Here is a 55344-nt window from a genome sequence, read left to right as displayed (position 1 = left end):
TGGATCTGGCCCCGACCGGCCTGATGTGCATCCCGCCCGAAGGTCTGGACCCGCAACCGCATTTCGCTCTGCTGCGCAAACTGGCGGCCGACAACGGCCTGCCCCACCTGTCCATGGGCATGAGCAGCGACTTCGAAACCGCAGTGGCCGAAGGCGCGACCCACATCCGTGTCGGCTCGGCCATCTTCGGCGCGCGCGACTACGGCTGAACAGACAACGCGGCCAAGGGCGGCACGATCAGCCGCGTGCCGATGACTGCGCGTTCCGCGATCCAACGCAGGTCGGTGCGGGCAAAGGCGATGCAACCCTCGGTCCCGAAATGCGGGCGGCGCCATTGGTGCAGGAAGATGGCCGATCCGCGCCCCGCCCGCGCGTCCGGCCAGTTCCAGTCGGTGGTCAGCACCAGATCATAGAGCGGATCGGCGCGGCGCAGCCGTTCGTGGCTGTGCGCAAAGGGTGCGCGAACGTGGTGATTGTATTTCGCATGACCGCTGGCATCGCACCACAGATCGGATGGTCCGATGGGCCGCGCCCAAGGTGCCGGACGCGCAACGCGGTCCGGGCGATACCAGAGGCCCGTGATGCGGTGATGACCCGTCGGGGTGGCGCTGTCCCCTTCGCGCTTGTCCCGCGACAGGCCGGTCTTGCCGATGGCGCAGGGGATGGTGCGTCCATGAAAGCGCAGCCCCATCGGGGTCAGGACCATATCGTCGGCCCTCACAGCAGATGCCCCGATTTTTCGGCCTTGGTGTCCAGATAGTCGGTGTTGTGGCGGTTGCGCGGGGTGATCAGCGCCACACGTTCCGGCACTGCAATGCCGTGGCTTTCCATCATCGCCACCTTGCGCGGGTTGTTGGTCATCAGTCGGGTCGCGGTGAAGCCCAGCCCGCGCAGCAAGGCCGCGCCGATGCGGAAGTCGCGCTCGTCATCCTCGAAGCCAAGGCGGTGGTTGGCCTCGACCGTATCGAAGCCCTGGTTCTGCAGGTCATAGGCGCGCATCTTGTTGGCCAGCCCGATGCCACGCCCTTCCTGGTTCAGGTAAAGCAGCACCCCTGCCCCTACCTGCCCCATGGCATCCAAGGCCGCATGCAGCTGCGGGCCGCAGTCGCATTTCAGGCTGCCCAGCACGTCGCCGGTAAAGCAGGCTGAATGCAGACGGGCCAGCACGGGGGCGTCGCGGGGTGGATCGCCGATCTCGACCGCGTAATGTTCCGCGCCGCCATCGTCGGGGCGGAAGATATGCAGGCGCGATCGTTCCGCCGATTGCAGCGGCAGACGGGCGGCGGTGACGGAGGCCATCGCGGATTCGGCCGCCAGTTGCGCGATCAGCGGGCCGGGTGACAGGCGCGTCAGCCCCTCAGGCGCGGGGGCGGGAACCAGCAGCATTGCGGGCAGCAGCTGCGCCGATTTCGCCAAGGCCAGCGCGGCACGATGCGCGGTCACATCGCCGCCGCGTTCGGATGCCAGCGGTCCCTTCATCGGCGTCATCAGATCGCCCGACGGATCGGCCAGCGCCTGCAGCCAGGCCAGATCGGCCCCGGCAGGCACGCTCACCCGCGCCACGCCCGCGTCATAGACCCGCGCCTTCAGCGTCTGCGCCCGGCGGTCGGTCAGTGCCAGAACCGGCTGACCCAAGGCCCGCAGATCGGCCAGCCGCACGGGCGACAAGGTTTCCACCGCCGCCGCGATATGGTCGCCCAGAACGACGGGCAGACCCATGCGCAGATCGGCGCGGGCGCGGGAAATGGTTTCGGCAAGGGTCGGGATCAGGCTCATCGGGCCACGCATTCTTGAAACAAATTGAAACATAGCGCGCTTATCCGACAACTCCATGTGAGAATTCCGACATGTTGCTGGACGGAACGGGTCGCGCACCCCACTCAAGTATCAACAAGCCATAGGAGGCAACATGCCCGGACTTAAAAAAATCCTGCTGGTCGATGACGAAGAAGACCTGCGCGAAGCCCTGGCCGAACAGCTGGTGGCCACCGATGATTTCGACGTGACCGAGGCTGGCACCGGCGCCGAAGCCGTCGAAGCCACGAAAAACGCCATCTTCGATCTGGTCGTTCTGGACGTGGGCCTGCCCGACACCGACGGCCGCGAGCTGTGCAAGAAGCTGCGCAAGCTGAACGTGAAATGCCCCATCGTGATGCTGACCGGGCATGACACCGACGCCGACACGATCTTGGGTCTGGACGCGGGCGCCAACGACTATGTTACCAAGCCGTTCAAGTTCCCCGTCCTGCTGGCCCGTCTGCGCGCCCAGCTGCGTACGCATGAACAATCCGAAGACGCGATCTTCCAGCTTGGGCCCTATACGTTCAAACCCTCGATGAAGATGCTGATCGATCAGAAGGACCGCAAGATCCGCCTGACCGAGAAGGAGACCAACATCCTCAAGTTCCTGTATCGCGCGCAGGACGGCGTCGTGCCGCGTGATGTGCTGCTGCATGAGGTTTGGGGTTATAACGCCGGTGTGACCACGCATACGCTGGAAACCCACATCTATCGCCTGCGCCAGAAGATCGAGCCCGACCCCTCGGCGGCGCGTCTGCTGGTGACGGAATTGGGCGGCTATCGCCTGGTCGCCTGACTCCTGCCGAGGCCCGCTTCAGCGGGCCTTTTCAATGCGGTTCCGACCCCCGATCGGCAGCTTTTCGCCAATGCAATCTGGGCGGGAACCGGGGCTGGATTTCGACGTTGAGCCCACGAAGCCCAGTGGCCGGTGGATGCGGCCACACCCTCCCTCCCTGTTGGACTGCCCGGTGTTTTCACACCGGGCATTTTTTTACCCGCGCCCGTGTGGTGCGGACCAATCGGCATCAGGCCCGATGGGGACGATGCGATGCGGGTTGATCATGTCGTGGCTGAAGTAATAGTGCCGCATGAAGTGGTCCGGATGCACGGTCTGCGCGACGCCCGGCCATTGATACAGTTCGCGTGCCCAAGCCCAGAGGTTGGGATAATCCACCACGCGGCGGCGGTTGCATTTGAAATGCGTGTGATAGACCCCGTCAAAGCGCAGGATAGTGGTCAGCAGCCGCCAGTCGGCCTCGGTCAGGCGGTCGCTTGTCAGGTAACGGTTTTCCGCCAGCAACCCCTCGATCCAGTCCAAGCTGTCGAACAGCGGCCCCACCGCCTTGTCATAGGCCTGCTGCGATGTCGCGAAACCCGCCTTGTAGACGCCGTTGTTGACCGTGTCATAGATGCGGTCGTTCACCTGCCCGATCCGGTCGTGCAGATCGGCGGGATAATAATCATCGGTGTTGCCGGTGATGCCGTCAAAGGCCGAATTGAACATGCGGATGATGTCGGCGCTTTCGTTTGACACGATGCTGCCGGTCTGCTTGTCCCACAGCACGGGAACGGTGACGCGGCCCGTCATGTCGGGCTGGACCTTCAGATAGATCTGCCGCAGGTAATCCAGCCCGAACTGGCGGTCGCCCGTTGCGCCGTCGAAATCGGTGCGGAACTCCCACCCCTCGGACAGCATCTCGGGGTGGACGACCGAGACATCGATGTGATCCTCAAGCGCCTTGATGGCGCGGAAAATCATCGTGCGATGCGCCCAAGGACAGGCGTGGCTGACATAGAGGTGATACCGCCCGCTTTCGGCCTTGTATCCGCCCTGCCCCGTCGGTCCCGCGCTGCCGTCCGCGGTCACCCAGTTGCGGAACTTGGCGCTGTCGCGCTTGAATTCACCGCCGTTGCTGTCGGTATCGTACCATTGGTCCTTCCAGACCCCGTTCACCAGCTGGCCCATGTTTCATCCTTTCCTGCTACGATGCGCCAACGGATGGCGCATCGTTCCGTTCCGACCCTCAGCCGATGGCGCGGTCGCGGGTTTCCGTGCGGATCAGCAGCAGCGCCGCCGCCGCCAGCACCAGCAGCAGCGCGAAAAGCCCGATGGCCAGCGTGAAGCTGCGGGTAAAGACGAAGGCCAGCAGGCTGGGCGCCAGAATGCCGCCAAGACGCGCGACGGCGCTGGCGGTGCCCATGCCGGTCCCGCGCAGATGGGTGGGGTACAGCTCGGGCGTAAAGGCATAAAGCGCGCCCCAGCTGCCCAGCAGGGCAAAGCTCATGATAATCAGGGATGCGGCGACCATTGCCGTTCCGCTGGCCACCGTGAACAGGAAGCATCCCGCCGCGCTAAGCAACAGGAAGCCCGCCAGCGTCGGGCGACGGCCCACGGCCTCGACCCCCCATGCGGCCAGCGCGTATCCGGGAATCTGCGCCAGCGCCAGGATGACCAGGAAGCCGTATCCGCGCACGAAGCCGAAGCCTTCACTGGCCAGCTGCCCCGGCACCCAGATGAAGACGCCGTAATAGGACAGCGACACCAGGAACCACACCGCCATCACGCCGATGGTGGACCGGCGCAGCGGTTCCGACAGGATCGAGGTCGCGACGCCCGAAGGCACCTGCGCCGCCTGCAGATGCGCTTCGGCGGGCAGCGGCGAGGCACCGTTGATATGCAGGATGCGGTTGATGACGGTGCGCGCCTCTGCCTGGCGACCCTTGCGGACCAGATACATCGGCGATTCCGGGATCCAGAAGCGCAGGCCGAAACCGATCAGCGCCGGGACGGCGGCCACGAAGAAGATCCAGCGCCAAGGCGCCTCGGCGCCCATGCTGGCGGCGGCCCATGCGGTCAGGGCAACGACAATGGTACCGATGGCCCAGAACCCCTCCAGCCAGACCAGCCAGCGGCCACGCGACCGGGGCGGCAGAAACTCGGCCATCATGGCGTAATCCACGGGCAGCGTGCCGCCCACCGCCACGCCCGTCAGGAAGCGCAGGACCAGCAGCACCGTGAAGTCGCCCGCCATGACCGACGCCAGCCCGAAGACCGCATCCATCGCGACGGTGGCGATCAGCACCCATTTGCGGCCCACGCGATCGGCCAGCCTGCCGAAGGCGAAGGCACCCACGAACATGCCCATGAAGAACACCGTCCCGATGTTCAGCGCCGTCACGCGGTCCAGCCCGAAGGTCGCCGCGATCGAGGGCCATGCAAAGCCCACCGCGATGACCTGCATGGCATCCGCCGCCCAGACCAGCCCGAAGATGCACAGCAGCCGCCATTGGAACAGGCCGGTCCCGCCGCGCGTCAAGGCCTCGTCTATGGTCAGTTTCATGTCGATATCCCCCGTTTCCCCTCTGTGGGTTCTTGCATAGCGGCAGGGGCGCACATGGCAAGCCTTGACCTCGACAGGTGGCGGGACCGCCGCTAGGGTCCGCGCGAAACCGCAAAGGAGTGCCGCAATGTTCACCATCGCCACCTGGAACATCAACTCGGTCCGCCTGCGCGAAGGCCTGGTCGCCCGTTTTCTGGCCGAGGAAAGCCCTGATGTCCTCTGCCTGCAGGAATGCAAATCGCCCGTCGAGCTAATCCCTGTCGAACAGTTCCGCGCGCTTGGATACCACTACATGGTCGCGCGCGGGCAGAAGGGCTATAACGGCGTGGCGATCCTGTCGCGCCTGCCGATCGCCGATGCGGGCGGTCGCGATTACGTCGGCATGGGCCATGCCCGCCATGTGGCCGCGCGGATGGAGAACGGCGTGACCATCCACAACATGTACATCCCCGCAGGCGGCGATATCGCCGACCGTACAGTGAATGAGAAATTCGGCCAGAAGCTGGATTTCCTGACCGAGATGCGCGACGTCTTCCACGCCGAACGCCCCGAAAAATCGATCATGGTCGGTGATTTCAACATCGCCCCGCGCGAAGACGACGTCTGGTCGCACAAGAAGCTGCTGAAGGTCGTCAGCCACACCCCGATCGAGGTCGAGCATCTGCAGACCGCGCAGGATGCCGGCGATTGGGTCGATGTCACGCGGCAGGATATCCCGCAGGGGCTGCTCTATTCGTGGTGGAGCTATCGTGCCAAGGACTGGGACGGGGCCGATAAGGGGCGGCGTCTGGACCACATCTGGGCGACCCGCGACATCGCGCAGGCCGCGCATGGCAGTCGCATCCTTCGGCCGGTGCGGGGCTGGGACAAGCCAAGCGACCATGTTCCGGTGCTGGCCAGCTTTGATCTGTGAAAAACGCCGCCCCCGAATGCGGGGGCGGCGCGGTCGTCAGGCGGTGGTCTCGTCGCTCAGGGCGTGGCCATCCAGATCAAGGATATCCTCATCCTGACGATCCCAGTCCTGACGTTCCTCATCGGTGGCGCGGGGCGAGAACCAGCCCGTCAGCGCATAAAGGATACCGATCAGCGGCGCCGTCCAGCAGGCGAAGGCCAGCGGGATGTACAGCAGGTTGGTCAGATCGCCGCCCATGATGTTCAGCGACAGCGCGGTGATCACGAAGGCGCCGCCCGCGTTCCACGGGATCAGCGGCGACATCAGCGTGCCCCCCTCTTCGACTGCGCGCGACAGGTTCAGCGTCGAATACCCCATGCCCCGGTACAGCGGCGCATACATCCTCCCCGGCAGCGCGATCGAGATATAGGGATCGCCTGCCACCACATTCGTGGCAAAGGCGGTCGCGATGGCGCTGCTTTGCACGGCGGAAAAGCTGGTGACGCGACTGATAATGGCGTTGATGATCGATTCCAGACAACCTGTGCGTTCCAGCGCACCGCCGAAGCCAAGTGCGATCAGCATCAGCGAAATCGTCCACATCATCGACTGGATCCCGCCCGCATTCAGCAGGCTGTCAATATCGGCGACGCCGGTCTCGATGGTATAGCCCGATTGCGCATAGCTGAAGACGTCATGCAGGCCAGCACCCTGCCAAAAGATCGCGACGATGGCGCCCAGCAGCACGCCGGTGAACAGCGACGGCAGCGGCGGGCGCTTGGCCACGGCCAGCGCAACCACGACCAGCGCGGGGATCAACGGGATGATGCCGAGAGTGAACTGCGCCGACAGCGTGTCCGTGATGGCGTCGATGCGTTCAAAGCTGGTCGCGGCGGGGGTGATCAGCGAATAGCCGGCGACCAGATAGACGGTCAGCGCGATCAGCATGGCCGGCACCGTGGTCGGCAGCATGTTCTTGATGTGGTCGAAGATGTTGACCCCCGTCACCGCGGGGGCAAGGTTCGTCGTGTCCGACAGGGGCGAGACCTTGTCGCCGAAGAAGGCCCCCGACACGATCGCACCGGCGGTCCAATAGGGCGGAATGCCGAAGCCTGCGCCGATCCCCATCAACGCGACGCCGATGGTACCGACCGTGCCCCAACTGGTCCCCAAGGACAGCGACACGACCGCACAGAGGATCATCGCCGCCGCCAGGAAGATCTGCGGGTTCAGCAGCGTCAGTCCGTAATAGATCAGCGTCGGCACCGTGCCGGATGCGATCCAGACCCCGATGATCATGCCCACGACGATCAGCACCGACAGCGACGGCATGGATACATGGATGACGTGGAAGACGCCCTCGCGGATATCCATCCATTTCTGGCCGCGCATGACGCCCAGCAGTCCGGTGATCGCCAGGCCCAGGACCAGCGGGATATGCGGTGTGAAGTCGCCATAGTAGAACAGCTGGATTGCCAGCAGCCCCAGTGTCAGCACGATCGGCAGCAATGCCAGATGCAGCGGGGGCAGTTCCCGCGTTGTTTCTGTGGTTTCGGTCATCCGGTTCCCCGTTATCTCTCAACTGTGTGGTCACTTGCCCGTGAGGGCCTGTCAGGGTCGTAACGCACGATCCACCCTTTTGTTCAACGCCTTCACCCCCCATATTGGGCGCAACCATGTGAACCGAACGACCGGGGACAAGATGACAATGCTTTTCGATGGTGCCGGCAACGCACCCAAGACCGACGAATTTATCAAGGACGTGTCGCAAGCCGACTTTATGAAAGAGGTGGTCGAGGCCTCGATGGAGGTGCCGGTCATCGTCGATTTCTGGGCGCCCTGGTGCGGCCCCTGCAAGACGCTTGGCCCGATGCTGGAAACCGAGGTGGCCCGTCACAAGGGCCGCGTCCGCATGGCCAAGGTCAACGCCGATGAAAACCAGGCGATCCTTGGACAGCTGCAGGTGCAGTCGCTGCCGACGGTCTATGCCTTCTTCAAGGGCCAGCCGGTCGATGCCTTTCAGGGCGCCGTTCCGCAAAGCCAGATCAAGCAGTTCGTCGACAAGCTGGTCGAGATGGGCGGCGATGACGGCGGCATGGCCGACGCGCTGGCCGCAGCCGAGCAGATGATTCTGGACAATGAGGTCCCCGACGCGATCGAGACCTTCACCGCCATCATCGGCGAAATACCCGACAGCCCCGAGGCCTGGGGCGGCCTGATCCGCGCCCATCTGGCCGCAAACGACCACGCCGCCGCCGCCGCGACCCTGACGCAGGTGCCCGCCGCCATCGCAGGCACCAACCCCGTCGAAGCCGCCCGCGCCCAGCTGCAACTGGCCCAGCAGGCCGAAAGCGCAGGGCCGCTGGACGACCTGCAGGCGCGCGTCGATGCCGATCCCAGTGATCAGCAGGCCCGTCTGGAACTGGCGCAAGCCCTGCATGCCGCAGGACAGATCGAGCAAGCCATCGATATCCTGCTGGACAGCTTCCGCCGCGATCGTGACTGGAACGACGGCGCGGCCAAGGCGCAGCTGATCACCATTTTCGACAGCCTTCCGGGCAACGACCCGCTGGCCCAGAAGGGTCGCCGCCGGCTCTCCTCGATGATCTTCGCCTGATCGATGCCGCTGCGCCTTGATCTGCCCGACCGCATCGCGCTGTTCCCCTTGCCGGGGGCAGTGCTGATGCCGCGCTCTCGTCTGCCGCTGCATATCTTCGAACCGCGCTATCTGCAGATGATCGAGGATACGCTCAAGACCGGCCACCGCCTGATCGGCATGGTCCAACCCGAAGCGGACGGCCTGTCCACCATCGGCTGCGCGGGGCGCATCGTGTCCTTCAACGAAAACGACGACGGGCGGATGATGATTTCGCTTGGGGCAGTGTCGCGGTTCCGGATGCTGGACGTGCAGGACAGCTTTGCCCCCTATCTGCAGGCGCAAGTCAACTGGTCGTCCTTTGGTCGCGACCGGGGCCAGCCCGAACACGACTCCGCCATGGACCGCAAGGCGCTGTTCGACCTTCTGGCGCGCTATATGGAAAGCAAGGACCTCTCGACCGATTGGGACGCCGCCGCCCAGGCCGAGGACGAATTGCTGATCAATTCCCTGTCGATGATGCTGCCTCTGTCGCATGGCGACAAGCAGGCGCTGCTGGAATCCCCCACATTGGTCGATCGCCGCGAACTGCTGGTCGGTCTGATCGAATTCGCCATGCGCGGCGACGAACCCGAGGAACGTCTGCAATGACCCAATCCGACTACGACCGGCACATGCTCGAGGCGCTGGTCTGCCCCGTGACGCACACCACGCTGCATTACGACGCCGAACGGCAGGAACTGGTGTCCCGGGCCGCAGGACTGGCCTTTCCGATCCGCGCCGGCATCCCGATCATGCTGATCGACGAGGCGCGCCAGATCCGCGCCGATGACTGACACCGCCAGCCGCCCGTCCTTCAGGATGCCGCTGTGGGTGCGGGCACTGATCGTGGTCTGCATTGCCGCCGAAGCGGTGCTGACCATCGCCGATCTGGTGGGCTATCCCCAGCTGCGCCCCGCGGCCTTCATGCTGGGCGCCTTCTGGTCGCCCCTGCTGATGCAGGGCGTCGGGCTCTATCCCGGTCAAGGCGTGGCGATGTTCCTGACCTACGGCCTGTTGCACGACGGCGTGCTGCATCTGGCGATGAACATGATTTCGCTGGCGGCCATTGCGCGTGAACTGACCCGGATGATCGGATCGCGGGCGATGGCGCTGACCTATCTGGTCTGCCAGATCGCGGCAGCCCTGCTTTTCGCGGTCATGCAGCCGCAGGCAGGCCCGATGATCGGAGCGTCGGGCGCGGTCTTCGGTCTGGCGGGCGCTTTGGTCGGATATGCCGCCATCAATCTGACCCGCCGCCATAAATCGCTCGCACCGCTGGTGCGGTCGGTCGGCCTGATCCTGCTGCTGAACGTGGCCTTGACGGTGATGATGCCATCCATCGCGTGGCAAGCGCATCTGGGCGGCGCTGGCGCGGGCCTTCTGATCGGATTGGCCCTCGGATTGCGCAAGGTCTGACCAGACTTCTTGGTTGCGGAAATACCCTGCGGGGGGTCCGGGGGGCGCAAAGCCCCCCGGTGCGGGCGGGACGCACTCAGCTTTCGCCGGCGTTCTCGGCCTTGTCCTCGGGGTCGACCTCAGCTTCGGCGTCCTCGCCCTCAGCCGCCAGCAGACGCCGCATTACGGGGCGGAAGGTATCGGCAGGCATTGCGGCCAGCGATGCGGCATCATCCTCGGGGGATGCTGCCAGATGCTCGGCGATCAGCTTGTGACCCAGACCATAGCCGGTCCATTTGCGCAGATCGCCGCGGCCAAAGAACCAACGCGCATGATCGTAATCCAACCGCGCCCATTCGTTCATCGCCTGACGCGCCACCCCCGATGCGGGCCGGACAGCGTCCCAAGAATTGGGCTTGCCCCCCAAAACCTGCAGCACGAAATGTCCCGCCAGCCCCTCGCTGACCAAAGCAGCGCCAAGCGACTTGCCACAGCCGGGGCCATCCCACCGCATCAGGTGATGCATCTCATGGACCAGGGTCCGGATCAGATGCTCGTCGGAGAATCGCTCGGGGTTCAGCGTCACTTCGATGATCCCGGGCGATGGCGCATGGCCACCCACGCCCCAGTCGGGAATGCCGCCCCCGGGCAGGGCGCGCACCACCAGATCAAAATTCGGCAGATGCGCATGCTGTCCCGTCAGCGCGACGGCCTGCTTTGCGGCCGCACGAATTTCGGCCATGTGGCGGGTCACGGCGTGCCGCGCATTCAGGAAATGCAGGTTCCAGATTGTCATGTCGTTCCTGACGGTGCCTCAGACTTCGGGCACCAGAACCTCGCGCTTGCCGACATGGTTGGCCGAGGACACGACGCCCTGGTCTTCCATCTGTTCGACAAGACGCGCGGCCTTGTTGTAACCGATCGCCAGCTTGCGCTGGATATAGCTGGTGGAACACTTGCGATCCTTGGCCACGATCATGACGGCCTGATCGTAAAGCGCATCGTCGCCATTGTCGCCGCCGCCCAGACCCAAAACCGCATCGATATTGTCGGCCTTGTCATCCTCGGGGCCTTCGACCACGCCGGATTTATAGCTGGGCGGACCAAAGGATTTCAGGTGGTTCACGATCTCCTCGACCTCTTCGTCGCTGACGAAGGGACCGTGGATACGGGTGATGCGCGCGCCATTGCCCATATACAGCATGTCGCCCTGCCCCAGCAACTGTTCGGCACCCTGTTCACCCAGGATCGTGCGGCTGTCGATCTTGGATGTCACCTGGAAGCTGACCCGCGTCGGGAAGTTCGCCTTGATCGTGCCGGTGATGACATCGACGGACGGGCGCTGCGTCGCCATGATCAGGTGGATGCCCGATGCCCGCGCCATCTGCGCCAGGCGCTGGATGCAGGCCTCGATCTCCTTGCCGGCGACCATCATCAGGTCGGCCATCTCGTTGACGACGACGACGATATAGGGGAAGGCCTCGGGCTGGAATTCCTCGGTTTCCCAGATGGCGTCGCCGGTGTCTTCGTCGAAACCGGTCTGGACGGTGCGCTTGAACATCTCGCCCTTGGACAGGGCCTCGGCCACGCGGCCGTTGTAGCCTTCGATATTGCGGACGCCCATCTTGGACATCTTGCGGTAACGGTCCTCCATTTCGCCCACGACCCACTTCAGGGCGACGACCGCCTTCTTGGGGTCGGTGACGACCGGGGACAGCAGATGCGGGATGCCGTCATAGACCGACAGTTCCAGCATCTTAGGGTCGATCATGATCAAGCGGCATTCATCCGGCGTCAGCTTGTACAGCAGCGACAGGATCATGGTGTTGATCGCCACCGACTTACCCGAACCGGTCGTACCGGCGATCAGCAGGTGGGGCATCTTGGCAAGGTTCGCCACGATGGGATCGCCACCGATATCCTTGCCAAGGGCCAGCGGCAGCGGTTGCTTGCCATCGCTGAAGGCGCGGCTGGCCAGAATTTCACGGAACGCCACCTTTTCGCGCTTGGCGTTGGGAAGTTCGATCCCGATGACGCTGCGGCCCGGAACAGTGCTGACACGTGCCGACAGGGCAGACATTGATCGTGCGATGTCGTCGGCAAGGCCGATCACGCGGCTGGCCTTCAGACCGGGCGCCGGTTCCAGTTCGTAAAGCGTCACGACGGGACCGGGGCGGACCTCGGTGATCTGACCCTTGACGCCATAGTCATCCAGCACCGCCTCTAGCGCGCGGGCGTTTTCCATCAGCATCTCTTCCGAGATGGGGGCCTCGCCCTCATCGGGCATCGACAACAGCTCCAGCGGCGGGCGTTCGTAGCCGTTGGCCGAATCCTCGGCGGGCAGTTCGCGCGCGGTCATGGTCGGGCTGGGCTTGGGGCTGGCCTTCGGCACCACGCGCGGCGCGGGTTCGTCCAGCAGCATCGGCGCGGCATCGTCCTGCGCGGGAACACCGTCGCGCGCCAGCTTGGACGTCACCGCCTTCAGCACCGAGGATTTCGCCGCGTGACTGCGGATCGCGTCGCTGATGCGGCCACGGACCTCTTCTTCGGTGGGGGCGTCGCCTTCGTAATCGGAGTCGCGCTCGATCAGCTCGGGCTCGGGCATTTCCTCTTCCAGCTGGAAGGGCTGGGGGGCGGGGCGGGCACGCGCGGGGGCGGGCTCGACCCGCTCGGGGTGATCCTCGGCGGTACGCGGCTGGCGCAGGCGCTGGATCAGCGCGGCACCGCCGTCAATGGCGCGCACCGACAGATGCAGCGCGGTTGCCAGACCGCGGAAGAACCGCGACCGAAGGGCGGTCAGTTCGGCCTTGCTGAACCCCAGGACGAAGGCCCCGGCGCTGACCGTCGCCACCGCCACGATCAGGGCCGCCAGTCGGATGCCCAGCTGCGCCTTCATCGGCAGCAGGTTCAGAAACGCGCCCATGATCATGTCGCCGAAATGGCCGCCCATGCCGTAATTCTGCTGCCATTCGGGACCCGGCGTCAGCGTGCTGCAATAGATCGAGACCAGCGCCACGGCGATGGGGGTAAAGATGCCGCGCATCAGGCGTTCCTCGCCCTTGTGCAGCATCAGGCGCAGGCCCCAGACGGCAGCGGCGGTCACCAGCATCCAGGACCCATAGCCCGCGATCATCATCAAAGGCGCGGCGATATAGGCGCCAAAGCTGCCCAGCATGTTCTGCGCGGGCGCATCGGTCGCCGACAGGAAGCTGGGGTCGTCGGCCGACCAGCTGCCCAGCATCATGCCGACCAGCAGCGCCAGCAGGATCAGACCGGCGCCCAGCAATTCCTTGCCGCGTCGTTCCAATGCCGCCTGCGTGGTCTGATCAAACAGCGGATCGCGGTGTTTCGCCTGCCAACTTGCCATCTGCTCATCCCCTCCCGTCGGTCATGTCATCATAAAGCACCGCACGCAGTCGCGTCAGCGCCGTTTCCGTCTGTTCCGCATCAGCGACCAGCGCCACGCGGATAAAGCCGCGCCCCGGATTATGGCCCTCCACATCGCGCGACAGATAGGCCCCGGGCAGCACCTGGATGCCCGCCTGTTCCCAGAGCTTGCACGCGGCGGCTTCGCCATCCTCGACAGGCAGCCATAGGAAGAACCCGCCATCGATGGGCAGATATCCGGGGATATTGCCCAGGATCCGGTCGGCGATATCGTATTTCACCTGATAGAGCGCTCGGTTCGCATCCGCATGCGCATCGTCCGACCAGGCCGCCTGCGACACGCGCTGAACCGGCAAAGGCAGCGGCGCGCCCGCAAAACTGCGCAGCTGGCGCATCTTGGCGATCTGCGCGCGGCCCCCTGCGGCGAAACCGGACCGCAGGCCCGGCAGGTTCGACCGCTTTGACAGCGAGTTGAACATCACCACACGGTCGGCCAGCCCCATGTCGGTGGCGATCGCCAGCGCACTGGGCGGCGGGGTGTCGCGATAGATCTCGGAATAGCATTCATCCGAGAAAATCAGGAAATCATGGCGATCGGCCAGCGTGACCAGCTGTTCCAGATAGGCGCGATCCGCCATGGCGCCTTGTGGGTTGGCGGGCGAACACAGATAGGCGATGGCCACGCGGTCCAGCAATTCGGGATCAAGGGCTGCGTAATCTGGCAGGTTTCCGGTTTCGGGCGTTGCGGGCAAAAACACCGCATCGGCATTCACCGCCGCCGCGGCCACGGCATAGACCTGATAGAAGGGGTTCGGCACCAGAACGGCGGGCCGCTGGCCGTTCTTGGTTTCTGGGCACAGGGCAAGGGCCGCGTTGAACAGCCCTTCGCGCGTGCCGTTCAGGACCATCAGCCGGTCGGGTGTCACATCCAGCCCGTGTCGACGCCCCAGCCAGCCCGCGATCGCGTCCAGCAGTTCGGGCGCGCCTTCGTTCGGCGGGTATTTCGCGAATTGCCCGATGCTGTCGGCCATCACCGGTCCGACGAAATCGGGCATGGCATGGCGGGGCTCTCCGATGGTCAGGACCATGGGGGATTCGCCGGGTGCAAGTCCCGGTTGAATGTCGGACAGCAACGCCCGCAGCCGCGGGAACGCGTATTCCGGCAGGTTCGAGAACCGCTCGGGGAATGTCATCTCTGCCTCGCTTTCGGGGTCTTCGCCCCGTTCCTTGGCAGAAACATTAGCGTGAACACCGTCTTGCGTCCAGCGAAACACCCGATGCGCGCGGGCCGCTGCCTAAGCGACGGCCAGCGCGGTTTCGGCCCCAGCAGCCACGCGCAGCAGATGCCGGTCCAGACCCGCATGCCCCATCAGCGATATCCCGCAAGCAGGCAGCCCCGTCGGCAGGGTGACCGAGGGCAGCCCCAGCAGGTTCGCGATGCGGGTATTGCGCAGGGTCAGCAGATTGGCACGGACGAATTCTTTCTGATCGTCCAGCAGGCGCTGCGTCACAGGGGGCAGGATCGGCACGGTCGGCACCAGTACGGCGTCATAACCGCCGACGACTTCCTTGATCCACTTGCGGCGGATGCGGGTCAGGCTTTCCCATGCGGCGACGTAATCGGGACCGCTGACATCCGCGCCACCGCGGAAGCGTTCAAGGATGGGGGGCCACATCAGTTCGGGTGCATCCTCGATCTGGGCGCGCCAAATGCCATAGGCTTCGGGGGCGAAGACCTGCGGCGACAGGGCCATCGCCTTGTCCAGCCAATCGGTATAGACATGGGCGATCTGCGCGCCCGCCTGCCCCAGCCGGTCCACGGCATCCTGAAAGGCGGTCACGACGCCGGATTCGGCATCGTCGAAGGGCAACCCCTCCAGCACCATCAGGCGCAAACCCTTGGCCGATGCGCCCTCAAGGTCCGGCGCGGGCTGGTCGGCCATGATGGCGAACAGCTCGGCGCAGTCTTCGACCGTGCGGGCGATGGGGCCGGGAATGTCGAACTTACGGGCCAGCGGCACGACGCCCTTTTCCGGCAGTGCACCATGCGTCGGCTTGAAGCCCACCAGCCCGTTCCACGCGGCAGGCACGCGGACCGAGCCGCCCGTATCGGTGCCGATTGCCGCAGCCGCCAGCCCAAGCGCCACGGATACGGCAGCCCCCGATGACGACCCGCCCGGCGCAAGCGTCGGGTCCAATGCGTTCGGCGGGGTGGCGGTGACGGGGTTCAGGCCCAAACCGGAAAAGGCCAGCTCGGTCATATGGGTCTTGCCCAGACAGACCGTGCCACGACGCGCCGCGCGGGCCAGCACATTGCCGTCCTTGCGGGGCACGCGGCCCTCCAGCAGCTTTGACCCGGCCTCGGTCACGGTGCCGCCGCTGTCGATATTGTCTTTCCAGCTGATCGCCACACCGTCCAGCAGGCTGTGGCGGCGTTCCTGCTTGGCGCGGTCATGGGCGGCGACAGCCTCGGACCGGGCGCGGGCGCTGGTCAGGCGGGCATAGATGCGGTCGCAGTCGGGGTGGTCCTTGGCTGCCGCCAGATAGGCCTCGGTCTGGTCGATGGGATCAAGAAGGCCTGCAAGAATTGCGCGGCCCTGCTGGGTGGCGGATTGGAAACGCCACTCCATTCAGAAATCCACCGCGATGCCGTTCTTTTCGTAATCGCCGAAACGCACGGCCTCGGGGCCCTCGCGACCGCCGTATTCGACCGGAAGGGGCTGATCGGCGGCGGCCTTGCGCCGTGCCTCGGCCTCGGCCAGGGCGCGTTGCGCGGCGGGCGGCAGATCGGCGTTATGGGTCTTGGTCGTATCACTCATGGAAACATCCCCCGAATGGGCGTATGGGTCGCGTTCAGTCTTGAACAACATCTAGGTGAAGGAAAGCGTTTTGGCAAAGCCGGGCGGCGATATGGCGCGAAAGGGCGCATTGCGATTGATCCAGGGGGTGCGCGACGGGCGGTCCCTGTCCGACCAGTCGGGGGCGCTGCGCGCGCTGCCGGTGGCAGAACAGGCCCGCGCGGCGCGGCTGGCGGCGGAAACGCTGCGCCATCAGGGCCGCGCGGATCAGGTGATCGAGGCCTTCGTGAACCGCACGCCACCCCCGCAGGTGGCCGATGTGCTGCGCCTTGCCGTGGTCGAGATGCTGGAACTGGGCGCCCCCGCCCATGGCGTCGTCGGCGCCGCGGTCGATCTGACGCGCACGCTTGGTCAGCGCGGTCAGGCGGCAGCGGGCATGGTCAATGCGGTTCTGCGCAAGGCCTCGGCATTCGAGGGCTGGGCAGATCTGCCGCCCCAGCACCTGCCCGAATGGCTGCGCGATCCGCTGCTGGATGCCTATGACGAAGCTACCATGACCGCGATGGAGGCCGCCCATCAGCGCGGCGCGCCCATCGACCTGACGCTGAAGCCGGGCGTCGATCCGATCGAGGGCGGCGACCTGCTGCCCACCGGATCGCTGCGGATGCGCGGCTCGGTGCAGGTTTCGGCGCTGCCGGGCTATGACGCGGGCGACTGGTGGGTGCAGGACGCCGCCGCCGCCCTGCCCGCACACCTGCTGAACGCACGCCTTGGCGAAAAGGTGGCCGATCTCTGCGCGGCCCCCGGTGGCAAAACCATGCAGCTGGCCGCCACGGGTGCCGATGTCTTTGCCATCGACATCAACGAATATCGCCTGAAGCGGGTGTCCGAGAATTTGGCCCGTTGCGGGCTGACCGCCACCATCATCGCCGCTGATGCGCTGGAATGGGAACCCGATCAGCCCTTGGATGCGATCCTGCTGGATGCGCCCTGTTCGGCCACCGGCACCATCCGCCGCCACCCCGACATGCCCTTTGTCCGTGACGGTTACGGCGTGGCCGAGTTGATCGAACTGCAGACCGCCATGCTGGATCACGCGCTGACGCTGCTGCGTCCGGGCGGGCGGCTGGTCTATGCCACCTGCTCGCTGATCCCCGACGAGGGCGAGGTCCAGATCGAGGAAGCCCTGCAGCGCCATCCCGGCCTGACGGTCGAACATCCGACGATCGACGGGATCGACGCCGCATGGATCACCCCCGAGGGCGGATTGCGCCTGCGGCCCGATTACTGGGCAGATCTGGGCGGCATGGACGGCTTCTACATGGCCTGCCTGCGAAAGCCCGCCTGAATTCGATCCCTGCTGGACCTTGAAGCCCAGCAGGGGTAACTGACGCCTGACCAGATAAACGAGGCCCATATGACCCGTCCCGTCGCCCTGAAGCGCGCCCTGATCTCGGTATCCGACAAGACCGGCTTGATCGACTTTGCACGGGCGCTTGACGCCCGCGGGGTCGAGATCCTGTCCACCGGTGGCAGTGCCAAAGCCATGCGAGAGGCGGGTCTGACCGTCATCGACGTCGCGGATGTCACCGGCTTCCCCGAAATGATGGATGGCCGCGTCAAGACGCTGCACCCCGTCGTCCACGGCGGCCTGCTGGCCCTGCGCGACAACGACGAACATCTGGCCGCGATGGAGGCACATAACATCGGCCCCATCGATCTGCTGGTCGTGAACCTGTATCCGTTCGAGGAAACCGTCGCCAAGGGCGGCGATTACGACGATTGCATCGAGAACATCGACATCGGCGGCCCCGCCATGATCCGTGCCGGTGCCAAGAACCACGGCTTTGTCAACGTCATCGTCGATGTGCAGGATTACGACGCCCTGCTGGCCGAGCTGAACGACAACGACGGCGCGACCACGCTGGAATTCCGCCAGCGCCAGGCCCAGATCGCCTATGCCCGCACCGCTGCCTATGACGCGGCCGTCAGCACCTGGATGGCCGGTGCCATCGGCGTGGACCAGCCCCGCCGCCGCGCCTTCGCGGGCACCTTGGCCCAGGGGTTGCGTTACGGTGAAAACCCGCATCAGCAGGCCGCCTTCTATCGCAACGACGAATCCCGCCCCGGCGTCGCCACCGCGACCCAGCATCAGGGCAAGGAGCTGTCCTACAACAACATCAACGATACCGACGCGGCCTTTGAACTGGTTGCCGAATTCGACCCGGCACAAGGCCCCGCCTGCGCCATCATCAAGCACGCCAACCCCTGCGGCGTCGCACGCGGCGAGACCGCATTGGACGCCTATAAACGGGCCTTCGACTGCGACCGCACCTCGGCCTTCGGTGGCATCATTGCGCTGAACCAGCCTCTGGACGGCGCGACGGCGGAAGAAATCGTCAAGATCTTCACCGAGGTCGTCATCGCCCCCGACGCCGACGAAGACGCCAAGAGCATCTTCGCCGCCAAGAAGAACCTGCGCCTGCTGACCACCGGCGGGTTGCCCGACATGCTGGCGGCGGCCACGACCTTCCGCCAGGTGTCCGGTGGCTTCCTTGTGCAGGGCCGCGACAATGGCCGCATCAGCCGCGACGATCTGAAGATCGTCAGCGAACGCCAGCCTTCGGAAGAAGAACTGGCCGATCTGCTGTTCGCCTGGAACGTCGCCAAGCACGTGAAATCGAACGCCATCGTCTATGCCAAGGACATGGCCACCGTCGGCATCGGCGCAGGCCAGATGAGCCGCGTCGACAGCACCCGCATCGGACGCCGCAAGTCCGAGGATATGGCGCAGGCCATGGGTCTGTCCCAGCCCCTGACCATCGGATCGGCCGTCGCATCGGACGCCTTCTTCCCCTTCGCCGACGGCATCGAGGCACTGGCCGAGGCCGGTGCCCGCGCCGTCATCCAGCCCGGCGGATCGATGCGCGATGACGAAGTCATCGCCGCCGCCAACCGCCTTGGTCTGGCCATGGTGCTGACCGGCCAGCGCCACTTCCGCCACTGATGGGCGGCCCTTCCAGAACGGGCGGGGCCATGCGCGGCAAGGGGAAACCCCTGCCGCGCGCCGACATGCGCCCCGTTGCCTGGGTTGCAGGCGCGATCTTCGTGCTGGATCAGGCGCTGAAGTATCTGGTCGTCCATATGATGCAGCTGGACGTCAAGCGGTCCATCGATGTCCTGCCGCCTTGGCTGAATCTGCGCATGGCCTGGAATCAGGGCGTGAACTTCGGCCTGATGTCATCCGAACAATACCTGATGCGCTGGATTCTGGTCGGCATCGCCGCCGCGATCTGCATCTGGGTGTGGGTCTGGGTCTGGCGCGGGAATTTCGGACGCATCGCACGGGTCTCGGCGGGGCTGCTGATCGGCGGGGCGCTTGGGAATGTGGTGGACCGTATCCTTTACGGCGCGGTGGCCGATTTCCTGAACATGTCGCTGCCGGGCTGGCAGAACCCCTACAGCTTCAACGTCGCGGATATCGCGATCTTTGCGGGTGCCATCGGGCTGGTCCTGATGCCGCAGAAGAAACCGGATGCGACCAAGCCTGCGCCAAAACCGAAAACCGCACCCAAACCCGTCAAGCCGGCGCCCGCCCTGCAAAAGCAGGGCGACCTGTTCCGCGACACGGGCCAGACCGCCCCGCGCGACAGTACGCGTGACGGCGATGGAAAATCGGGCTAGAACGGCGCAAAGGACGAAGGGGCAGGACATGCGGACACTCGCGCTGATGATCGGAATGGCGGCTGCGACGGCCCTTGGGGCCTGTTCGAGCGAACCGAAGCTGAACAACCTCAAGGCCGGGCAATCGGGGCCGGACGAATTCTCGATCCTGCCGACGCGGTCGTTGTCGATGCCTCCCGATCTGGCGGTGCTGCCCGCCCCGACCCCGGGCGGGTCCAACATCACCGATCCGAACCCGCAGGGCGACGCGGTGGCGGCCCTTGGCGGCAACCCCGAACGCCTGCGCGATCAGGGCATCGGGGCGGCGGATCAGGCGCTGGTGGCTCAGGCCACCCGCACCGGCACCGATCCGGGCATCCGCCAGACGCTGGCGACCGAGGATGCGCGTTGGCGGTCCAAAAACGGCCCGCGCCTGCTGGAACGGGTCTTCGGCAGTTCCGTCTATCAGCGGGCCTATGCGCCGATGGCGCTGGACGGGGGCAGCGAACAATTGCGCTGGCAAAAGGCGGGGGCGGTGTCATCGACGTCGCCGGCACCGAAGGACCAGTAATTCGTGTCGACCCTGTTCGACCCGCAGGCGCCCGGTTTCGGGGAAAACCCCTGGCCCGCCTATGCCGCATTGCGCGACCAGCCGGGGCTGCCCTATTGGGACAGCTTCGACGGCTTCCTTGCCAGCCGGATGGAGGATCTGCGCGCCATCACCCTGGACCGCCGCATGGTGCGAGGCGCCGCCGCCTTTGCCGATGCGGATGAATTGCGCCGCATCCAGATCGCCGCGAATTTCCACGACATGCCGTTCCACGAACGCTTCGTGCAGACCTCCATGCTGGAGATCGACGGCCCGGCCCATGACAAGCTGCGCCGCGCGGTCTTTCCCTTCTTTACCAAAACCCGTCTGGAGAGCCTGCGCGGCTTTGTCACCGCTTGGGTCGATCATGCGCTGGACCGCCTGATCCCGCAGGGCCGCATCGATTTCATCGCCGATCTGGCCGCCCACCTTCCCGGACAGGTCATCGGCCATCTGATCGGCACCGCGCCCGAACTGGCGCCGCAGATGACCCTCTGGTCCGAGGATGTCGTCAGCTATTTCGACATCGACCGGACGGCGGCGAAAAAGGCGCGGGCCGAGGAATCCACCCGCTTGTTCGCCGAACTGCTGGAGGATCTGCACGCCGCCCGCAGCGCCGCGCCGCGCGACGACCTGATGTCGCAGATGATCCAGGCGGAAACTGCGGGGCTGATGACCCATGACGAGGTGATCGCCACGATCATGCAGATCCTGCATGCGGGCCACGGATCGACTATCGACGTGATGGGCAGCGGGCTGCATGCGCTGCTGACCCATCCCGACCAACTGGCGCTGTTGCGGGCCGATCCCGGCCTGATGCCGCTGGCGGTGCAGGAAATGTTCCGCTTTGCCGCGCCCCTGCCGTTCTTCCACCGCTTTGCCGCGCAGGACCTGCACATCTGCGGGCAGGATTGGCCCAAGGGGACGAAGTTCGGGCTGCTCTATGCCAGTGCGAACCGCGATCCGGCGGCATTTGCCGAACCGGACCGGCTGGACATTACGCGGCGTCCGAATGTGCATCTGGCCTTTGGTGCGGGGCCGCATGTCTGCCTTGGCAACAATCTGGCGCGGTTGAACATGGAGATCCTGTTCAAGGCCCTGCTGGACCGCGCACCCGACATGGCGCTGGACGGGGCTGTCCTGTGGAAATCGGGCTTGCAGGCCCACGGGCCGACGCAATTGCCTCTGGCGCTGACCCGATAAGGGCGCACGATCCCTGCCCCCCATCGAAGGGGGCCGGGATCGGGGGGCTGACGCCCCCGCACAATCCCGCGAGGGTATCTTGTGCCGCGACCGACTGCGGTCCAAGTTTCCAAGCAGCAAGAGGAGGTTGCCCAGCCCATGCGTCGCCCGACCATTCGCCCCACATTGATGCTGTCCTCGGCATTGGTGCTTGGAACCGCATTTTCCGCCCTGGCCGAAATGCCCGAGGATGTGACCCATTTCACCTTGGACAACGGCATGGAAGCCGTGGTCATTCAGGATGACCGCGCCCCTGTCGTCGTGCAGATGGTCTGGTACAAGATCGGGGCCGCCGATGAGGTGCCCGGCAAATCCGGCATCGCTCATTATCTGGAACACCTGATGTTCAAGGGCACCGACAAGCTGGCCCCGGGCGAGCTGTCGAAGACGATTACAGCCAATGGCGGCAGCGACAATGCCTTCACCAGTTGGGATTACACCGCCTATTTCCAGCGCATCGCCAGTGACCGCCTGCCCCTTGTCATGGGGATGGAGGCCGACCGGATGGCGAACCTAAAGATCTCGGATGACGACTGGCAGGCTGAACGGCAGGTTGTGCTGGCCGAACGTGCGCAGCGGATCGACAGTGATCCCGCAGCCCTGTTTGCCGAGGAAATGAACGCCATCGTCTATGACAACCATCCCTATGGCCGCCCGATCATCGGCTGGAAAAACGAGATCGCCGAACTGACCCGTCAGGACGCGATCGACTGGTATGACACGCATTATTCCCCGAACGAGGCGATTCTGGTCATCGCGGGCGATGTGACCCCCGAAGACGCGCGCCGTCTGGCGGAAGAAAACTATGGCGCGATCCCTGCAAAGGGCGAGGCTGAACCCCGCATGCGTCCGCAGGAGCCGGCCAAGCAAACCGAACGCCGGATCAGCATGTCCGACCCGCGCGTGGCCCAGCCCCGCATGACGCGCAGTATTCTGGTCCCCGAACGTAATGCCGGTGATCAGGAAAAGGCCGCCGCGCTGACGGTTCTGGCCGATCTGCTGGGTGGATCGACCCAGACCTCGGTTCTGGGGCGTGAATTGATGCTGACGGGCAAGGCGTTGTGGGTTGGCGCCTCCTATGACGGGCTGTCGCTGGACCCGACCGAATTCAACCTGTCGCTGGTGCCGCCGCAGGGCAGCGACCCCGCCAAGGCCGAAGCCGCGCTGGACGAGGCGATTGCCAAGTTCCTGAAGGACGGCGTCGATGAGGGTGATCTGGACCGCGTCAAGACGCGCATCCGGGCCGCGCAGGTCTATGCCAAGGACAGCGCCCATGCCCGCGCCTATGACTATGGGCAGGGGCTGGCCACCGGCCTGACGGTCGAGGATGTGAACGACTGGCCGGAGATCCTGTCCGCCGTCACCGCCGATGACGTCATGACTGCCGCCCGCGAGGTGTTGGGCGAAGGCGGCGGCGTCACGGGCTGGCTGATGCCCGAACCCGCCAAGGAACCAGTGGCCAAATCCGCGCCCCCCAAACCCCAGACCCCCGAGGTGCAAGGATGATCCGTGCCGCAATCGCAACCGTCCTGACGCTGCTGGCCCTGCCCGCCCATGCGATCGAGATTCAGGATGTCACCTCGCCCAAGGGCATCAAGGCGTGGCTGGTGCAGGATGACAGCATCCCCTTTGTTGCGCTGGACATCCAGTTCAAGGGCGGCGCCAGCATGGACGCCGAAGGCAAGCGCGGCGCCACCAACCTGATGACCGCCCTGTTGGAAGAAGGCGCGGGCAAGCGCGACAGCACGCAGTTCGCTCAGGCCATCGAGGATCTGGGCGCGCGCATGTCCTTTGACACCGATGACGATACGCTAAGCATCGGGTTCCGCGCGCTGTCGGAGAACCGCGATGAGGCGGGTGATCTGCTGGCGATGGCCCTGACGCAGCCGCGCTTCGACGAAAGCGCCGTGGAACGTGTCCGCGCACAGGTGCAGGCCGTCATCCGGTCCGAGGCGACCGATCCAAACAGCATCGCCGCCAAAGAGCTGGCGCGTCAGGCATGGGGCGATCACCCCTATGCGACCTCGTTGAACGGGACGCAGGAAAGTGTCGCGCAGCTGACCCGTCAGGATCTGGTGGCCGCCAAGAACCGCATTCTGGCGCGCGACCGTGTGGTGGTGGGTGCTTCGGGCGATATCTCGGTCGAAGAACTGGGGCCGCTGCTGGACCGCATCCTTGGCGGATTGCCGGAAAAGGCGACCGCGCCCCTGCCCGACAAGGCCGAATTGCAGATCACCGGCGGCACGACCGTCATCGATTGGGACAGCCCGCAGACGGTGGTCTCCTTCGCAGGCCCGGGGATCGGCATCGACGATCCGGACTACTTCGCAGCCTTCGTGGCCAACCACATCCTTGGCGGCGGGGGTTTCAGTTCGCGCCTGATGACCGAGGTGCGTGAAAAGCGCGGGTTGACCTATGGCGTCGGCACGGCGCTGGCGACGGGTCTGTTCGGCCAGTCGTGGCAGGGCGGCATGGCCGGGGGAAATGACACGACCGGTCAAGCCGTGGACCTGATTAAGCAGGAATGGGCAGGTATGGCCGATGGCGTCACCGAAAAGGAACTGAACGACGCCAAGACCTATCTGACCGGTGAATACCCGCTGCGGTTCGATGGCAATGGGCGCATCGCCGCGATCATGGCGGGGATGCAGCTGATCGGTTTCCCGATCGATTACATCAACACCCGCAACGACAAGGTCGAGGCCGTCACCGCCGAGGATGTCGCCCGCGTGTCCAAGCGGCTACTGGACCCAGCGAAGCTGCGTTTCGTGCTGGTGGGCCGGCCCGACGGCTTTGACGCCACCAACTGATCACGCACGCCGTGCCCCTGTCGGGGCGCGGCGACCCTCTGGCGGTGATGCTGGCCCGATGCTAGTTTCGCGCCGATGAACACCCCAAGCCCTCATATGCGTCCGACGATCCGCCAGCTGGACGAGGCGACCGCCAACCGCATAGCGGCGGGCGAGGTCGTCGAACGTCCCGCATCGGCGGTCAAGGAACTGGTGGAAAACGCACTGGACGCGGGCGCCACCCGCATCACCATCGACATTGAGGCAGGCGGCAAGCGCCTGATCCGCGTCAGCGACAACGGCTGGGGCATGACGCCCGGGGATCTGCCGCTGGCCCTGTCGCGCCATGCAACCAGCAAGATCGACGGCAGCGACCTTCTGGCCATCAACAGCTTCGGCTTCCGGGGCGAGGCTCTGCCCTCGCTTGGGGCAGTGGGGCGGCTGACCATCACATCGCGCACCGACGGGGGGGATGGCGCGGTCATCGCCGTCTCGGGTGGCAAGGTGACGCCACCCCGCCCTGCCGCCGCCAATCAGGGCACGGTGGTGGAACTGCGCGACCTGTTCTTCGCCACCCCCGCCCGCCTCAAATTCCTGCGCACCGACCGGGCCGAGGCGCAGGCCGTCGCCGATGTCATCCGCCGTCTGGCCATGGCCGAGCCTTTCGTCGGCTTCCACCTGACCGCCGATGGCCGCGACATCTTTCGCGCCGATGCCGAGCAGGGCGAACTCTTCGGCGCCTATCAGACCCGCCTGACGCGGGTGATGGGCGTCGAGTTCATCGACAACACCCTGCCCATCGATGCCGAACGCGACGGGCTGACCCTGACCGGCTTTGCCGCCCTGCCGACCTTTTCGCGCGGGACCGCGGTGGCGCAGCATGTCTATGTGAACGGCAGGCCGGTGCGGGACAAGCTGCTGACCGGTGCCTTGAAGGCCGGATATATGGATGTGCTGGCACCGGGGCGGCATCCGGCAGCGGTGCTGTACTTGGCCTGCGATCCGCAGCTGGTCGATGTGAACGTCCACCCCGCCAAAGCCGAGGTGCGCTTCCGCGACCCGCAGGCCGCGCGGGGGCTTGTCGTCAGCGCGCTGCGTCATGCGCTGGCCCATGCGGGGCATCGGGCCTCATCCACCGTGGGCGATGCGACCTTGCAGGCCTTCCGCCCCGAGCCAGACCGGCAACCCGCCCCGCCATACGCACAGCAGGCATGGCGGCCCGACACCCCTTCCAGCGCCAGCATTCGCGCGGCGCTTGATTTGCAAGCGCCGGTTTTAGACAGTGGCTTTTCCGAGACACCCTCGGCGCGCTATGAGCTTGTGAACGACGATACGCCGATCAGCGCCCCTTTGGGGGCGGCGCGGGCGCAGATCCATGAAAACTATATCATCGCCCAGACCGAGGACGGGTTGATCGTCGTCGATCAGCATGCCGCCCATGAACGTCTGGTCTACGAGCGGCTGAAGGCTCAGGCCGCGACCCGTGCCATTCCCGCGCAGGCCATGCTGATCCCCGACATCGTCGAACTGCCCGAGGCGGATGCCACCCGCATCCTGTCCATTGCCGATGAACTGGCCGAAATGGGGCTGGTGATCGAGCCTTTCGGCCCCGGCGCCATCGCCATCCGCGAAACCCCTGCCATGTTGGCCCGCCTGAACACCAAGGCGCTGATCAACGATATTCTGGACGATCTGGCCGATCAGGGCACTTCCGACCGGCTGCGCGCGCGGCTGGATGCCGTGCTGTCGTCAATGGCTTGCCACGGATCGATCCGGTCAGGCCGACGCATGTCCGCCGATGAAATGAACGCCCTGCTGCGCGAGATGGAGCGGACGCCGCGTTCCGGTCAGTGCAATCACGGGCGTCCGACATGGGTCAAGCTGCGCCTGACCGACATCGAACGCCTGTTCGGTCGCAGCGATTAATCGTTGCGGGTGACGCGGATCAGCTTGCCGTTGTCCTCATCGGTGATCAGCACCAAGGCACCGTCCTGCGCGACCTCGATGTCGCGGACGCGGCCGATGCCTTGCAGGTGGCGGGCCTCGCCGGTGACCTCTTCGCCCTCGATGTCCAGCCGGATGACGGCACTGGCCTGCAACCCGCCCAGCAGCGCGTCGCCCTGCCATTCGGGGAACATCTGCCCGTCATAGAAGACCATGCCGCTCAGCGCGGGCGACGGGTCCCAGTAATAGACCGGCTGTACCGTGCCCTCGACCTGCGTCTGGCCCATCTGCGCGCCGCTGTAGTCGGTGCCATAGGTCGCCAAGGGCCAGCCATGATTGCCGCCGGGCTTGATCAGGTTCAGTTCATCCCCACCCTTCGGGCCGTGTTCCGACATCCACAAACCGCCGTCGGGTTCCATCGCCGCGCCTTGGATGTTGCGGTGACCCATGGTCCAGATCTCGGGCAGTGCACCCTCGATCCCGGCACCTGCGGGGCCGCCGTCCGTGGCGTCGATGCGGATGGTCTTGCCCAAGGTGGCCTGCGGGTCTTGGGCCAGCTGGCGTGGTTCGGGATTGGAACGTTCCCCGACGCCCACGTGGATGTGCCCCTTCCCGTCATGGACGATGCGGGCGCCGAAATGCTTGGTCGAAGCCCACGCCGGGTCCTGCTGCCAGATGCGGGTGACATCCTGCATCTGCGTCCCGTCGTCCGACAGGATGCCGGTGGCGACGGCGGTGGCGTTCTTCCCATCACCGCGCGGCTCGGCATAGGTCCACCAGACGCGGCGGGTCTGGTCGAAGTCATTCGCGACGGAAACGTCGTGCAACCCGCCCTGATCGCGCGCATCCACCTGCGGCAAACCCTGCACCGGATCGCCCATGGTCCCATCCACCCCGATCACCCGCATGCGGCCCGGGCGTTCCGTGACCAGCCAGCTGCCCTCGGGCAGGGCCGCCAGCCCCCAAGGGTGATCCAGCCCCTCGGCCAGCACCGTCTGCGTCAGGGCCACGTCGTCGGGCAGCGCTGGCGCACGGGTCTGGCCCGCGAAGGCCGGTTCCTGATCATAGGTGGCCCCATTCGGCGGCGCATCGTTGAAGCCCTGCGCAACGGCGCATCCCGCGCCCAGCAGGGTGGCAAGCAAAGTGGTCGTCTGGCTGATCCGGTTCATGGTGGTCCCTCCCAAGGTGTTGCAACGGTTGCCAGGTCAACGCAGGGCGGTCAGCCCTGTTCCTGCGCTGCGACGACATGTCGATCGAACAGCGCCCGCGCCCGGCCCCAAGGCCCCGACCCAAGGTCGTTCAGCTGCTCCAGAACCGGCAGCAGCTGCGCCGCGTAATCCTGCGAGGATTCGCGCGGCAGCATCGAGGGCAGGTTGTCGATGGCCATGACGTCCAGCGGCGGTGCATCGGCCACGCGCAGGGCAGGACGGTCCCATGTGGTCGTCCGGTCATAGACCTTGATGGGGGAAAAATCGCTGTCGGGATCGCAGGCGACATCGCCGATGACGCGCAGATCGCGCGCCGGACCTTTGGCGCTTTCGGGCACGAAGACCGGCACGCCCGGTCCGGCAAGGATGGCGTTGATGAAGATCTGATGTGTCAGGATCTGCGGGAAGGGGCCGCCCGATGCGGTCTCGGCCATGTCCCAGGGGGTGACGGCCACCCCCATCGCGGTCAGTAGATCGCAGGCGCCGCGCCCGACGCGGCCCTTGGCGCCGATGACGATGGCGTTGGGACGGGGCAGGCCCGTGGCATCCATCTGGGCGCGCAGATCCCGCACCAGATGGTCCTGGTCGGGGTAGGCACCGACCGGACCGCAGATCGTGTCGCGCGCCTGAGCGACCCAGCATTTCAGCGCCACCGCCGCGCCTGCGTAACCGGCCCAATACCCGAAGGCCGCCAGCCGCCGCCCGTCGTCATCGGTCAGATACTCCAGATCGTAAAGCGCCCCGCCACCCGCTTGAAACCGTTGCAGCAGCACCTGCCCCGAGGGCTGGCCCTTGAAGGCATGGCCGAACATGATGTGGCGGTGCCGCAGGGGCTGGCCGTCGGCGGGCAGTTCCTTCAGGCCGAAGATGATGGCATCGTCGGGGGCGGCGGGCCATGATCCCTCGGGGGCGATGACGGCACCGGCGCGGGCGTAATCCGCGGTGGGGATGATGCGGCGCGGGCTTTCCTCGACGGTGACCTGCATGCCTTGGGCGATCAGCCGGGCCACGCCGTCGGGCGTGATGCCGGTGCGATCCTCGTTCGGGCGGCTTTCGGCCCTGACCCACAGATGTGTCATATGCGTGTATCCCATCGCCTCTATTCCGGATTGCGAAGGTTAGGGCAGGATGCCGCAGGGCCGCAAGCTGTGGGAACCGGGCATGCCGCATGGGGGTTCGATCCCAGTCCCTGCAATTCCAACCGCCGAAGGAACGATCATGCTGATAAGCCGTCGCACCGGATTGAAACTGGCTGCCGCCTTTCTGGGCAGCGCCCTGATCCCCGCATTCGCCATGGGTCAGGACGCCGAAACCATGCCGACCAAGCTGACCCATCCGACCGATGCCGGCGATGTGGTCATCCATCCTGTCGATCACGCCAGCATGGTCTGGGAAACGCCTGCGGGGGTCATCTATGTCGATCCGGTCGGCGGCCCCGATGCCTATGCCGATCTGCCTGCGCCCGACCTGATCCTGATCACCCATGAGCATGGCGACCACTTCGACCAGCCGACGCTGGACGGTCTGCCCGAGGTTCCGCTGATCACCAACAAGGCGGTCTTCGACATGCTGCCGAAGGCCATGCAGGATCGTGCCACGGCCATGGCCAACGGCGATACCGGCACCGCGCTGGATTACGACCTCGAGGCGATCCCCGCCTATAACATCACCGAGGATCGGCTGCAGTATCACCCCAAGGGCCGCGACAACGGTTATATCCTGACCATCGGCGGCAAGCGCTTCCTGATCGCGGGCGATACCGAGGACACGCCGGAACTGCGCGCCCTGACCGATATCGCCGTGGCCTTCGTGCCGATGAACCTGCCCTATACGATGACGGTCGAGCAGGCCGCCGATGCGGTGGCGGAATTCGCGCCGCAGACGGTCTATCCTTATCATTTCCGCGACAGCGACGTGCAGGAGTTCGCGCGTCTGGTCGGCGAAAGCGATGCCAAGACCGAGGTGGTCATCGCCGATTGGTATCACAGCGAAGGCTGAGGATGCCGGGCGATGCCACCCCCAGCCCTGCGCATCGCGATCCTGCTGGGGTGGGTGACGCTTCTGCTGGCCGCGGCCCTCTGGCTGTGGCCATCGCTGCCCGCGCTGCAATCGGACCTTGGGCGCCTGCACGACCTGTTGCAGCATGGCGCGGGGTGGCGTGATCGCAATCCCGCGCTGGCGATCCTGTCGTTCCTTGCGGTCTTCATCGGCGCGGGCAGCCTGCCATTGCCGATCATCGTGGCGCTGACCCTGACGGGCGGCGCCTTTTTCGGGTTTTGGCTGGGGCTTCTTCTGTCGCTGACCGGAACGGTGCTGGCAGCGACTGTCACCTTCCTGATCGCGCGTCATCTGCTGGCGGGATTTGTCCGCAGGCGGTTGGGGCCACGGATCGACCGGCTGGATGCGCGGGTCGAACGTGATGGCGCGCTGGCGCTGCTGAGCCTGCGCCTGACGCCCGCCTTGCCATTCTTCGTCGTGAACATGATGTCCGGCCTTAGCATCATGTCAGCGCAAAGGTTCGCGTCGATCACCGCCCTTGGCGTGCTGCCCAACAAGATCATCCTGACCGCCGCCGGAACCCAACTGGCCGAGGTTCAGCGCGTCTCCGACATCTTCGGGCCGCGCGTCGTCGCGCTGATCGCAACGCTGGCGGTGCTGCCCTGGGTGATGCGCTGGCTACGGCTCAGAATGGCACGGGGGCGCTGAAGCTGTGATGCACCCCGCCATCGGGGTGGCGGATGCGCAGCGTCTCGGCATGCAGCATCAGACGCGGGAAATCCGCCGCAGCGCCCGTCGCGTAAAGCGGATCGCCCAGGATCGGATGCCCGCTTTCGGCCATATGGACGCGCAGCTGATGGCTGCGGCCTGTCACGGGCATCAGCCGCACGCGGGTTTCATCCGCCAGCGCCTTCATTACTCGCCAATCGGTCTGCGAGGGGCGACCCTCCTCATGATCCACCTTCTGGCGCGGGCGGTTCGGCCAATCGACCATCAGGGGCAGATCGACGCGACCGGTCTTGGGTTCCAGCTGGCCCCAGACACGCGCGACATAGGATTTCTTGGTCTGACGCTCCTCGAACTGCTTCGAGAGGTTGCGCTGCGCATGGGGCGTCAGCCCGAAGACCATCACCCCCGAGGTGTCCAGATCCAGCCGGTGGACCAGCAGCACGGTCGGAAAGGCACGCCGCAAACGCGAAATCAGACAGTCGGCGCGATCATCGCCGCGCCCCGGCACCGACAGAAGGCCCGTCTGCTTGTCCACGATCAGAATTTCATGGTCGGCATGCAGGATGACCGGATCATCGGGGGGCGGACGATAGATGAAACGCGCGTCTGTCATTTGGCCACAAGGCGGATCGCAAGGCCCGCGAACATCACGGCGGCGATCTTGTTGACCAGACCCAGACGCTTGCCCATGACATGGCCCGCAACCCCGCCGACGACGCCATAACCGATGGTGACCAGCGTGCCGGTGAAGGCGAAGATCAGCCCCAGCCCCAGGATCTGCTGCCAGATCGGCCCCCATGCGACATTGGTGAACTGCGGCAGGAAGGCCAGCATGAACAGCACCGGCTTGGGGTTCAGCGCGTTCGACAAAAAGCCCCGGCGAATGATGTTCCAGATGCGAACGCTGCCCCGCGCGGTGGGGTCGATGTCACCGGCACGCCAGCTTTTCCACGCCAGATACAGCAGATAGCCGGCACCTGCGTATTTGATGGCGCGCAACGCCTCGGGGTGGGCGGCGACGACGGCGCCAAGGCCGATGGTGGCCAGGGTGACATGCATCAGCACGCCCAGACCCACGCCGAAGCCCGCCCAGGCGCCGGCGCGAGGACCGCCCTGGATGCCGCAGGCGCTGGCGAAGAAGACATCCTGACCGGGGGCGAAGTTCAGCACCAGCCCGCCCGCGATGAAGGCCATCATCTGGCCCGCGGGAATGTTCATCAAGGTATCCCAGATCATCTGATGCCCTTTCGCACCCATGCAGGCGGCGCGCCCGCGACGTTTCGGATCAAAGCTGGCCGAAGACCTCGGTCAGCATGGCGGAGAGCGCATCGGCGTCGTTCTGGTCGAAGGCACCCGGACGGTCGCTGTCGATATCCAGCACCCCGATCAGCCGATCGTCACGCCCCACCACCGGCAGCACGATTTCCGACCGCGTCGAGGAGGAACAGGCGATATGGCCCGGGAAATCCTCGACGTCGGCGACGATCTGCACCTGACGGGTCCGGGCGGCGGCCCCGCAGACCCCGCGCGCAAAGGGGATCACCAGACAGCCGTGACCGCCCTGATAAGGCCCGATCTTCAGCAGATCGGGCGCCACCACCCGATAGAAGCCGGTCCAGTCGAACCGCTCGTCGGAATGGTGCAATTCGCAGGCCATGGTGGCCATCAGGGCGACCTCGTCGGTCTCTCCCGCGGACAGGGCCCGGATGCGGGCGGCAAGTTCTTGATAATCGCTCATGGCGTATCTGTATGACAGGCACATGGCACAGGAAAGCCCGCCGTCTGCATGTCGCGCAAATATCGCCGCAGCTGCCCGATACCTGTGCTGCCCATTGCCCCCGCAGACCGTAGCGGCCAGTCTGCGGCCATGACGCTGAAAACCCGCATCCTGATCGTGATCCTGACAACACAGCTGTTGCTGATTGCGGTGCTGGCCATGGGCAGCCTGGACCGGCTGCGCCATGACATCGCGGCGGGCAACCGGCTTGGGGCACAGACGGCGCGGCATCTGGTGCTGGCCACCATCGGCACGATGCAGGGGGCGGTGCCGCCCGACCGCATCATGGCGCTGCTGCCCGAACGCCTGACCGAACCGCCAAACGCCCGCATCGCGGTGCTGGACGCCCGCACGGGCACGCCGCGCCGGGCCGCGGGCTTCTCGGACCGCCCCGAGGGCGTTCCCGTGTGGTTCCGCGATCTGGTCGCCCCCAAAGTGAACGAATCGCGCCTGCCCGTGGTGATCGAGGGGCGGCCGCAGGGGATGGTCATCATCGCGGGCGATCCCTCGCGCCAGATCGCGCAGGCATGGCGCGACATCCGCGACCTGATGGTGCTGGTGCTGGCCATGGCGGCGCTGCAGGGGGCGCTGGTCTGGTGGGCGGTGCGGCAGGCGCTGCGCCCCGTTGCCGCCCTTGGGTCGCGCCTGTCTGACATGACGCGCGGCGAGCTGGACGGTCGCATCGGCCCGCTGCGCCAGCCGGACCTTGCGCCCCTTGCCCGCCATGTGGACCAGCTGGCCGATACGCTGGCGCAAGCGCATCTGGACCGCCAGCGGCTGCAGCATCAGATCGTCAGCCGCGCCGATGCCGAACGCAAATCCATCGCCCGCGACCTGCACGACGAGATGGGCCCCTGCCTCTTTGGTCTGCGGGTCGAGGCCGACGCCCTGGCCACCGCCGCCCCCGATGCCGCGACCGCCGCCTCGGCCCGCCAGATCGCGGCGATCGCCGATCAGATCGGCCAATTGAACCGCAACCTGCTGAACGACCTGCGTCCCATGGCCGTGGGGCAACTGCCGCTGGCGACCGTCCTGCGCGATTTCATCGACGATCTGGCCCGCCGCATGCCCGACATCCGCTTCGACCTGGAAATCGCCGCAGGCCTGCCCGAACCCGACGAGGCCACCGCCCTGACGCTCTTCCGCATCGTGCAGGAGGGGACGACGAACGCGCTGCGCCATGCGGGGGCCAAAACGGTGGGGATCCGGCTCTGGACCGATCCGGCGCATTGGCGCATGATCCTGACCGATGACGGAGCAGGCTTCGGACCCACCCACCGCGACGGCACCGGCCTGACCGGCATGCGCGAAAGGATCACCCTGCTGGGGGGCGATCTGCAGATCAATTCGGGCGGGGACGGAACGCGGCTGCAGGCCAGCCTGCCCCGCCTGACAACACCATGAATGGACCCTGACGTGACCAAACGCGCGCTTGTTATCGATGACCACCCCATCACCCACCTTGGCGCCAGCAGGCTGCTGCGCGATCTTGGCTATGACCATGTCGGTCAGGCGATGTCGGGCGAAGATGCCCTGTCCCAGCTGGTCGATGCCCCCCCGCCCGACCTGATCGTGCTGGACATCAGCCTGCCGGGGGCGGGCGGGCTCGATCTGGTGGCTCCGCTGCGCGACAAGGCCCCCGATGCGCGCATCCTGATCTTTTCCATGAACGACCAGACGGGCTTTGCCGCGCGGGCGTTGCAGGAAGGCGCGCAGGGTTTTCTGTCTAAGAACGCCCCGCCTGCCGATTTCCGACAGGCCGTCACCACGCTGGAGGCTGGCGAATTCTATCTAGATGCCCGTCAGGCGATGGCGCTGGCCACGCTGCGGGCGGGGGCGGCGGATGATCCGCTTGGCGCGCTGTCGGACCGCGAAAGGCAGGTGCTGGCGTTGATCGGGCAGGGACAAGGGCTGCAGGCCATCGCCGATCGCATCGGGGTCAGCTACAAGACGGCGGCGAACACGTCCTCGGTGCTGAAAAAGAAGCTGGGCGTGGACGGGATCAACGGCTTGATGAAATTCGCGCTGGATAGCGGCGTCTGAGACAGGGGAAACACGATGCTGGCATGGTTCGGCCTTGATGAAAGCGCGGCCCCCGGTGCCGCCGACCGCTTGATCGCGGATCTGGCCCGCGACCTGCAGGCCCGCGGCATGCGGGTGGCGGGGGCGGTGCAGACCAACCACGATCTGGGCCCCGATTGCGCATGCGACATGGACATGCAGGTCATCGGCGACCAGGCGGCCCCGGTGCGTATCTCGCAATCGCTTGGGGGCGGGGCATCAGGATGTCGGCTGGACACCGGCGCGCTCGAGGAGGTCGTCACCCGCACGGCCCCCACCCTGCCCGGCGCGGAACTGGTCATCATCCCCAAGTTCGGCCGGCAAGAGGCGATGGGACGCGGTTTCTACAGCCTGATTGCGCAGGCAGCGGCGGATGATCAGCCGGTGGTGCTGTATGTGCCGCGCCAGCAGCGCGCGGCCTTTATCGATTTCGCCGGCGATCTGGCGGTCGAACTGTCCCCCGAGGCCGTCACCGACTGGTGCCTTGGCCAGGCGGCGGCCCTGTCGTGACGCGAATCGATGCGCGCGACCTTCTGTGCCCCCTGCCGGTGCTGCGCCTGCGCAAGGCGCTGATGGAGGTCGCGGCGGGGGACCAGGTCATCCTGACCGCCACCGATCCGATGTCGGTGGTCGATGTGCCGCATTTCTGCGGGCAGGCAGGTCATGTCATGGTGGCGCAGCGCGACCTGTCTGACGGCGCGTATGAATTCACGGTGCAACGGGGGCATGCCGCCCCGCCCCCCGAGGATATTTGAGCCCGAGCGATGAACCTGTCCTTCATGTCCACCCGCAAGCGCCTGACCGATCTGTCCGAGCGCGAGATCCTGGCCCTGGCCATCGCCTCCGAGGAGGATGACGCCCGCATCTATCGCAGCTGGGCCGATTTCCTGCGGGCCGATTACCCCGCCACCGCCGCCGTCTTCGACGGCATGAGCGCGGAGGAGGACGGCCACCGTCGCCTGTTGATCGACACCTTTGTCAGCCGCTTCGGCGATGCGATCCCGGTGATCCGGCGCGAACATGTCGCGGGCTATTTCACCCGCCGCCCCGCATGGATGATGCAGAACCTGTCGCTGGAAACCATCCGCGCCGAGGCCGCCGGCATGGAACGCGACGCTGCCGACTTCTATGCCCGCGCCGCCCAGCAGAGCTTGGATGCAGGCACGCGCAAGCTGCTGGGCGATCTGGCCGCCGCCGAGCGCGGCCACGAAAACCGCGCCGCCGAGCTGACCGACCGGCATCTGGGCGACGACGCCCGCGCCGATGAGGATGCCGTCGCCCATCGTGATTTCGTGCTGACATGGGTGCAGCCGGGTCTGGCGGGGCTGATGGATGGCAGCGTGTCCACCCTTGCGCCGATCTTTGCGGTGGCCTTCGCCACGCAAGACCCTTGGACGACCTTTCTGGTCGGGCTGGCCGCAAGCATCGGCGCGGGCATCAGCATGGGCTTTACCGAGGCGGCATCCGATGACGGGGTCATTTCCGGTCGCGGATCGCCCTTCAAGCGCGGGTTGTCATCGGGGGTGATGACGGCGGTGGGCGGTCTGGGGCATGCGCTGCCCTATCTGATCCCCGATTTCTGGACCGCCACCACCATCGCCATCATGGTCGTCTTCGTCGAGCTGTGGGCCATCGCCTGGATCCAGAACCGCTGGATGCAGACCCCCTTCTGGCGGGCCACCTTGCAAGTGGTCGTGGGCGGTGGTCTGGTGCTGGCCGTAGGGGTGCTGATCGGTTCAGGCTGACGCACCCCTGACACGGGGGCCATTGAATTGATCGAGATTTTTCTGAAGACGCTGCCCTTTTTCGGGCTGATCGGACTTGGCTGGGCCGCCGCCGCATCGCGGTTCTTCCCGCCCGAGGCCGCCGCTTGGCTGACCAAATTCGTCTTCTATTTCGCGCTGTCGGCGATGCTGTTCCGCTTTGCGGCAGGGCTGGATCTGGCAGCGCTGTTCGACCTGCGTTTCGTGCTGGCCTATCTGGCGGGATCGACGCTGGTCTGGGGGATCGGCATGTCCGTGGCCCGCGCGCGCGGCCTGCCCCTGTCTGATGCCGCGATGGAGGCCCAATGCTGCATGACCGGCAATACCGGTTTCTTGGGCGTGCCGATGCTGGTGGTGCTGCTGGGCGAACGCGCCGTGGGGCCGGTGCTGATGGTGCTGACCATCGACATGCTGGTCTTTTCCACACTGATCACGCTGATCATCCATGGCGCACGACAAGGAGGACTGCGGGTGGCCGCGATCTTGCCGGTGCTGCGCGGAGTGGCGGCCAATCCGATGATCCTGTCGATGGTGGCGGGTCTGACATGGTCACTGCTGCATCTGCCGATGCCCGAACCGCTGGACGAATTCCTGACCATTCTGGGTCAGGCCGCCACCCCCGGCGCATTATTCGCCATCGGCGCCAGCCTTGCGGGACGGCAGTTGCGGCGGATGGCAGCCTCGGGGTGGCTGAGTGTCGCAAAACTGGTCTTGCATCCCCTGGCGGTCGGCATCGCCGCGTGGCTTCTGGCGGTCGAGCCCTTTGCCGCGGGCGTCATGATCGCCGCCGCGGCCCTGCCCGTGGCGGGCAACGTCTATATCCTGGCGCAGCATTTCGGGGTGGGCCAGCAGCGCGTGTCCGCGGCCATCCTGATCTCGACCGCCTTCAGCATCGTGACGATCCCCGTGGTGATCACGCTGATCGGGGGTTAGGCAGCCCTCTCGACCCCGGCGGGGTGGCAGGCTATCCCCGACATGTCACTTTGAGGGAGGAGACCCGAACATGCGCGGCATCGCGGATCTGAAACTGGAAAACATCCTGCTAAAGGTGGACGATGACCAGATCGCCACCGTCACGCTGAACCGTCCCGCCAAGCGCAATGCCTTGGATGCCGCCACGATCGAAGAGTTGATCGACATCTTCACCACCCTGCCCCGTGCAGGCGTGCGGGCGGCGATCCTGCGGTCGAACGGCGACCATTTCAGCGCCGGTCTGGATCTGGTGGAACATCACCGCGAAAACCGCAGCGCCAGCGATTTCATGCATCTGTGCCTGCGGTGGCACGAGGCGTTCAACAAGATGGAATATGGCGGCGTTCCGATCATCGCCGTGCTGAAGGGCGCGGTCGTGGGCGGCGGGCTGGAACTGGCCAGCGCGGCGCATATCCGCGTGGCGTCACCCGGCACCTATTTCGGCCTGCCCGAAGGCCAGCGTGGGCTGTTCACCGGCGGCGGCGCGACGATCCGCGTGGCCGATCTGATCGGCAAGGCGCGGATGATCGACATGATGCTGTCGGGGCGGCTTTACCGCGGGTCCGAGGCGGTCGATGTCGGCCTCTGCCAGTACTTGGTCGATGACGCCGAGGCGAAGGCGTGGGAGATCGCCCGCGCCGCCGCCAAGAACCCGCCGTTGTCGAACTTCGCCATCTGCTCGGCCATCAGCCACATGCAGAACATGAGCGCCTTCGATGCGGCCTATGCCGAATTGGTGGTGGCCGGTGTCGTGAACACCCAGGACGCCGCGCGTGAACGACTGGCGGCTTTCGCGACGGGATCCGCCGCCAAGATCAAACCAACCGACTGAGGGCAGGATCGCCGCGTCGTCGGCCATCGAGGCCGACGCCGCGGCGGCGCATGCGCCGGCCTCGATGGCCGGCTCATGCGCTCCCTCGCCACCGGTGCTGCGTCAGGCGATCAGGCGCGCCGCAGCCCAGCCCACACCGCCCAATGCCCCCAGCCCCAGCAGCGTGAACAGCCCGTCACGCGCCAGCATCCCGAAGGCAAAGAGGCAGACGACCACCCCCATCAGCGACGACGTGAAGGGCACCAGTTCCAAGAACGGCATCGTCAGACCGCACAGCAGGCAGATCAGCTGCGTCACCCAAAGAAACGGCCGATGGACAAGCAAGCGCAGCCGCTCCTTGGTGATGCGGTCCAGAAACCGCGCGGGTTTCTTCATCCAATCGGTCGCCTTGCGCACCCGCTGCGTGCGCAGATGCTTGCGCATCAGGAAATCCGGCAGCCAGATGTGATCGCGCTGGATCAGCATCTGCACCGCCACCAAGGCAATCGTCAGACCGCAGATCGACGAAAACAGCGGCACCCCTGACAGAGGCGACACGACCGCCAGCGCCGGGATCATCATGTTGGGCAGGAAGGACGTCTGACCAAGCGCCTGAACGATCTGCGCGACGCTGGTCTGATCGTCATCCGAGGCATGGCTGACCCGGTTGACCAGATCCGTGATGCTGATATGGTCGGTCATTGCTGCCTCGGTCTTGTTTGGGAATGTCGCGCGTCAACGCGGTGGCCCCCGCACGGTTTCCCTATCCGCGCAAAGCCTTGGTCAGTTCCCGATCCAGCGCTTGCAGGAACCGGGTGCGGTCGGCCTTGCCGAAGGCCGCGCCACCGCCCTGCATGAAAGGGTTTGATTCGCGCAGATCGGCCATCAGGTCGCGCGTGGCCAGCCGCCCGCCGATATTTGCGATGGTCAGCGGATCGCCGTCGTGGCGCAGGACGCGCGCGCCTGCCTTCAGGCAGCGGTCGGCCAGCGGCAGATCGCCCGTCACAACGACATCACCCGGCCCGCAATTCTCGGCGATCCAGATGTCGGCGACATCGGGGCCTTCGGGGACGATCTGCAGCGTGACAAGCGGGTTCTGCGACGGGCGCAGACCGCCGTTGCAGACCAGCACCATGGGAACGCGCAGCCTTGTGGCCACGCGTTCCGCCTCGGCCTTGACGGGGCAGGCATCGGCGTCGATGTAAAGCGTCGTCATATGCCTGTCCCCTTTCGCGATCAGTCGCGCAGCAGTTCGTTGACCGAGGTCTTGGACCGCGTCTGCGCGTCCACGCGCTTGACGATCACCGCGCAATACAGATGCACGCCGTTCTTCGAGGGCATCGACCCTGACACGACGACCGAACCCGCGGGCACTTCGCCATAGGTCACTTCGCCGGTTTCGCGATCGACGATCTTGGTGGACTGGCCGATATAGACGCCCATGCCCAGAACCGAACCTTCGCGGATGATGCAGCCCTCGACGACCTCGGAGCGGGCGCCGATGAAGCAGTTGTCCTCGATGATGGTCGGGCCTGCCTGCAGGGGCTCCAGCACGCCGCCGATGCCGACGCCGCCCGACAGGTGGACGTTCCGGCCGATCTGCGCGCAGCTGCCGACGGTGGCCCAGGTGTTGACCATCGTGCCTTCGCCCACATGGGCACCCAGGTTCACGAAGGACGGCATCAGGACCGCGTTCCGGCCGATGAAGGCGCTGCGGCGCACGATGGCGCCGGGAACGGCGCGGAAGCCCGCTTCGCGCCACTGGTTGTCGCCCCAGCCGTGGAATTTCGACGGCACCTTGTCCCACCAGTTGCTGCCCTGCGGGCCGCCCGACATTTCTTCCATGTCGTTCAGGCGGAAGGACAGCAGCACGGCCTTTTTCGCCCATTGGTTCACATGCCAGTCGTCGCCGCGCTTTTCGGCCACGCGCAATGCGCCGCTGTCCAACTGGGTCAGCGTCTGCTCGACCGCCTCGCGCACGGGTCCGGTGGTGGCATTGTTGATCTGGGCGCGGTTTTCCCACGCGGCTTCGATGGCGGTTTCCAGGGCTTGGGTCATGATGGCCTCTCTTGGATCGGGTGTGCGGGTGGAAAACGTCTTGGTCGGGCTATAAGCATCGGGGAAAGCCCGCGCAATCCGCGCGTGGCCGCAGATGAGGCCATGGATGACCGACACGCCCAAAGACGACCACGTTCACGCCCTTCCCCACAGCGATCAGGACGTGGCGCGGGCAAGGCGCACGCCCGACACGCCGCAGACCCGCGCGCCGTCCTATCGGCTGGCCTTCACCGATACCGACTTCATGCTGCGCGACGAATTGCGCCCCGTCCGCCTGCAGCTGGAGCTGCTGAAGCCGCAGATGATCATGGATGAACATGGCATCGAATTGACCGTGGTGATCTTTGGCGGCGCGCGCATTCCCGCCCCCGACCGCGCCGATCAGGCCCGCACGCCCGAATTGGCCGCGCTGTCGCAATATTACGAACAGGCCCGCGTCTTCGGCCAGAAGATGACCGAACGCAGCCTGGCCACTGGCGGGCGGAAATACGTCATCTGCACCGGTGGAGGCCCCGGCGTGATGGAGGCGGGCAACTTGGGCGCCGAACAGGCGGGCGGCGAATTGATCGGGCTGGGGATCGTTCTGCCGCATGAACAGGCCCCGAACGCGCATGTGACGCCGGACCTGTGCTTCAACTTCCATTACTTCGCGATCCGCAAGATGCACTTCCTGATGCGCGCCTGTGCGATCACGGTCTTTCCGGGTGGCTTTGGCACCTTCGACGAATTGTTCGAGACACTGACCCTGATCCAGACGGGCCGCATGGCCCGCGTCCCCGTCCTGCTGTTTGGCAAGTCCTTCTGGAAGGAGATCATCAATTGGAAGGCCTTGGCCCGCGCCGGCACCATCAGCGATGCCGATCTGGACTTGATCCACTATGTCGAGACCGCCGATGAGGCCATCGACATCATCGACAACTGGCCCGCCCCCGCAAGTTAAGCGGGTGCAGTCGCGGGGCGGCGACGCATCAGCATCATGACGACGCCCGCCCCGACCAGCACCCCTGCCAGCAGGAAGCCCTGCGGCAGCGGCTCAGCAAAGATCCACAGCGCGCCCGCAGCCCCGGTCAGGGCAGCGACCGGACCCAGCAGCGACAGCGTCACGGGCCCGCCAAGGCGCTGAAGCTGGAAGAAGGCGATGTACTGGATGACGAAGACCGCGATGTCAACGCCCAGCAGGTGGCGCAGCGTCGCCTGATCCCACAGCGCGGCGGGTGATCCGTTCATCAAGGCCGCCACCGGCACGCAAGCCAGCCCGCCCATCAGCAGCGTCAGCCCCGACAGCGTCAGCGGGCGCGCGCCTTTCGGCCAATAGCGGCTGCGGAAGATGTTGCCGCCCGCAATCACCACCGGCATCGCCGTCGCCGCCAACAGCCACAGCGTCGCATCCGATGGCAGCTGCGTCAGCTTCGAGGTCGCAATGATCAGACCGCCGACCAGCCCCAGCCCGACGGCCAGCGCACGACGGGGGTCGCGGGCCTCCAGCCCGATCAACCGCGCCAGCGCCCATGTCAGCAGGATCGGAAAGGCGAAGGTCATCGAGATATATCCCGCCCCCACATGCGACACCGCCAGATAGCCAAGCGCCGTCGGCCCCGCCAGCAGCGCCCCCGCCCCCAGCGCGAAGACCAGCATGTGCCGCATGTCCTGCCCCTGACCCAGCACCTGCGCCAGCACCAGCTGCGCCAGACCGCTGCCTGCCAGCACGGCAGCAAGGAACCAGATCATCGGCGCACCTGCATCGGATGCCATCCGCGAAATCAGGATGGTGACCGCCAGCGCGGCCCCCGCCGTCACCAGGCATCCCAGCATCACGATGCGCGCTTGCAGGTCGGTCATTGATATACCTCGTCCGTCGGGGGTAATGTCTTGATGGAAACTATCTTGATGGAAAGACATATGCCCGAAAAGGATCGCGCTGCCAAGGCCGCAGCATCATGGCGCCGCGAACGTCCCGATCTGGATGTCGAAGCGATGGAGATCATCGGCCGGCTGAACGAAGTATCGGCCCTGATCATGCGCGACCATCTGCAGCCGGGCTTCGACCAATTCGGTCTGCAAGCCGGGGAATTCGACGTGCTGGCCACGCTGCGCCGTGCGGGCGCACCCCACATTCTGACGCCGACCGCCCTCTACGAGGCGACGATGCTGAGTTCGGGGGGCATGACGGCGCGATTGGACCGCCTGCAGGCCCGCGACCTGATTCGTCGCGACCCCAACCCGGATGACCGGCGCGGCACGCTGGTGGCGCTGACGGATGCGGGGCTGGCGCTGATCGACGCGGCGATCGGGCCGCATGCGGAAAACGAAACCCGCCTGTTGTCGGCCTTGGACGCGGAAGACCGCGCGCAACTCAACCATTTGCTGGCCCGGCTGCGCGCGGCGCTTTGATCAGCCGGCGGCTTCGGCGGCGATTTCTGCGCGGGACTTGCGGCCACGCTCGGTCGCCGATTTCAGCTGACCGCAGGCGGCCATGATGTCCTCGCCGCGCGGGGTGCGGATCGGGCTGGCGTAACCGGCATTGTGGACGATATCCGCAAAGGCATGGATGCGGTTGTTGCTGGACCGCTTGTAGGGCGCACCCGGCCATTCGTTGAACGGGATCAGGTTGATCTTGGCGGGAATGCCGCGGATCAGTTCGACCAGACGGTGGGCGTCTTCGTCGGTGTCGTTCACGCCTGCCAGCATCACATATTCAAAGGTGATGCGTTCGCTGTTGGTCAGGCGCGGATATTCGCGCAGCGCGTTCAGCAGGGTCTCGATGTTCCAGCGCTTGTTGATCGGGACCAGCTTGTCGCGGACCTCATCGGTGGTGGCGTGGAAGCTGACGGCCAGCAGGCAGCCGATTTCCTGCGCGGTACGGGCAATTTCCGGCACGACGCCGCTGGTTGACAGGGTGATGCGACGGCGCGACAACGACAGGCCTTCATTGTCCATGACGATCTTCATCGCATCACGGACGTTTTCGAAGTTGTACAGCGGTTCGCCCATGCCCATCAGGACCATGTTGCTGATCAAGCGGGTTTCATCCTTGGGCGCGCCCTGGACCGGCCATTCGCCCAGATCGTCGCGGGCCAGCATCAGCTGACCGACGATTTCGCCCGGCGTCAGGTTGCGGACCAGCTTTTGCGTGCCGGTATGGCAGAAGGAGCAGGTCAGCGTGCAGCCGACCTGGCTGCTGACACAAAGCGTGCCGCGACCTTCTTCGGGGATATAGACCACCTCGACCTCATGGCCGCCGGCGATGCGGACCAGATACTTGCGCGTGCCATCGTTGCTGACCTGACGGGACACGATCTCGGGCAGGGTGATCTCGAACTTGTCGGTCAGAAGCTGGCGATAGTCCTTGGCAAGGTTCGTCATCTGCGCGAAATCGCGCACGCCCCAGTGATAGACCCACTGCCAGACCTGCCCGACGCGCATCTTGGCCTGACGTTCGGGAGTGCCTGCCGCGACCAAGGCGTCGTGCAACTGGTCACGGGTCAGACCGACGATATTCGTGCGGCCCGATTCGGGCAGCTTGCGGGGGATGGTCAGAACATCCTGCGTAATCGGGGCGGACATGACGATACCTGAGTTTGGGTGAAACGACGCAGATATGCCAAACGGGGCCGGAAATCAACCAGCCCCGCCTGTTTATGAAGTTCCCGGGGCATGTGCCCCGGTGCCGGCAATTACTTGCAGCGTTCGCGGGCGGTGTTCGTCGCGGCGGTGATGCCCGACAGGCTGAACGTGTCCTTGGTGGTCGTTCCGCGCGACGAACGCCCGGTCACGACAGCCGCCGATCCGGCGCGCAATGCGCTGATGATCGCCTGATCGTCCGAAGGGCTGCCCGTCCACGCGCTTTCGCCTTCGGTGAACAGGTTGAACTGGCGTCCGCCGATATCGACTTCGACCGTCGAATCGGGTGCGAAGGGATAGCCGCCGGTGAAGGAAAGCTCTCCGTCCTGGCCGGGGCGATAGGCCACGTACAGGCGGATATCACCGCGGGCCACTTCGGTCGGCTGACCGTCTTTGGTGTTGATCGTCGACTTGGGCGGGGACACGGCCCAGCATTCGCGGGGGTTGTCGGCGGCAAACACCGTCCAGTCACCCTCGGTCGCCACGACGTTGTTCGATTCCTGAGCCATCGCCGAACCAAGTCCGCCGATCAGGACAAGACTTGCGCCGATGCCGCGCAGCGTAGTTTTCATCATGCTCTGGCCTCCTGACATTCATTTCGCCACTTCGATCGGCGTTGTTCCCGATTGCTGTGGTCTTTTCAACCGTCTCTGGTCAGGATAGCGAAAATCGCGGCCCCCGAAAGGGTGCACGATGCAAATCGCGCAATTGTCAGGGAGAATTTGCGAATGCGGTCAGCAGACATGATCGAACTGTGGCGCGGTGGCCTGAGGGAAAGCCTGCACCGGGGCCACGCCGTCATCTGCGATACCCACGGATTGGTCGAGGCCTGGGGCCAGCCGACCCGGACCATCTTTCCGCGATCGTCGTGCAAGATGATCCAGGCGCTGCCCTTGGTGGAAAGCGGCGCGGCCGATGCTGCGGGGCTGACCGACCGTCAGCTGGCCCTGGCCTGCGCCAGCCATTCGGGTGCGGCCATGCATGTCGATGCCGTGCGCGACTGGACCCGTGCCCTTGGCCTGTCCGAAGGCGATCTGCGCTGTGGCACCCATATGCCCCGCGATCCTGACGAAAACCGGCGGCTGACCTGTTCGGACGAAAGCCCCTGCCAGTTTCACAACAACTGCTCGGGCAAGCATGCGGGCTTTCTGACGTTGAACCGGCATCTGGGCGGCGGCGCGGAATATGTCGATCCCGACCACCCCGTCCAGCAGGCCGTCAAAGCCGCCTTCGAAGATGTGACCGGCGAAACCAGCCCCGGTTACGGCATCGACGGCTGCTCGGCCCCGAACTGGGCCTGTTCGCTGGAAGGTCTGGCCCGCGCGATGGCGCGATTTGCCAATCCCGGCGACGACACCCGCGGTCGCGCCATGCGCCGCCTGACCGACGCGATGCGCAGCCATCCCGACATGGTGGCCGGTGCGGGCCGGTCCTGCACCCTGCTGATGGAGGCGATGGACAACAAGGTCACCGTCAAGACCGGGGCCGAGGGCGTCTTTGTCGCCATTTTGCCCGAACAGGGCCTGGGCATCGCGCTGAAGATCACCGATGGCGCCACCCGCGCCAGCGAAGCCGCGATCACCGCGCTGCTGATCCATCTGGGCGTGCTGGACGCTAAACATCCCGTCGCGGGCAAGCTGCTGAACAGCCCCATCGTCAACTGCCGCGGCATGGTCACCGGCGAGATGCGCACCGCCGCAGCCTTTCCAAACTGAGGCTGTCACGGAAACGACGCGAAAACATGGTCTGATGGGGACGCAAGGCCCCATCCTTGTCCCTGTCAAAGCCCCGGCGCCCTCTTGGCAGAGAGGGCGTCGTTTTCATTTACAGCATCTGCCAGATCAGCCGCAACGCCAGAATGGTCGAGGTCGCCACCAGCAGCGGCTTGATCAGCCGCGATCCGATCCGCGTGGCCAGTCGCGCCCCAAGCGCCGCCCCCGCGATCTGGGCGACACCCATGCAGATGCCCAGCCCCCACAGCGGATTGCCCACCAGCGCGAAGGCCGCCAAACCACCCAGGTTCGAGGCGAAGTTCAGCATCTTGGTATGCGCCGTCGCCTTCAAAACGCCGTATCCGGCCAGCGTCACGAAGCCGATCATGTAGAAGGCCCCCGCCCCCGGCCCGATCAACCCGTCGTAAAATCCGATCAGCGGCACGATGGTTACGGCAAAGACCAGCGGCGTCAGGCGACGGGTGCGGTCCAGATCGTTCAGCCCCGGCTTCAGCGCGAAGAACAGCGCGATGCCGATCAGCACCACCGGCAGAATCACCCGCAGCCCGTCGGTCGGCAGCCATGTCACCAGCCCCGCCCCGGCAGCCCCCGCCGCCCCTGCGATCAGCGCCGAACGCCACTGACTGCGCAGATCGACCAGCCCTTTGGCGGCATAGCTGATGGCGGCGGTCGCGGCGCCAAAGACGCCCTGAACCTTGTTCGTCGCCAGCGCCTGCGCAGGCGGGATGCCCGCCAGCATCAGCACGGGCACGGTGATCAGCCCGCCTCCGCCCGCGATGGCATCGACGAAACCGGCCGCGAAGGCCGCGCCGATCAGCAGGATCAGCAGATCAAGGCTCAGGTCCAGCATCATGCACCACGCTTGCGGGACGGGCGGCCAAGGCGCGCGCCCGTCGAATGTCGGTCGAAGTCGGCTCAGGCGGTGACGAAATCGGCCTGCGCATAGCCTTGCAGGTACAGCAGCGCCGTCAGATCGCCGTGATTGATGCGGATCTGCGCTTGGGCTGCCACCGCGGGCTTGGCATGAAGCGCGACACCCGACCCGGCCATCTGGATCATGCCCAGGTCGTTCGCCCCGTCTCCCACCGCCATCACGTCCTGCGCCGTCAGGCCGAATTGGTCGATGATCCGCTCCAGCGCCTCGACCTTGGCCTCGCGGCCCAGAACGGGCAGTGCGACATGGCCGGTCAGCACGCCGCCGTCGGCCAGCAATACGTTGGCGCGATGTTCGTCGAAGCCCAGCTGGGCCGCCACCGCCGTCGTGAAGGCTGTGAACCCGCCTGACACCAGCGCCGCATGTGCGCCATGCGCGCGCATCGTGGCAACCAGTTCCCGTCCACCCGAGGCCAGTGTGATGCGGCTTTCCAGCACCTGCTGGATGACGCCTTCGTCCAGCCCCGCCAGCAAAGACACCCGCTCGATCAGGGCTTCGTGGAAGTCCAATTCACCGTTCATGGCGCGGGCGGTGATGTCGGCGACACGGGGGCCGACGCCTGCGACATCGGCCAGTTCGTCGATGCATTCCTGATCGATCATGGTCGAATCCATGTCCGCCAGCAGGACCTTCTTGCGGCGGCCCTCGACGGGCTGAACGACCATGTCGATGCCGATGGCCTGCAGGTCGGACCAGACCTGATCGATGTCGGCGGGCGTCTGGGCGATGTCGAATTCTGCAGCGATATCAGTGCCCAGCCAGCGCGGTTCGGACCCGTTCCACCTTGCGGAAATTCCCTGTGGAAGATCGCCATCAAGGTTGGCGGCAGCAGGGGCGGCAATCAGCGAGACGGTGAACATGGCGCTTCCTTCGTTGGGCTGATCCGGGGTGTAGATCAAAGATTTTCCTTGCGCCAGAGATCAGCGAGCCCTAAGTCCGGCAGCGGGACACCCTTCCCCAACGAAGGGCTTTTAGCTGGAAGGCTAGTCACATGACCGAACTGAAGACCCCGGCGACGCGGCCGGCAAACCCGCGCTTTTCTTCTGGCCCTTGCGCCAAGATCCCCCAATACAATCTGGACATGCTTGCCGACGCGCCCCTGGGCCGTTCGCATCGCGCTGCTGTCGGCAAGTCGAAACTGGCCGAGGCCATCGACCTGACCCGCGACGTCCTGAACGTTCCCGCCGGTTACCGCATCGGCATCGTCCCCGGTTCCGACACCGGCGCGGTCGAGATGGCGATGTGGACCATGCTGGGTGAACGCCCCGTGGAAATGCTGGCCTGGGAAAGCTTTGGCGAAGGCTGGGTCACGGACGCCGTGAAACAGCTGAAGCTGGACGCCACCGTCCGCAAGGCCGATTACGGCCATATCGTCGATTTCGCCGAGGTCGATTTCAACAAAGACGTCGTCTTTACATGGAATGGCACCACCAGCGGTGTGCGCGTTCCCAATGGCGATGCGATCCCCTCCGACCGTCAGGGCCTGACCATTTGCGACGCCACCAGCGCCGCATTCGCTATGGACCTGCCGTGGGACAAGCTGGATGTCGTGACCTTCAGCTGGCAGAAAGTGCTGGGCGGTGAAGGCGCGCACGGGATGCTGATCCTGTCGCCCCGCGCGGTCGAGCGTCTGGAAAGCTTTACCCCCGACCGTCCCCTGCCCAAGATCTTCCGCCTGACCAAAGGTGGCAAGCTGATCGAAGGCATCTTCAAGGGCGAGACGATCAACACGCCTTCGATGCTGGCGGTCGAGGATTATCTGGTCGCGCTGAAATGGGCCCAAGGGCTTGGCGGCGTCTCGGGTCTGGTTGCCCGCGCCGATGCCAATGCCAAGGCCGTCCGCGATTTTATCGCCGACAAGGACTGGATCGCGGATCTGGCCGCAGATCCCACAACCGGATCGACGACCAGCGTCTGCCTTAAGTTCACCGATCCTGCCATCAAGGACGGCGCCGCATTTGCGAAGGCCGTGGCCAAGCGGTTGGACAAGGAAAACGTGGCGCTGGACGCCGGTGCCTATCGCGATGCGCCCGCCGGTCTGCGGATCTGGTGCGGCTCGACGGTCGAGACCAGCGACGTGGCAGCCCTGATGCCCTGGATCGAATGGGCCTATCGCGCCGAACTGGCCGCGCAATAAGCCGGACCGTCCGGGGGCCAGCCCCCGGACCCCCGGGGTATTTTTCCAACCAAGAAGCAGGATGTCAGCGTGGCCAGGCCCGGACGTCCCCAGACAAGGATATATCACATGCCCAAGGTTCTCGTTTCCGACAAGCTTTCCGAAACCGCCGTCCAGATCTTCCGCGACCGTGGCGTCGAGGTCGATTATCTGCCCGATCTTGGCAAGGACAAGGACAAGCTGGCCGAAGTGATCGGTCAATATGACGGTCTGGCGATCCGTTCGGCCACCAAGGTCACCGACAAGCTGCTGGAAGCCGCGACCAACCTGAAGGTCATCGGCCGCGCCGGTATCGGTGTGGACAACGTCGACATCCCCGCCGCCAGCAAGAAAGGCGTGATCGTGATGAACACGCCCTTCGGCAACAGCGTCACCACCGCCGAACATGCCATCGCCATGATGTTTGCCGTCGCCCGCCAGCTGCCCGAAGCCAGCGTCAGCACCCATGCCGGCAAGTGGGAAAAGAACCGCTTCATGGGCGTCGAGCTGTTCAACAAGACGCTTGGCGTGATCGGTGCGGGCAACATCGGCTCGATCGTGATCGACCGTGCGCTTGGCCTGCACATGAAGGTCGTCGCCTATGACCCCTTCCTGTCGGAAGACCGCGCCAAGGAGTTGGGCGTCACCAAGGTCGATCTGGATGAACTGCTGGCCCGCGCCGATTTCATCACCTTCCACGTGCCGCTGACCGACAAGACCCGCAACATCCTGTCGCGCGACGCCATCGCCAAGCTGAAGCCGAATGTCCGTATCATCAACTGTGCCCGTGGCGGTCTGGTTGACGAAGAGGCACTGGCCGAAGCCCTGAAAGAAGGCCGCGTCGCCGGTGCCGCATTCGACGTGTTTGCGGTCGAGCCTGCCACCGAAAGCCCGCTGTTCAACTTGCCGAACGTCGTCGTGACCCCGCACCTGGGTGCCGCCACGACCGAAGCACAGGAAAACGTCGCCCTGCAGGTTGCCGAACAGATGTCGGATTACCTGCTGACCGGCGCGGTCGAAAACGCGCTGAACATGCCCTCGGTTACGGCAGAAGAAGCGACCGTCATGGGTCCGTGGATCAAGCTGGCCTCGCATCTGGGCGCTTTCGTGGGCCAGATGACGGACGAGCCGATCAAGGCGATCAACGTGCTGTATGACGGCACGGTGTCGACGATGAACCTGAACGCGCTGAACGCGGCGGTGATCGCGGGCGTGATGAAGGCGACGAATCCGGATGTGAACATGGTCTCGGCCCCGGTCATGGCCAAGGATCGCGGCGTGCAAGTCTCGACCACGCGTCAGGACAAGGCCGGTGCATACGAAGGTTACATCAAGCTGACCTGCGTCACCGACACGCGCGAACGCTCGATCGCGGGCACGGTCTTCAGCGACGGCAAGCCGCGCTTCATCCAGATCCGCGGCATCAATGTCGACGCCGAGGTGGGTGAGCACATGCTCTACACCCGCAACAAGGACGTTCCGGGCGTCATCGGCCAGCTGGGCATGACCCTGGGCGATCTGGGCGTGAACATCGCTAACTTCACGCTTGGCCGCTCGGCCAACGACAAGGACGCCATCGCGATCCTGTACCTGGACGAAGCCATCAGCGCCGAGGCCTTGGCCACGCTGCAGAACACCGGCAAGTTCCTGCAGGCCCGCGGCCTGAAATTCGAGGTTTGACCTGACCGCCGTGCGCCCTTACCCAAGGGCGCGCGGCATCCCTGCCTTGCCGCCCGCCACGGACAAGGATGACAGGATGCGACTTTACGCAATCGGCGATATCCACGGACAGCTTGACCTGCTGAAGGCCGCGCATCAGCGGATCTTCGACGATGGCGGCACGGATGCCACAATTGCCCATGTCGGCGATCTGATCGACCGCGGGCCGAATTCGGCGGGCGTGGTCGAATACCTAATGCAGGGCCGCAATTCAGGCCGTCCATGGGTCATCACCCGTGGCAACCACGACCGTTTTTTGCCGAATTTCCTGAACGATCCCGACTGGACCGACAAGGGCATGTTGACGGGCGCGCATTGGGTCGATCATCCGGGGCTGGGGGCTGCGGCGACGCTGGCATCCTATGGCATCGACCCCGACCAACCGCGCGAGGCTTTGCTGCGTGACGCCCGCCGCGCCGTGCCCGCCGCCCATGCACGGTTTCTGGCGACGCTGCCCTTGTGGTATCTTCACCCGCGCGCGCTGGTCGTGCATGCGGGCGTGCGTCCGGGTGTCGATCTTCAGGCGCAGGACGAACACGACCTGGTCTGGATCCGCAAAGGCTTTCTGGAAAGCGAGGCGGATCACGGTCCCTTAGTCGTTCATGGTCATACCGCGCTGGATCGCCCAATGCTGCACCGCAACCGGCTGAACATCGACAGCGGTGCCGCCTATGGCCGAGAACTGACCGCCGTCGTGATCGAAGCGGACGGCGTGCATGTGCTGACAGAAACGGGCCGTGTGCCCATGCAGGTGGAATAGATGATACGCAAGATGACAGCCGCAATGGCCTTGGCCGCACTTCCCCTGACCGCAATGGCGGATGAAGTCGCCCGTGTCGGCGTCGATTGGGTCGGCAACGACGTCATCGTCGAGGCGATCCACGACCCCAAGGTGTCGGGCGTGACCTGCCATCTGGCCTATTTCAGCCGCTCGGTTCTGGACCGCCTCAGCCAGGGGAACTGGTTCGAGGACCCCTCGAACAGCGCCATCCAGTGCACGCGCACCGGCCCCATCGACCTGTCCGAGATCGACACCGGCGATGATGGCGAAAAGGTCTTCAGCGAGGGCCGGTCGCTGATTTTCAAATCGCTGCGGGTGCGCCGGATCTATGACGCGGAAAACCGGGTGCTGATCTATCTGGCCCATAGTGCCGAACTGTCGGAAGGCTCGGCCAAGATGTCGCTGGCGACGGTGCCGCTGGTGGAAGGCGACAAGGCCCCCTGACCGGATGGCTGTCTTGCATCCGTCATCTGGTGGACAGAATTGGCGCGGCCAGCTAGAAGGCCCGCTGTCTCTCAAGGATATCGGACGTTGACGATGGATGCCCCCACGATGCCGGTTGCAAGCCGCTGCGCCAAATACAGCTTGGGCCAGGTGGTCAAGCATCGCAATCGCCCCTTCCGCGGGGTGATCTTCGATGTCGATCCGGAATTCGCCAATACCGACGAATGGTACGAATCCATCCCCGAGGATGCGCGTCCCGAAAAGGACCAGCCCTTCTATCATCTGTTCGCGGAAACCGAGGCCACCTACTACGTGGCCTATGTGTCCGAGGGGAACCTGGAACCCGATGCATCGGGCGAACCTCTGGACCACCCCGAGGTCGACGAGATGTTCGGCGACTTCGAAGACGGCCGCTATCACTTGGCGACCCACGTCAACTGATCGCCCTCAGCGGTCCCCTTCGGATGCGAAGGGGATGTTGAAGGCCAGATAGTTGCGGCTTTCCCGCCGGTAATAGCTGAGCGCCTGCGTCAGGTCCTGGATCAGGAACCAGCCGAAGCCGCCCTCGGGCAGGTCTTCGGGAATGGCGGCGGGCAGGCTGCGCGGCAGGACGCAATCGTCGGGCAGCGACATGCCGTCGTCGGTCAACGCGCAGGCCAGCCCCGCCCTGTGGCGCACCACGCACAGATGTATGACCGGCACATGCGCCGTCTGTTCCTGCCCCGCGATCGGCGCATGTTCGGCGACATTGTTCATCAGTTCCGCCAGAACCAGCTCCAGTCGGCCAAGTGTGTCCTCTCCGACATCGTTGGAAAAGCGCCGGCGCATGTCGGCCAGCGTGTCGCGCACGGTCAGCGGGCGCGCGTTCAGGACCCGGTGGAACATCGGCTGCTTGCAGGCATCGGCGAACCCCACCGTCACGGGTTGTCGTGTTTCGGGTCCTGTCATTCGCGCGGTTCCTTCTGAACGGCTTCGGGGCGGATGTCGAAGACGCTGTCCATGCGCGTCAGCCGGAAGACCCGTTCGACATTGGGCGTCATCGCACAAAGCACCATCCTCAGATTGGCGGGCAGGCTTTTGCGCACAGCGATCATCGCCCCGAGGCCCGAGCTGTCCATGAAGTCCACCGCCGCCATGTCCAGATGCACGGGCTTGCGGTTTTTCATGACGATTTCGCGCAGCTTGTCCTTGAAGGGCGTGGCGATGGCCGCATCGATCCGCGCCTCGGTCACCTTGATCTGCAGATGGGTTTCGGCGTCTTCGACGATGAACTTCATGGGGCGGCCTTCCTTGGGTTTCCCCATGCTGACTAGACGCAAAAGGTTACGATCCGGTAAGCGTGGACCAAGGGGAGGGACATCATGAACGACACACAGGTCTATGTGCTGGGGGCCGCGCGCACGCCAATGGGTGGGCTGCAGGGGGCATTCGCAGGCGTCACGGCGCCGCAACTGGGGGGCACTGCCATTGCCGCCGCGCTGAGCCGGGCGGGGGTCGCGGCGGATGCACCTCAGGCGCTTTATATGGGATGCGTGCTGCCGGCAGGTCTGGGTCAGGCCCCGGCACGGCAGGCGGGATTTGCCGCAGGCATGCCCGATTCGGTGCCCGCCACCACGCTGAACAAGATGTGCGGATCGGGGATGCAGGCGGCGATGATGGCCTGCGACGCCATCCGCGCAGGCAGCGCCGATCTGGTCGTGGCGGGCGGGATGGAGAGCATGACGAACGCCCCCTATCTCCTGCCCAAGATGCGCGGCGGCGCACGGCTGGGGCATGGGCAGGTCATCGACCACATGTTTCTGGACGGGCTCGAGGATGCCTATGACAAGGGCCGCCTGATGGGCACCTTTGCCGAAGATTGCGCCTCGGACTTCGCCTTTACCCGCCAGGCGCAGGATGATTTCGCCCTCGCCAGCCTGACCCGCGCGCTGGCCGCCATCGACAGCGGGGCCTTCAGGGCCGAAATTGCCCCTGTCACCGTGGCCGGACGCGGTGGCGACACCATTGTCGACACTGACGAACAGCCCGGAAACGCCCGCCCAGACAAGATCCCGCATCTGAAGCCCGCCTTCCGCAAGGATGGCACGGTGACGGCGGCCAACAGCAGTTCGATCTCGGACGGGGCGGCGGCCTTGGTTCTGGGGACGCGCACAGATGGCGCGATTGCCCGCATCATGGGGCACGCCAGCCACGCACATGCGCCCGGGCAGTTCCCGACCGCCCCCGTTCCCGCCGTCGAAAAGCTGCTGGAACGGATCGGATGGACCAAGGACGACGTCGATCTGTGGGAGGTTAACGAGGCCTTTGCCGTCGTGCCCATGGCCTTCATGGCGCGCATGGGGCTGGCCCATGACAAGGTGAACGTGAACGGCGGCACATGCGCCCTTGGCCACCCGATCGGCGCATCGGGCGCGCGCATCATCGTCACCCTGATCTACGCCCTGCAGGCGCGCGGCTTGCGGCGCGGCGTGGCGGCCATCTGCATCGGCGGCGGCGAAGGCACCGCAATTGCTGTCGAGCTGGTTTAGACTGCCCTCAAAATGTGCAGGGCGGCGTCGCTCTGCCCATTTCCACCTCGGGGAAAGGCTGTCATTGCGGAACCAACGGGCATTCGGGGCGGTTCGAATATAGACTTGGCCTGAAGCTTCGGGATCAGATGTTCCCGCAAGACCCAGAAGAACACGCGTCAGGCAGTGGGGGGATAATGAGTTATTACAATGAAATGTTCGAGGGCGATCAGGTTCGCGACCCCTATGCGCGGCTGCGCGAATGGGTCGAGACCATGCCCGATGATTTCCGCCAGATGAAGCAGGCCGAAGCCGAAGCGTTGTTCCGACGCATCGGCATCACCTTTGCCGTCTATGGCGAAGGGGGCGATCCCGACCGGCTGATCCCCTTCGACATGATGCCCCGCGTCTTTGAACAGGCCGAATGGCGCAAGCTGGAACGCGGCATCAAGCAGCGTGCCCGCGCCCTGAACGCCTTCCTGCGCGACGTCTATGGCCGGGGCGAGATCGTGCGCGCCGGGCGCATTCCCGCGCGGCTGGTCTATCAGAACGAAGCCTATGAGAAATCGGTGGTGGGCATCGTCCCGCCGCGCGGCATCTATTCCCATATCATCGGCATCGACCTTGTGCGCACCGCCAAGGACGAATTCTATGTGCTGGAAGACAACTGCCGCACGCCCTCGGGTGTCAGCTATATGCTGGAAAACCGGGAAATCATGATGCGCATGTTCCCGCAGCTGTTCCGCAAGAACCGGATCGAGCCGGTGGATCAATATCCCGACCTACTGCGCCGCACGCTGGAATCGGTGGCCCCCGCCAAATGCAACGACCGCCCCACCTGCGTGATCCTGACGCCCGGCCATTACAACAGCGCCTATTACGAACACAGCTTCCTTGCCAACCTGATGGGTGTCGAACTGGTCGAGGGGCAGGATCTGTTCGTCGATGGCGACTTCGTCTATATGCGCACCACGACCGGTCCGCGTCGCGTTGACGTCATCTATCGTCGCATCGACGACCCCTATCTGGACCCGCTGTGCTTCCGTCCCGACAGCATGCTGGGCATTCCCGGCCTGATGAACGTCTATCGTTCGGGCGGCGTGTCGATCTGTTCGGCACCGGGCGCGGGTGTGGCCGATGACAAGGCGATCTATACCTTTGTCCCCGAAATGATCCGCTTCTATCTGGGCGAGGAACCCATTCTGAACAACGTCCAGACCTGGACGCTGTGGAAGGATGACGATTACCGCTATGTCATGGAAAACCTTGGCGATCTGGTCGTCAAAGAGGTTCATGGCTCGGGCGGTTACGGCATGCTGGTCGGCCCCAAATCGACCAAGGAAGAGATCGAGATCTTCCGCCACAAGATCCAGGCCAATCCATCGAACTATATCGCGCAGCCGACGCTGGCGCTCTCCACCTGCCCGACCTTCGTCGATGAGGGCATCGCGCCGCGTCACGTTGACCTGCGCCCCTATTGCCTGTGCGGCGACCGGATCGAACTGGTGCCGGGCGGGTTGACCCGCGTGGCACTGCGCGACGGCAGCCTTGTGGTGAATTCGTCCCAAGGCGGCGGGGTCAAGGATACATGGGTG

At 65.3% G+C, this 55344-nt stretch carries 59 protein-coding genes (2 of these 59 running past the window's edge); 34 read left to right on the top strand and 25 right to left on the bottom strand.

Going from position 1 to position 55344, the window contains the following annotated elements; genetic code table 11:
* Positions 1-209, top strand: partial view of a YggS family pyridoxal phosphate-dependent enzyme gene (locus tag SJY40_RS14870; RefSeq protein WP_378948145.1) — the end only. 460 nt of this gene lie to the left of the window's left edge; the window shows 209 of its 669 coding nt (coding positions 461-669); its start codon lies off the left edge, out of view; its stop codon occupies positions 207-209.
* Here SJY40_RS14870 and SJY40_RS14865 read toward each other — a convergent pair.
* Together SJY40_RS14865 and ribA are read right to left on the bottom strand one after the other, a co-directional pair.
* Positions 200-706, bottom strand: a complete 507-nt coding sequence (locus SJY40_RS14865) for a L,D-transpeptidase (protein WP_378948142.1) — start codon at positions 704-706, stop codon at positions 200-202. The genes SJY40_RS14870 and SJY40_RS14865 overlap by 10 nt on opposite strands.
* A gap of 11 nt (positions 707-717) precedes the next feature.
* On the bottom strand, positions 718-1776 hold the full coding sequence (ribA, locus tag SJY40_RS14860) for a GTP cyclohydrolase II (RefSeq protein ID WP_378948139.1): 1059 nt from the start codon (positions 1774-1776) through the stop codon (positions 718-720).
* 133 nt (positions 1777-1909) lie between these two features.
* Here ribA and SJY40_RS14855 point away from each other — a divergent pair, with 133 nt between their 5' ends.
* Positions 1910-2596: a response regulator transcription factor gene (locus SJY40_RS14855; protein ID WP_378948136.1), complete on the top strand. Its 687-nt coding sequence runs from the start codon at positions 1910-1912 to the stop codon at positions 2594-2596.
* Between the two features lie 195 nt (positions 2597-2791).
* Here SJY40_RS14855 and SJY40_RS14850 read toward each other — a convergent pair whose 3' ends face one another.
* Together SJY40_RS14850 and SJY40_RS14845 are read right to left on the bottom strand one after the other, a co-directional pair.
* A complete protein-coding gene (locus tag SJY40_RS14850; protein ID WP_378948128.1) occupies positions 2792-3766 on the bottom strand; it encodes a glutathione S-transferase family protein in 975 nt (324 codons plus the stop codon).
* A 58-nt stretch (positions 3767-3824) separates the two neighbouring features.
* The gene (locus SJY40_RS14845; RefSeq protein WP_378948125.1) at positions 3825-5141 is read right to left on the bottom strand and encodes an MFS transporter; all 1317 of its coding nucleotides are present in this window, start codon (positions 5139-5141) and stop codon (positions 3825-3827) included.
* 127 nt (positions 5142-5268) lie between these two features.
* Between SJY40_RS14845 and SJY40_RS14840 the strand changes: the two genes are divergently transcribed.
* Positions 5269-6054, top strand: a complete 786-nt coding sequence (locus SJY40_RS14840; RefSeq protein ID WP_378948122.1) for an exodeoxyribonuclease III — start codon at positions 5269-5271, stop codon at positions 6052-6054.
* A gap of 36 nt (positions 6055-6090) precedes the next feature.
* Here the strand turns inward: SJY40_RS14840 and nhaC are convergent, their stop codons facing one another.
* Positions 6091-7593, bottom strand: a complete 1503-nt coding sequence (gene nhaC / locus SJY40_RS14835; RefSeq protein ID WP_378948119.1) for a Na+/H+ antiporter NhaC — start codon at positions 7591-7593, stop codon at positions 6091-6093.
* A gap of 142 nt (positions 7594-7735) precedes the next feature.
* On the opposite strand from nhaC, the gene SJY40_RS14830 reads away from it, so the two are divergent.
* The 4 genes from SJY40_RS14830 to SJY40_RS14815 are packed head-to-tail and all read left to right on the top strand — an operon-like array spanning position 7736 to position 10087.
* Positions 7736-8650 carry a tetratricopeptide repeat protein gene (locus tag SJY40_RS14830; protein WP_378948116.1) on the top strand — a complete coding sequence of 305 codons (915 nt, stop codon included), beginning with the start codon at positions 7736-7738 and terminating at the stop codon, positions 8648-8650.
* A 3-nt stretch (positions 8651-8653) separates the two neighbouring features.
* On the top strand, positions 8654-9280 hold the full coding sequence (locus tag SJY40_RS14825; protein ID WP_378948113.1) for an LON peptidase substrate-binding domain-containing protein: 627 nt from the start codon (positions 8654-8656) through the stop codon (positions 9278-9280).
* The gene (locus SJY40_RS14820) at positions 9277-9465 is read left to right on the top strand and encodes a Trm112 family protein (protein ID WP_378948110.1); all 189 of its coding nucleotides are present in this window, start codon (positions 9277-9279) and stop codon (positions 9463-9465) included. Before SJY40_RS14825 ends, SJY40_RS14820 begins: the two co-directional genes overlap by 4 nt.
* Positions 9458-10087, top strand: coding sequence for a rhomboid family intramembrane serine protease (locus SJY40_RS14815; RefSeq protein ID WP_378948107.1), 630 nt, complete (start codon positions 9458-9460; stop codon positions 10085-10087). The genes SJY40_RS14820 and SJY40_RS14815 overlap by 8 nt, the downstream gene beginning before the upstream one ends.
* Before the next feature lie 76 nt (positions 10088-10163).
* Here SJY40_RS14815 and SJY40_RS14810 read toward each other — a convergent pair whose 3' ends face one another.
* The 5 genes from SJY40_RS14810 to SJY40_RS14790 all read right to left on the bottom strand — a co-directional run bounded on the left by SJY40_RS14810 (position 10164) and on the right by SJY40_RS14790 (position 16272).
* Positions 10164-10862 carry a DUF2268 domain-containing putative Zn-dependent protease gene (locus SJY40_RS14810; protein ID WP_378948104.1) on the bottom strand — a complete coding sequence of 233 codons (699 nt, stop codon included), beginning with the start codon at positions 10860-10862 and terminating at the stop codon, positions 10164-10166.
* An 18-nt stretch (positions 10863-10880) separates the two neighbouring features.
* Positions 10881-13433 (bottom strand): DNA translocase FtsK, encoded by a 2553-nt coding sequence (locus tag SJY40_RS14805; RefSeq protein WP_378948101.1) that lies wholly within the window; start codon positions 13431-13433, stop codon positions 10881-10883.
* Positions 13434-13437: 4 nt separating this feature from the next.
* Complete coding sequence (locus tag SJY40_RS14800) at positions 13438-14646, bottom strand: aminotransferase class I/II-fold pyridoxal phosphate-dependent enzyme (protein WP_378948099.1); 1209 nt, start codon at positions 14644-14646, stop codon at positions 13438-13440.
* Between the two features lie 102 nt (positions 14647-14748).
* Positions 14749-16083 (bottom strand): amidase, encoded by a 1335-nt coding sequence (locus tag SJY40_RS14795; RefSeq protein ID WP_378948096.1) that lies wholly within the window; start codon positions 16081-16083, stop codon positions 14749-14751.
* Positions 16084-16272, bottom strand: coding sequence for a DUF1674 domain-containing protein (locus tag SJY40_RS14790; protein WP_378948093.1), 189 nt, complete (start codon positions 16270-16272; stop codon positions 16084-16086).
* 70 nt (positions 16273-16342) lie between these two features.
* Between SJY40_RS14790 and SJY40_RS14785 the strand changes: the two genes are divergently transcribed.
* The 8 genes from SJY40_RS14785 (at position 16343) to mutL (ending at position 26460) form a co-directional block, all read left to right on the top strand.
* On the top strand, positions 16343-17599 hold the full coding sequence (locus tag SJY40_RS14785; protein WP_378948091.1) for an RsmB/NOP family class I SAM-dependent RNA methyltransferase: 1257 nt from the start codon (positions 16343-16345) through the stop codon (positions 17597-17599).
* A gap of 69 nt (positions 17600-17668) precedes the next feature.
* The gene (gene purH / locus SJY40_RS14780; RefSeq protein ID WP_378948088.1) at positions 17669-19258 is read left to right on the top strand and encodes a bifunctional phosphoribosylaminoimidazolecarboxamide formyltransferase/IMP cyclohydrolase; all 1590 of its coding nucleotides are present in this window, start codon (positions 17669-17671) and stop codon (positions 19256-19258) included.
* Between the two features lie 65 nt (positions 19259-19323).
* Positions 19324-19935 (top strand): signal peptidase II, encoded by a 612-nt coding sequence (gene lspA / locus SJY40_RS14775; RefSeq protein WP_378948086.1) that lies wholly within the window; start codon positions 19324-19326, stop codon positions 19933-19935.
* Positions 19936-19963: 28 nt separating this feature from the next.
* Positions 19964-20485: a DUF3035 domain-containing protein gene (locus SJY40_RS14770; protein ID WP_378948083.1), complete on the top strand. Its 522-nt coding sequence runs from the start codon at positions 19964-19966 to the stop codon at positions 20483-20485.
* 3 nt (positions 20486-20488) lie between these two features.
* Positions 20489-21706, top strand: a complete 1218-nt coding sequence (locus tag SJY40_RS14765; protein ID WP_378948080.1) for a cytochrome P450 — start codon at positions 20489-20491, stop codon at positions 21704-21706.
* Positions 21707-21844: 138 nt separating this feature from the next.
* Complete coding sequence (locus SJY40_RS14760) at positions 21845-23251, top strand: M16 family metallopeptidase (protein WP_378948077.1); 1407 nt, start codon at positions 21845-21847, stop codon at positions 23249-23251.
* Positions 23248-24555 carry a M16 family metallopeptidase gene (locus tag SJY40_RS14755; protein ID WP_378948074.1) on the top strand — a complete coding sequence of 436 codons (1308 nt, stop codon included), beginning with the start codon at positions 23248-23250 and terminating at the stop codon, positions 24553-24555. Before SJY40_RS14760 ends, SJY40_RS14755 begins: the two co-directional genes overlap by 4 nt.
* A gap of 75 nt (positions 24556-24630) precedes the next feature.
* Positions 24631-26460 carry a DNA mismatch repair endonuclease MutL gene (gene mutL, locus SJY40_RS14750; RefSeq protein WP_378948071.1) on the top strand — a complete coding sequence of 610 codons (1830 nt, stop codon included), beginning with the start codon at positions 24631-24633 and terminating at the stop codon, positions 26458-26460.
* Here the strand turns inward: mutL and SJY40_RS14745 are convergent.
* Both SJY40_RS14745 and SJY40_RS14740 read right to left on the bottom strand, forming a co-directional pair.
* Positions 26457-27647: a PQQ-dependent sugar dehydrogenase gene (locus SJY40_RS14745; protein WP_378948068.1), complete on the bottom strand. Its 1191-nt coding sequence runs from the start codon at positions 27645-27647 to the stop codon at positions 26457-26459. The two genes, mutL and SJY40_RS14745, sit on opposite strands and share 4 nt — an antisense overlap.
* A gap of 50 nt (positions 27648-27697) precedes the next feature.
* The gene (locus tag SJY40_RS14740; protein ID WP_378948065.1) at positions 27698-28765 is read right to left on the bottom strand and encodes a saccharopine dehydrogenase; all 1068 of its coding nucleotides are present in this window, start codon (positions 28763-28765) and stop codon (positions 27698-27700) included.
* Positions 28766-28904: 139 nt separating this feature from the next.
* Between SJY40_RS14740 and SJY40_RS14735 the strand changes: the two genes are divergently transcribed.
* Together SJY40_RS14735 and SJY40_RS14730 are read left to right on the top strand one after the other, a co-directional pair.
* On the top strand, positions 28905-29684 hold the full coding sequence (locus SJY40_RS14735) for an MBL fold metallo-hydrolase (protein ID WP_378948063.1): 780 nt from the start codon (positions 28905-28907) through the stop codon (positions 29682-29684).
* A 12-nt stretch (positions 29685-29696) separates the two neighbouring features.
* Positions 29697-30392, top strand: a complete 696-nt coding sequence (locus SJY40_RS14730) for a TVP38/TMEM64 family protein (RefSeq protein WP_378948060.1) — start codon at positions 29697-29699, stop codon at positions 30390-30392.
* Here the strand turns inward: SJY40_RS14730 and SJY40_RS14725 are convergent.
* The 3 genes from SJY40_RS14725 to SJY40_RS14715 are packed head-to-tail and all read right to left on the bottom strand — an operon-like array spanning position 30370 to position 32151.
* On the bottom strand, positions 30370-31026 hold the full coding sequence (locus SJY40_RS14725) for a pseudouridine synthase (protein ID WP_378948058.1): 657 nt from the start codon (positions 31024-31026) through the stop codon (positions 30370-30372). The two genes, SJY40_RS14730 and SJY40_RS14725, sit on opposite strands and share 23 nt — an antisense overlap.
* Positions 31023-31649, bottom strand: a complete 627-nt coding sequence (locus SJY40_RS14720; protein ID WP_378948055.1) for a LysE family translocator — start codon at positions 31647-31649, stop codon at positions 31023-31025. The genes SJY40_RS14725 and SJY40_RS14720 overlap by 4 nt, the downstream gene beginning before the upstream one ends.
* Positions 31650-31698: 49 nt before the next feature.
* Positions 31699-32151 (bottom strand): GAF domain-containing protein, encoded by a 453-nt coding sequence (locus SJY40_RS14715; RefSeq protein ID WP_378948052.1) that lies wholly within the window; start codon positions 32149-32151, stop codon positions 31699-31701.
* A 129-nt stretch (positions 32152-32280) separates the two neighbouring features.
* Between SJY40_RS14715 and SJY40_RS14710 the strand changes: the two genes are divergently transcribed.
* The 7 genes from SJY40_RS14710 (at position 32281) to SJY40_RS14680 (ending at position 37818) form a co-directional block, all read left to right on the top strand.
* Positions 32281-33594 (top strand): histidine kinase, encoded by a 1314-nt coding sequence (locus SJY40_RS14710; RefSeq protein ID WP_378948049.1) that lies wholly within the window; start codon positions 32281-32283, stop codon positions 33592-33594.
* A 12-nt stretch (positions 33595-33606) separates the two neighbouring features.
* Positions 33607-34233 carry a response regulator gene (locus SJY40_RS14705; RefSeq protein ID WP_378948046.1) on the top strand — a complete coding sequence of 209 codons (627 nt, stop codon included), beginning with the start codon at positions 33607-33609 and terminating at the stop codon, positions 34231-34233.
* Positions 34234-34248: 15 nt separating this feature from the next.
* Entirely contained in the window at positions 34249-34761 is a 513-nt protein-coding gene (locus SJY40_RS14700; protein WP_378948044.1) for a DUF2478 domain-containing protein, read from the top strand.
* The gene (locus SJY40_RS14695) at positions 34758-35006 is read left to right on the top strand and encodes a sulfurtransferase TusA family protein (RefSeq protein WP_378948041.1); all 249 of its coding nucleotides are present in this window, start codon (positions 34758-34760) and stop codon (positions 35004-35006) included. The genes SJY40_RS14700 and SJY40_RS14695 overlap by 4 nt, the downstream gene beginning before the upstream one ends.
* Positions 35007-35030: 24 nt before the next feature.
* Positions 35031-35996, top strand: a complete 966-nt coding sequence (gene mbfA, locus SJY40_RS14690) for an iron exporter MbfA (RefSeq protein WP_378948038.1) — start codon at positions 35031-35033, stop codon at positions 35994-35996.
* A 27-nt stretch (positions 35997-36023) separates the two neighbouring features.
* Complete coding sequence (locus tag SJY40_RS14685) at positions 36024-36947, top strand: AEC family transporter (RefSeq protein ID WP_378948035.1); 924 nt, start codon at positions 36024-36026, stop codon at positions 36945-36947.
* Positions 36948-37017: 70 nt separating this feature from the next.
* Positions 37018-37818: a crotonase/enoyl-CoA hydratase family protein gene (locus SJY40_RS14680; RefSeq protein WP_378948032.1), complete on the top strand. Its 801-nt coding sequence runs from the start codon at positions 37018-37020 to the stop codon at positions 37816-37818.
* Between the two features lie 102 nt (positions 37819-37920).
* Here the strand turns inward: SJY40_RS14680 and SJY40_RS14675 are convergent, their stop codons facing one another.
* The 3 genes from SJY40_RS14675 to dapD form a co-directional block, all read right to left on the bottom strand.
* Complete coding sequence (locus SJY40_RS14675; protein ID WP_378948029.1) at positions 37921-38499, bottom strand: exopolysaccharide biosynthesis protein; 579 nt, start codon at positions 38497-38499, stop codon at positions 37921-37923.
* Between the two features lie 61 nt (positions 38500-38560).
* The gene (locus tag SJY40_RS14670) at positions 38561-39013 is read right to left on the bottom strand and encodes a YaiI/YqxD family protein (protein ID WP_378948027.1); all 453 of its coding nucleotides are present in this window, start codon (positions 39011-39013) and stop codon (positions 38561-38563) included.
* Positions 39014-39033: 20 nt separating this feature from the next.
* Entirely contained in the window at positions 39034-39858 is an 825-nt protein-coding gene (gene dapD, locus SJY40_RS14665) for a 2,3,4,5-tetrahydropyridine-2,6-dicarboxylate N-succinyltransferase (protein WP_378948482.1), read from the bottom strand.
* 103 nt (positions 39859-39961) lie between these two features.
* Between dapD and SJY40_RS14660 the strand changes: the two genes are divergently transcribed.
* Complete coding sequence (locus tag SJY40_RS14660) at positions 39962-40795, top strand: LOG family protein (protein WP_378948024.1); 834 nt, start codon at positions 39962-39964, stop codon at positions 40793-40795.
* Here the strand turns inward: SJY40_RS14660 and SJY40_RS14655 are convergent.
* Positions 40792-41694, bottom strand: a complete 903-nt coding sequence (locus SJY40_RS14655; RefSeq protein WP_378948021.1) for a hypothetical protein — start codon at positions 41692-41694, stop codon at positions 40792-40794. The two genes, SJY40_RS14660 and SJY40_RS14655, sit on opposite strands and share 4 nt — an antisense overlap.
* Positions 41695-41754: 60 nt before the next feature.
* On the opposite strand from SJY40_RS14655, the gene SJY40_RS14650 reads away from it, so the two are divergent.
* A complete protein-coding gene (locus tag SJY40_RS14650; protein ID WP_378948018.1) occupies positions 41755-42246 on the top strand; it encodes a MarR family winged helix-turn-helix transcriptional regulator in 492 nt (163 codons plus the stop codon).
* Here the strand turns inward: SJY40_RS14650 and rlmN are convergent, their stop codons facing one another.
* Positions 42247-43419, bottom strand: a complete 1173-nt coding sequence (rlmN, locus tag SJY40_RS14645) for a 23S rRNA (adenine(2503)-C(2))-methyltransferase RlmN (protein WP_378948015.1) — start codon at positions 43417-43419, stop codon at positions 42247-42249.
* Between the two features lie 110 nt (positions 43420-43529).
* Positions 43530-44051 (bottom strand): invasion associated locus B family protein, encoded by a 522-nt coding sequence (locus SJY40_RS14640; RefSeq protein WP_378948012.1) that lies wholly within the window; start codon positions 44049-44051, stop codon positions 43530-43532.
* Between the two features lie 153 nt (positions 44052-44204).
* Between SJY40_RS14640 and SJY40_RS14635 the strand changes: the two genes are divergently transcribed.
* Positions 44205-45191, top strand: a complete 987-nt coding sequence (locus tag SJY40_RS14635; protein ID WP_378948009.1) for an asparaginase — start codon at positions 44205-44207, stop codon at positions 45189-45191.
* 109 nt (positions 45192-45300) lie between these two features.
* Here the strand turns inward: SJY40_RS14635 and SJY40_RS14630 are convergent, their stop codons facing one another.
* Positions 45301-46059, bottom strand: a complete 759-nt coding sequence (locus SJY40_RS14630; RefSeq protein WP_378948479.1) for a TSUP family transporter — start codon at positions 46057-46059, stop codon at positions 45301-45303.
* A 65-nt stretch (positions 46060-46124) separates the two neighbouring features.
* Positions 46125-47003 carry a phosphoserine phosphatase SerB gene (serB, locus tag SJY40_RS14625; RefSeq protein WP_378948006.1) on the bottom strand — a complete coding sequence of 293 codons (879 nt, stop codon included), beginning with the start codon at positions 47001-47003 and terminating at the stop codon, positions 46125-46127.
* Positions 47004-47134: 131 nt separating this feature from the next.
* Here serB and SJY40_RS14620 point away from each other — a divergent pair, with 131 nt between their 5' ends.
* From SJY40_RS14620 to hspQ, 5 genes are all read left to right on the top strand, one after another.
* Positions 47135-48280: a phosphoserine transaminase gene (locus SJY40_RS14620; protein WP_378948003.1), complete on the top strand. Its 1146-nt coding sequence runs from the start codon at positions 47135-47137 to the stop codon at positions 48278-48280.
* 108 nt (positions 48281-48388) lie between these two features.
* A complete protein-coding gene (gene serA, locus SJY40_RS14615; RefSeq protein ID WP_378948000.1) occupies positions 48389-49978 on the top strand; it encodes a phosphoglycerate dehydrogenase in 1590 nt (529 codons plus the stop codon).
* A 76-nt stretch (positions 49979-50054) separates the two neighbouring features.
* Complete coding sequence (locus SJY40_RS14610; protein ID WP_378947997.1) at positions 50055-50777, top strand: metallophosphoesterase; 723 nt, start codon at positions 50055-50057, stop codon at positions 50775-50777.
* Between the two features lie 12 nt (positions 50778-50789).
* Positions 50790-51242 (top strand): CreA family protein, encoded by a 453-nt coding sequence (locus SJY40_RS14605; RefSeq protein WP_378947994.1) that lies wholly within the window; start codon positions 50790-50792, stop codon positions 51240-51242.
* A 93-nt stretch (positions 51243-51335) separates the two neighbouring features.
* Positions 51336-51683: a heat shock protein HspQ gene (hspQ, locus tag SJY40_RS14600; protein ID WP_378948476.1), complete on the top strand. Its 348-nt coding sequence runs from the start codon at positions 51336-51338 to the stop codon at positions 51681-51683.
* A 6-nt stretch (positions 51684-51689) separates the two neighbouring features.
* Here the strand turns inward: hspQ and SJY40_RS14595 are convergent, their stop codons facing one another.
* Both SJY40_RS14595 and SJY40_RS14590 read right to left on the bottom strand, forming a co-directional pair.
* On the bottom strand, positions 51690-52190 hold the full coding sequence (locus tag SJY40_RS14595) for an ATP-binding protein (RefSeq protein ID WP_378947991.1): 501 nt from the start codon (positions 52188-52190) through the stop codon (positions 51690-51692).
* A complete protein-coding gene (locus tag SJY40_RS14590; protein ID WP_378947988.1) occupies positions 52187-52519 on the bottom strand; it encodes an STAS domain-containing protein in 333 nt (110 codons plus the stop codon). The genes SJY40_RS14595 and SJY40_RS14590 overlap by 4 nt, the downstream gene beginning before the upstream one ends.
* An 84-nt stretch (positions 52520-52603) precedes the next feature.
* Between SJY40_RS14590 and SJY40_RS14585 the strand changes: the two genes are divergently transcribed.
* Together SJY40_RS14585 and SJY40_RS14580 are read left to right on the top strand one after the other, a co-directional pair.
* Positions 52604-53770: an acetyl-CoA C-acyltransferase gene (locus SJY40_RS14585; RefSeq protein WP_378947986.1), complete on the top strand. Its 1167-nt coding sequence runs from the start codon at positions 52604-52606 to the stop codon at positions 53768-53770.
* A gap of 176 nt (positions 53771-53946) precedes the next feature.
* Positions 53947-55344, top strand: partial view of a circularly permuted type 2 ATP-grasp protein gene (locus SJY40_RS14580; protein WP_378947984.1) — the 5' portion only. Its footprint extends 12 nt past the window's final position; 1398 of the gene's 1410 nt are visible here — the first part of the coding sequence; its start codon is at positions 53947-53949; its stop codon lies off the right edge, out of view.

Source organism: Paracoccus sp. R86501, from assembly GCF_042466435.1.
Taxonomy (GTDB): domain Bacteria; phylum Pseudomonadota; class Alphaproteobacteria; order Rhodobacterales; family Rhodobacteraceae; genus Paracoccus.
Note: the sequence above shows the minus strand (reverse complement) of the source record. Positions and strands in the feature narration are given on the sequence as shown.

Coding starts and splice junctions, on each gene's coding strand:
- SJY40_RS14865 (WP_378948142.1), bottom strand. CDS start 706: ATGGTCCTGACCCCGATGGGGCTGCGCTTTCATGGACGCACCATCCCC.
- ribA (WP_378948139.1), bottom strand. CDS start 1,776: ATGAGCCTGATCCCGACCCTTGCCGAAACCATTTCCCGCGCCCGCGCC.
- SJY40_RS14855 (WP_378948136.1), top strand. CDS start 1,910: ATGCCCGGACTTAAAAAAATCCTGCTGGTCGATGACGAAGAAGACCTG.
- SJY40_RS14850 (WP_378948128.1), bottom strand. CDS start 3,766: ATGGGCCAGCTGGTGAACGGGGTCTGGAAGGACCAATGGTACGATACC.
- SJY40_RS14845 (WP_378948125.1), bottom strand. CDS start 5,141: ATGAAACTGACCATAGACGAGGCCTTGACGCGCGGCGGGACCGGCCTG.
- SJY40_RS14840 (WP_378948122.1), top strand. CDS start 5,269: ATGTTCACCATCGCCACCTGGAACATCAACTCGGTCCGCCTGCGCGAA.
- nhaC (WP_378948119.1), bottom strand. CDS start 7,593: ATGACCGAAACCACAGAAACAACGCGGGAACTGCCCCCGCTGCATCTG.
- SJY40_RS14830 (WP_378948116.1), top strand. CDS start 7,736: ATGACAATGCTTTTCGATGGTGCCGGCAACGCACCCAAGACCGACGAA.
- SJY40_RS14825 (WP_378948113.1), top strand. CDS start 8,654: ATGCCGCTGCGCCTTGATCTGCCCGACCGCATCGCGCTGTTCCCCTTG.
- SJY40_RS14820 (WP_378948110.1), top strand. CDS start 9,277: ATGACCCAATCCGACTACGACCGGCACATGCTCGAGGCGCTGGTCTGC.
- SJY40_RS14815 (WP_378948107.1), top strand. CDS start 9,458: ATGACTGACACCGCCAGCCGCCCGTCCTTCAGGATGCCGCTGTGGGTG.
- SJY40_RS14810 (WP_378948104.1), bottom strand. CDS start 10,862: ATGACAATCTGGAACCTGCATTTCCTGAATGCGCGGCACGCCGTGACC.
- SJY40_RS14805 (WP_378948101.1), bottom strand. CDS start 13,433: ATGGCAAGTTGGCAGGCGAAACACCGCGATCCGCTGTTTGATCAGACC.
- SJY40_RS14800 (WP_378948099.1), bottom strand. CDS start 14,646: ATGACATTCCCCGAGCGGTTCTCGAACCTGCCGGAATACGCGTTCCCG.
- SJY40_RS14795 (WP_378948096.1), bottom strand. CDS start 16,083: ATGGAGTGGCGTTTCCAATCCGCCACCCAGCAGGGCCGCGCAATTCTT.
- SJY40_RS14790 (WP_378948093.1), bottom strand. CDS start 16,272: ATGAGTGATACGACCAAGACCCATAACGCCGATCTGCCGCCCGCCGCG.
- purH (WP_378948088.1), top strand. CDS start 17,669: ATGACCCGTCCCGTCGCCCTGAAGCGCGCCCTGATCTCGGTATCCGAC.
- lspA (WP_378948086.1), top strand. CDS start 19,324: ATGCGCCCCGTTGCCTGGGTTGCAGGCGCGATCTTCGTGCTGGATCAG.
- SJY40_RS14770 (WP_378948083.1), top strand. CDS start 19,964: ATGCGGACACTCGCGCTGATGATCGGAATGGCGGCTGCGACGGCCCTT.
- SJY40_RS14760 (WP_378948077.1), top strand. CDS start 21,845: ATGCGTCGCCCGACCATTCGCCCCACATTGATGCTGTCCTCGGCATTG.
- SJY40_RS14755 (WP_378948074.1), top strand. CDS start 23,248: ATGATCCGTGCCGCAATCGCAACCGTCCTGACGCTGCTGGCCCTGCCC.
- mutL (WP_378948071.1), top strand. CDS start 24,631: ATGAACACCCCAAGCCCTCATATGCGTCCGACGATCCGCCAGCTGGAC.
- SJY40_RS14745 (WP_378948068.1), bottom strand. CDS start 27,647: ATGAACCGGATCAGCCAGACGACCACTTTGCTTGCCACCCTGCTGGGC.
- SJY40_RS14740 (WP_378948065.1), bottom strand. CDS start 28,765: ATGACACATCTGTGGGTCAGGGCCGAAAGCCGCCCGAACGAGGATCGC.
- SJY40_RS14735 (WP_378948063.1), top strand. CDS start 28,905: ATGCTGATAAGCCGTCGCACCGGATTGAAACTGGCTGCCGCCTTTCTG.
- SJY40_RS14730 (WP_378948060.1), top strand. CDS start 29,697: ATGCCACCCCCAGCCCTGCGCATCGCGATCCTGCTGGGGTGGGTGACG.
- SJY40_RS14725 (WP_378948058.1), bottom strand. CDS start 31,026: ATGACAGACGCGCGTTTCATCTATCGTCCGCCCCCCGATGATCCGGTC.
- SJY40_RS14720 (WP_378948055.1), bottom strand. CDS start 31,649: ATGATCTGGGATACCTTGATGAACATTCCCGCGGGCCAGATGATGGCC.
- SJY40_RS14715 (WP_378948052.1), bottom strand. CDS start 32,151: ATGAGCGATTATCAAGAACTTGCCGCCCGCATCCGGGCCCTGTCCGCG.
- SJY40_RS14710 (WP_378948049.1), top strand. CDS start 32,281: ATGACGCTGAAAACCCGCATCCTGATCGTGATCCTGACAACACAGCTG.
- SJY40_RS14700 (WP_378948044.1), top strand. CDS start 34,249: ATGCTGGCATGGTTCGGCCTTGATGAAAGCGCGGCCCCCGGTGCCGCC.
- mbfA (WP_378948038.1), top strand. CDS start 35,031: ATGTCCACCCGCAAGCGCCTGACCGATCTGTCCGAGCGCGAGATCCTG.
- SJY40_RS14680 (WP_378948032.1), top strand. CDS start 37,018: ATGCGCGGCATCGCGGATCTGAAACTGGAAAACATCCTGCTAAAGGTG.
- SJY40_RS14675 (WP_378948029.1), bottom strand. CDS start 38,499: ATGACCGACCATATCAGCATCACGGATCTGGTCAACCGGGTCAGCCAT.
- SJY40_RS14670 (WP_378948027.1), bottom strand. CDS start 39,013: ATGACGACGCTTTACATCGACGCCGATGCCTGCCCCGTCAAGGCCGAG.
- SJY40_RS14660 (WP_378948024.1), top strand. CDS start 39,962: ATGACCGACACGCCCAAAGACGACCACGTTCACGCCCTTCCCCACAGC.
- SJY40_RS14655 (WP_378948021.1), bottom strand. CDS start 41,694: ATGACCGACCTGCAAGCGCGCATCGTGATGCTGGGATGCCTGGTGACG.
- SJY40_RS14650 (WP_378948018.1), top strand. CDS start 41,755: ATGCCCGAAAAGGATCGCGCTGCCAAGGCCGCAGCATCATGGCGCCGC.
- rlmN (WP_378948015.1), bottom strand. CDS start 43,419: ATGTCCGCCCCGATTACGCAGGATGTTCTGACCATCCCCCGCAAGCTG.
- SJY40_RS14640 (WP_378948012.1), bottom strand. CDS start 44,051: ATGATGAAAACTACGCTGCGCGGCATCGGCGCAAGTCTTGTCCTGATC.
- SJY40_RS14635 (WP_378948009.1), top strand. CDS start 44,205: ATGCGGTCAGCAGACATGATCGAACTGTGGCGCGGTGGCCTGAGGGAA.
- SJY40_RS14630 (WP_378948479.1), bottom strand. CDS start 46,059: ATGCTGGACCTGAGCCTTGATCTGCTGATCCTGCTGATCGGCGCGGCC.
- serB (WP_378948006.1), bottom strand. CDS start 47,003: ATGTTCACCGTCTCGCTGATTGCCGCCCCTGCTGCCGCCAACCTTGAT.
- SJY40_RS14620 (WP_378948003.1), top strand. CDS start 47,135: ATGACCGAACTGAAGACCCCGGCGACGCGGCCGGCAAACCCGCGCTTT.
- serA (WP_378948000.1), top strand. CDS start 48,389: ATGCCCAAGGTTCTCGTTTCCGACAAGCTTTCCGAAACCGCCGTCCAG.
- SJY40_RS14610 (WP_378947997.1), top strand. CDS start 50,055: ATGCGACTTTACGCAATCGGCGATATCCACGGACAGCTTGACCTGCTG.
- SJY40_RS14605 (WP_378947994.1), top strand. CDS start 50,790: ATGACAGCCGCAATGGCCTTGGCCGCACTTCCCCTGACCGCAATGGCG.
- hspQ (WP_378948476.1), top strand. CDS start 51,336: ATGGATGCCCCCACGATGCCGGTTGCAAGCCGCTGCGCCAAATACAGC.
- SJY40_RS14595 (WP_378947991.1), bottom strand. CDS start 52,190: ATGACAGGACCCGAAACACGACAACCCGTGACGGTGGGGTTCGCCGAT.
- SJY40_RS14590 (WP_378947988.1), bottom strand. CDS start 52,519: ATGAAGTTCATCGTCGAAGACGCCGAAACCCATCTGCAGATCAAGGTG.
- SJY40_RS14585 (WP_378947986.1), top strand. CDS start 52,604: ATGAACGACACACAGGTCTATGTGCTGGGGGCCGCGCGCACGCCAATG.